We start from the raw sequence: 57,671 nt of genomic DNA, 5'->3' as shown, positions 1-57,671 counted from the left end.
GTGAACGCGAACCTTCCGACGGTCCCCGGGTTCGACCTCCCGGTAAACGAAGGCCTTGGACACCAGTCGGTCAATGATCCGGGTGAGTGTAGGTCCTGCGATGGACAGGTAATCAGCGAGGTCGGTCATGGTCTGGGGCGCGCTGGTAAGAGCATCAATAACCAGCCATTCGTCCAGGCTCAGCCCTTCGGCCGACAGGGCCTCAGCGGCTTTTTTCCGCAGCAAGTGCATGATCCGCTGATTTTCCCGAATGAAGGAGCCTGGCGCGGCCGACGTTTCAAGGTCGATCGTCATTGACAGCTCCTTATTTCGCCGATAGAGGCCATGATAGTATACGGCAGCTGGTTTATCCTCCCCAACCAGACCCGGCGCATGGAGTTATTCTCGGAAGAAACAGATGACAATGGCTCAATCGTGCGATGAGAGCTGGCGGCTGGCCATGGTCGTCCCATTCCAGGGACCCGCCGGGATGTTTGGTGCCTCCTGCGAAGCCGTAACGGAATTGGCAGTGGCCGAGTTGAATGCAACCTCCGGTGTAGGAGGCCGACCCGTCACTGTGGAGCTGATCGACGGCGGTGCCAAGCCGGAGGCTGTCGCAGCCAGGATCCGGGACCTGATTCGCGAGCAACGCATTGATGCCGTCACCGGGTGGCACATTTCCTCTGTCCGTCTAGCCATCGCCCGGGAGACAGCAGGAAAGCTACCCTACGTCTACACCTCTCTCTACGAAGGCGGAGAAGACAGGGTGGGAGTGGTCTGTCTGGGCGAAACGCCTTCCATGCAGATTGCACCGGCACTGAAATGGCTTCGCAAGCAGGCCGGGCTGCGGCGCTGGCTCGTCGTCGGAGACGATTACGTGTGGCCACGCCTTTCCTGCGCGGCTATCCGGAGCCAGAGCCAGGATCTAGGCATCTCGATCATTGGGGAGCATTTCGTGCCCTATGGTGGAGGGCGCATCCGCCATTTGGTGGACCTTGCAGAGCGCAGCAACTGTGACGGAGTCCTGATGCTCCTGGTTGGTCAACATGCCGTCGATTTCAACCGTGAATTTGCCCGCAGAGGCCTCTCTGCTCGCATTGCACGCTACAGCCCACTCATGGAAGAAACCATGTTGCTCGCCAGCGGTGCCGGAGCAACCGAAAACCTATACGTATCAGCCTCATACTTCAGGTCACTTCGAACGGACGAGGCCATGGACCTAGTCTCCGCCTACACCCGGCTGCACGGCAGCTCTGCGCCACCTTTGAACAACATGGCCGAATCGTGCTACGAGGGGATTCGGTTTCTGGCTGACGCCGCAACCCGGACACGTAGCACCAAGGCCGAACGAATCATTGAGAACACCGTCCAGGCCTCCTACGCGGGGCCCCGAGGGACCGTAAATTTCAATGAAGGTAAAGCGGTCCAGCCAATCCACTTGGCAATGGCCTCGGGACACGATTTCGACATAATCGCCACCCTGTAAACCTGCAGTGCAGGAACAGGCGGCAGGCCGCTCTGAACCGGCGCTGCCGCAAATGGATCCACGCCGCCGGTGAGTAGCAGGCCCGGCTCTGCCAGCCAACGCGGTCTCAGCCGAGAACCTCTACCAGAAACCCAAGGCAGTGGACTGAGAGGTGGTGCCGGGCTGTACCGCCAACGCCGGGCGTGCGGCCGCGGTGGATTGTTTGCGGGAAGTAAGCGTTTGGATGTCATAATCCTTCGGCAGCTGGGTACCGATTCTGACAAGAGTTGAACATCCACATTGCCCTGCCATCATGCCGGGGAAACTGAGCAGGAGCCCGATTCACCGTCCACCCCGCCGGCCAAAGCCCCTAAACGGACCTGCTAATCAAGGCTTTGAACCGGCTCGCGGCGGCCCAGCGCCCGCCATAGCCGCGCGCGTCCGGCAGCCAGCAGAAGATAAGGAAACAAGAACGACAAACGATGGCCGTGGAACCCCCACCACGGCTGCCGCCGGTCAGCGGAAATTTGATGCACCCACATGCAAAAATCGACGAAATCAGGCAGCCATCCCTGAACCGCCAGAAACCGTACCTCAGGAAAAATCGCGGTTAACTCCCCGTAAGACCCTGAGACCCTGTCTCTTCCGTGCGCGACCGGGATGACGGAGGGCAGGGCTGTCATGAATCCATTGATCACATCGGTTGCACTGACTGAGGTGTGTCAAGGATGTGAGACAGCCGGTTGGTTTCTTTTTGGGTTAGGCGGCCGCGGGTAGCGGCTGGATTTTGGTCTTGAAGTTGGCCATTGCTGTGGCCGGCGGCAGCCCATCATTGTTGGTGTGGGGGCGCCAGCGGTTGTAGAAAACTTCGATGTAGCGCATGGTTGCCCGGCGGGCGTCCTGCCGTGTAGCGAAGCTGTGGTGGTGGTAGAACTCGTTCTTCAGGGATGAGAACGCCGACTCGGCGACGGCATTATCCCAACACACCCCGGTGGCCCCCATCGACTGGCGAACAGCGTTTCCGGTGCACCAGGCGCCCATTTCCCGGGAGGTGTATTGGGTGCCGCGGTCGCTGTTAAGCCGAATTCGGCTTAACAGCGATTATGCCGAGAAAACCGTTAAGCCGAGGTTGCGGCTTCTGCTCTTGTGATTCCTGGGTCACTGACCCGTTCCTCGGCTTAATGTTTGGTGTTATTTCAGTGAGTAGAGCAGTTGAAGTTCATCGTCGCTGAGCACATCGGTGCTCGTTTCGCCGATTGCAGGGGTGGCCGCTTTCATCGCTGCCCGCATCATGTCGAGGGTGGCGAAGGCGTAGAACGCCGAGGTGGTGCTCATGCTTTCGTGTCCGAGCAGCTGCATGATGATCGGCAACGGTATGCCTTGCTTATAGAGGTCCATGGCCTTGGTCTTCCGCAGCATGTGGCAGTGGAGATTGCCCGGGACCGAAGGGCACCATTCGCGGGCGACGTCCCCGGCTTTCTTGAGCACCGCGGCAACGGTGTCGCTGGAAGGGGCAATCGGTTGACCGCGGTGGAAGCTATAAAACAGGGGCCGCGTCGCGGGCCGGTTTGCGCGTTGCGGGTGGAACTCGTCGAGATAGACCTTCAGGTGTTCCACGGTCTTCTCGCCCAAGGGGACGACGCGGCTCTTATCCCGTTTGCCCGTGAGGGTCAGGTGGGCCGGTCTTGTCAGTGCCAGGTCGTCAATGGTTAGCGCGGTGATCTCGCCGACGCGGGCACCGCTGTCGTAGAGCAGGATGAGCAGCATGCGGTTCCGGCGTGACTTCACGTCGTTGCCGTCGTAGGCGGCGAGAATCGCTGCCGTCTCGTTCTCTTGGAGGTATTCGATGGGTTTGCGCGGTGTGGTTGGTGCCTTGATGTTCTTGGCAGCCTGGTAAACAGCGACCAGGGTGAGGTCTTCCGCGGACGCGAAATTCAGGAAGGCCTTGACGGCGCTCAGGCGCAGGCCGATGGTTGCGGGCAGGTATTTCTTGGTTTGCCGCATCCATACCAGCCAGTCCTTGAGGAATTGCCGGTCGAAGTGATCAAAGCCGATGTTCTGGCGGCGGACCTGCTTCTCCGTGACCAGGTAATGGAGGTAGCTTTCCAGACTGATCCGGTATGCCTCGATGCTGCGCGGCGCCATTTCCCTGACGTTGGGCAGGAAGTCGTGCAGGTAGTTCCGTGCGTAACCCCAGAAATCAGGTGCCGGTTCGTGGGTTGTGCGTTTCATTCGAATCCCACCTCGGGGAACACGCCTGGGCCGTCGTGGGTGAGTGCTGCGTAGCCATCCATGAAGTCCGGTGATGTGTGGATGTAGTAGAAGGTGCTGTCCAGCGATGCATGCCCCATATACCGGGCGAGGTAGGGCAGCATCGCATTGACGTCGGTGCCTTCGGCCATCCATCGTTCGATGTTGGCGTAGGCGAAATGGTGGCGGAAGGAGTAGGGGTGAGGCTGTCTGCCACCAACTGCCCGTGGCAACCCGGCTTGGTCCCAGATTCGGTTAAACGTGACCCCGATCGATGCCGGTGATACCGGGGCTGCGGTCGAGGAGACGAAGAACCCGGGACGTTGTTGCCCGAACCTCTTGCGGGATGTCCGGTCGCAGTCTGCGAGGACATCGATGACCTGGCCCGTGATTGGCAGGCGCCGGCTCCTGTTGGCCTTGGACCACAGGACATCGATCTCCCCTTTATCGAGGTCAACATCCCGGGGTTGCAGCCTGCGGGTTTCGCAGGTCCGAAGCCCGCACGAGTGCATCAGCGCAAAAAAGGCGACGGACTGCCATTTCCACGGCGAAGTGGTCTCCAGCTCGGTAGCGGATTGGAAGAACAACGAGATTTCCTCGCGGCTCAACAAGTAGGGCTGGGAGCGGAAGAAGCCGCTCTTCCAGGACTCGGCAAGCACATACGCTTCCGGGTTGTCGTGGGTCCGCATCCAACGGCCGAAATCCCTGATGTATGACATCCAGGACGGGCTGGAGCCCGGCTGGGAGGACTTCTTGAACATGACCCAACCTTCTACGGCCTGCTGGTCGAAAGACGCCACCTGGTGTTCCGTGCAGTAGGTGTCGAAACTGCGCAAGTACCAGATGCGCGAATCGCCGTAGCAGCCCATGCCCTGTTTGAAGGCGAGATACCGCGTCAGTTCCCGGGCGAACACGCTGGTGAATTTATACGTGCTCATCACACTGCCCCTTCCGGCAGCGGAAGGACGCATGAGCGCAACCGCTCGGTATCCGCGCTCAGATACACATTGGTCGAGTCACTGTGGGCATGGCCGAGGATCGCCGAGATCGTCGGCAACGCGGTGCCTGCCTGCAACAGCTTGGACGCCGCGTTGTAGCGAAGGGCACGCGTTCCAACCTTCACATCCGCCACCCCGGAAGCATGAAAGACCTTGTTGACAACCACGTAAATCGCCGCATGGTCAGCCAAGGCAACATGCGGAGCCTTCAGCCTCAAGAAGACTTCCTCCTCGGCGGAGACCGGCCGCTCGTCAAGCACGTAGTGCCCAAGCTTGGCCAGGATCAGTGGCGGTAACGGCAGGGTCAGTGGGTTGCCGGTCTTTTGTTGCACGATTCCGATCGTGCCGCCCCGCCAGTCGATGTCCGCCAGCCGCAGGCCGCGGATATCGCACGCACGAAGACCGGTGGACAACGCGAGCAACGCAATCGCCGCGTCCCGTGAGGACACCAATCCTTGCCGGCAGGCGTCAACAACTTCTCCTTCAACTCCGGAATCGAGCAAGGCAACAATCTCGTGGTGCCGTCTCGCCCGGACCAGTGCCAATGCATCGAGCAGATCCGTGCGGGATGTGAATTTCAGGAACGGGCGGAAACTGGCCACCGCCGACCACATGCTCGAATCAGCCCACCGGCTTCGAAGAGACTCGAGAAATGCCAGGACACTGGATCCGTCGGCGTCATCCCACGAGGAAATCCCGCAAGCCTCCAAGAAGATCAGATACTCGCAGGCCAATCCGCCGAAACAATCTTGTGTGGAACGCGCGAGGCCACGCTGCTCCATGTCCTGGGACCACGACACCAGTAGCTTGGAGAATTCCGGGCTGCTGGGCTTTTCCTTCTGCCTGCCCCGGGGCCTCATGGAAAGATCCACGGTGCCGGTAAGCACATAGGAGTCAAATAACCACACCAAGCGGCCGTAATCGGTATGGCGCTGGGCGCTGTACCGCCCGGTCCGCGGGCTCGTCGTCATCGAGGCGAATTCCGCACCCAGCTTGCTTGTATAGAAGCCATCTTGTTTCTTGGCCAGAACACCCAGCCATTTGATGGACTTGCGAACCTGGCCGATCGTGGACTGCATATAGCCGGCGTCTTCCAACGCGGCCACAACGACATCTCCGATGGCCGTGACTGTCGTAACCATTGCCTTGTCCTTCTGCTAGGAGCATGGATACAAGGCAGGTTAGGCGGAAACATTAAGCCGAGGAACGGGTCAGTGACCCAGGAATCACAAGGGCAGAAGCCGCAACCTCGGCTTAACGGTTTTCTCGGCATAATCGCTGTGGAAAATCGCATCCGGGGCCAGGTGTCCTCGGTCCCTGGCCATCGCCAGCGCGCCCGTGACGAGGGAGGCGCGCATGTGGTCGGCCATCGCCCAGCCAACGATCATGCGGGTGCACAGGTCGATGACGGTGGCCAGATACAACCAGCCCTCGCCGGTGCGCAGGTAGGTAATATCCCCGACGAGCTTCGTTCCGGGGGTATCGGAGGTGAAGTCCCGGCCGATGAGATCGGCAAAAACCTTGTCCGGGTCCGAGGGGATGGTCGTACGTTTGAAGGCGCGCATCCGCTTGGCCGCCCAGCCGTTCTCGGCCATGATGGCAGCGACCGTCCCCACGGAAACCTCCACACCCGTGGCGGCGAGTTTGGTGTGGACCATGCGATGGCCGAAGATCCCGTCGGAGGAATCGAACATCGCCTTGACCAGTCCAGTCAGCTCCCGGTGCCGGGCAGTCGTCGGTGATTCTTCGTGGTCCAGCCAGCGGTAATACGAGGCCCGCGGAATGCCCAGCCGGGCGCACATCCAGGTGACAGGGAATTCGGCGTTCTTCTCCTGAACAAGCCGGTAGAGGTCCTCTACCGTTGTTCTTTGGCGAAGAACGCCGAAACTTTTTTCAGGAAATCATTCTCCCTTTCCAGCTCCCGCAGCCGTGCCTCCAACGCCTTGTATTTCGCGGGATCCACCGGATCATCAGGCTTGCCGCCGGACCCGGCCTCTCCTTCTCGATGCAGCTGGACCCACCGCTTCAGCGCGGTCACGGAGATCCCCAGCTCGGGGGCAACTGAAGCGGGCGAGCGGCCAGAGGAAATGACGAGATGCACGGCATCGGCCTTGAACTCATCGGAATAAGTGGGACGGGAAGACATGGGCACAATCCTTTCAAACTGTGTCTCACATCAGTAGTACACCTCAGACCGGGCCGCAGAACAGCAGGCCGGCGATAATCCCCGTCCGGCCCATAGAGGCCAGGGATCTTCCCGAACTCACCCGGATGTACCGGCACGCTTATGCCGACGGCCCCGCGCACCTGCTCGGCGGAAACCCCCGGATGGATCGGTGACCTCTTCGATGGCATCCACGGCCGCCCCCTATCGGCCAGACTCGTTAGAGACCGCTTCTTGAACGAGAATAGAGGCTGGAGGCAGGAGGGAAACTTCACCATGAATACATCCACACCAGCAGGGACTGGACAGCCCGTACCGGAAGAAATAGCCAGCCAGGACCAAGGATCAGCGGAGCAGGGCCCGCGTTCCAACCGGTCGGCACGCAGGACCTTTACCGCCGAGTTCAAACGCGCGATCGTCCAGGAATACGATGCGGCACCGAACGGTTCCAAGGGCGCAGTGCTACGCCGCGAACGGCTCTACGATTCCCATATCCAGGAATGGCGGGCCGCGTTCGATGCGGGCAGGCTCGCGAAGCCGGCGGCACGCCGGGGCCGGCCGAAGAACACGGACGAGCAGGCCCAGATCGCCCAGCTGACCAAGGACCTGGTCGCGGAGCGGGCCGCACACGAGCGGACCCGCGGGAAGTTGGCTTCCTCGGATGCCGCCCTGGATACCTTGGGAAAAGGAGTCGCGTTCTTGGAAGCTCTCTCATCGAAGAACGCGCAATCACCAGCACCGCACACCAGTCGTGGCAATCAGCAACCGCAACGGAACTGACCGGGCACCTCGGGGTGGTGAGGGCCTGCAGGCTGGTGGGCCGCTCCCGGGCCACCCATCACCGGCAGGCCGCGCCCAAGCCCCGGATGCACGGGCCCTGGCCCAAGGCCCAGCACCCGGCGGAGCTCTCGCCGGCCGAGCGTGCCGAGATCCTGTCGGTGCTCAACCGCCAAGACTACGCGAACCTTTCACCGACCCAGGTCTATGTCCGTGAGCTGGACGAGGGGCGGTACTGGTGTTCGCAGCGCACCATGTATCGCGTGCTGGCGGACGCGAAGATGGGCGGGGAACGCCGACGGCAAGCCACTCATCCGACCAAGGTGATTCCGGAGCTCATGGCCACAAAACCGTGCGAAGTGTGGTCCTGGGATATAACGAAGATGCGTGGCCCGGCGAAGGGAATCTGGTATCACGCCTACGTGGTGCTGGATATTTTTTCCCGTTACGTGGTGGGCTGGCGCATCGAGCGTATCGAGGACGGCCAGCTGGCCGCGGACCTCGTGCAGGAGATTGTCGCCGAGACCGGTGGTAACCCTCCGGGGTACCTGCACGCCGATGGTGGGGCGGCGATGACGTCCAAAGCCCTTGCCTCGATGCTGGTGGACATGGATATCACCAGGTCGCATTCCCGAGCCCATACATCGAATGACAATCCGTTCAGCGAGGCCCAATTCAAGACCATGAAATACACCTCTGACTACCCGGAACGGTTCGACTCCGTGAACGAGGCCAGGACCTGGATGGAAGGATTCACCGCCTACTACAACCACGAGCACAGGCATTCCGGGATCGGCTATCACACCCCGGCCAGCGTGCACTACGGCACAGCCGAGGACGTGCGTGAACAACGCCAGCACACCCTGGACCGGGCGTACGGCGCGCATCCCGAGCGGTTTGTCCGCCGTCCTGCCGCACCTCCGCTGCCGCTGAAGGCGGCGATCAACGACCCGGCAAAAAGAGCCGCGCCCTCGGTGCATTTACAACAACCACTACGTCTCATTTGATTTGACAAATTCCGGCCCCGTCGCCGAAGCGTCCCTGGTAACCGCCACCCCGGACGGGCGCCTCACTGCCGCCATCATCACCACTGACACGACGTTGGGGGACGAAAAATCCAAGGTGGCATTCATCGCCGAGCTCTTCACCGACCCCGGCCACCGCCACCAGGGACCGAGCCCACGCCCCGGCTCAACCGGCCACACTCCGACGGGTGTAATCACTAGGACCCCACCTGTGGCCCACGTCGGAGTGGCGATCGACGACGCCTGACATTCACAAACTAGGTCTGCTCCTTGCCGGAGTCCCGCCGGACCCCGAGAGAACCTAAGAAGCGGGACAGTCCCACAGGCCGCCACATCCCCTGGCAAATGGCCTAAAGCCCCTCCATCCGAGGCCGAGAACTCACGCTAGCGTTGGATATTTCACTTTTTCACAACCCACCCCAACCCGGGCGTTGGCTGTTCCCTTGGGTGTGGTTGTGTAACGGGTTGGTGTCGGTTGGGGGGGTGGCCCATCCGGGGCGGGGGGTGTTCCCGAAGTACTCCTGACAGACCAAGCCGGACCCGCCGGAACGTGTCAGGCCGTGTTTCACGGCCGCGGGAACGGGAACATCCCATTGAACCCTTTTCAAGGAGTACTGCCATGCGTACATCTCTCAAGACTTTCCTCGGCGTTGCCGCTGCCGGTTCGCTCATGTTCTCCCTGGCAGCCTGCAGCCCGGCGAACACCGCATCCTCCGCCCCGGCCACTTCGGCCTCGGCGTCCACCTCGGCTGCGGCTGAAAAGCCCAAACCGCTGGCTTCGATCCCGGCGCTGACCGGTGTGTCGACCGCGGTGAAGCTTGATGCGTCCTTCGCGAAGGCACTGGAGACGCTGAAGCTGACTCCGGGCACGGTCGGCACCGCCGCACTGACCGACGGTTCGCTGATCTTCCCGATCACCGGCGGCAAGGTCGATTACTACGACCCGGCCAAGGACTACCGCCCGTTCGTTCAGGGCCTGATCAGCCACGCCGATTCCGGGTTCTCCCTCACCGCCGGGGACACGAAGGTCGACCTGACCAACTTCACCATCGACCCGGGCACTTCCAAGCTCTACGGTGATGTCGCGGTCAACGGCAAGACCGCCGTGAAGCAGGCCTACATCTTCAACCTCGACGGCTCCACCCTGAAGCCCCTGCAGGCCGCCGGTGACACCGCGGTCCTGGAAGGCACCCGCGTGCTGATCTCCGACACCGCCGCCGGCCTGCTGAACAAGACTTTCAACACCGACGCCGTGAAAGCCGACATGCTCGTCGGCATCGCCAAGATCACCGTCAACACCAAGTAACACCCACCAGGAATACCTGCCGGATGCATGGTCTGCACCGGCGGGAAGTGCCACGGCCCCTTCCTTTCCTTGGGGTCCGTGGCACTTTTCTGTTCGCGTACCGTTGGAAATCCCGGGCGAAGCGCCGCTGCGGAACCATAGCTTTGAGAGGCGTTTTACATGACTGGAGCCATGGTTGATGTCGTTCTGCCGTGTTTGAACGAGCGCGGCGCCTTGCCGTGGGTGCTGTCCCGTCTGCCGGAAGGGTACCGGGCCATCGTTGTCGATAACGGTTCCACGGACGGTTCCGCCGAGCTCGCGGCGAGTCTGGGCGCGCTCGTGATTTATGAGGGCCGGCGGGGGTTTGGAGCAGCCGCCCATGCGGGCCTGCTGGCAGCGACTGCTGAACTCGTCGCGTTCTGCGATTGCGACGGCTCACTCGACCCGGCGCAGCTGCCGGGGCTGGTCTCCCCTGTCGTCAGCGGCACAGCGGATCTGGTGCTGGGAAGTCGTCAGCCGCAACGCGGCTCCTGGCCGTTGCATGCCCGGATCGCCAACATTGTCCTGGCCTGGCGGCTCCGGCGCCTGACCGGGGAACGAGTGACCGATCTTGGTCCGATGCGGGCAGCACGACGCGTTGAGTTGCTCTCCCTCGGGCTCGATGACCGCCGCAGCGGCTACCCGTTGGAGATGTTCCTGAAGGCAAGTCTGCGCCAGTGGCGGATCGTGGAGTTACCCGTCCCCTATGCCCCCCGCACCGGTAAGTCGAAGGTGACCGGAACGGTGCGCGGAACGGTGACGGCTGTTCGGGATATGTCCGCCCAGCTCAAGGCTGCCGCGGCCGCTGCATCTTCCGGACCGGTCCGGAATACTCCCGGCAGCGAATGACTGTTATGAGCAAGAGCTTGGATCTTACAGTGGCGGTTATCGCCAAAGAGTGCCTGCCGGGCCGCGTCAAGACCCGGCTTAGCCCGCCGCTGAGCCCCGAAGGGGCCGCCGCCCTGGCCCAGTTGAGCCTCAGCCGGACCCTGGATACGGTCCGGATCCTCCCGACACGGAACCGTGTGCTGGTCATGGACGGAACACCGGCGGCGGCAGACGCTGAAGGGTTCACCGTCGTACCGCAGGCAACCGGAGGGCTGGATGAACGGCTCGCCGCCATCTGCGACGCGGCCACCGGTCCGCTGCTCATCATCGGCATGGACACTCCGCAGTTCTCGGCTGACCACGTGGCGCCGCTCCTTCACGACTGGTCCACGGGCACCCCAGGACTGGACGCTTGGATCGGCCCGGCCACGGACGGCGGGTTCTGGGCCCTCGCGCTGCTCCGCCCCGACGGGGCTTTGATCCGGGGAGTGCCGATGTCTACTGACACGACCGGGGCACGGCAGCTCGCCCGCCTGTCAGCCCGGGGCCTCAGTGTCGGGACGCTGCCGGAACTGGCGGATATGGACCACTTCAGCGATGCGCTCGACATCGCCTCCGCGATACCGGGAACCGACTTCGCGCACGCTGTCCATGACGCCGCCCAGCACATGCAAGACTCGCCGCTCCTGACCTTGGCCCTGCCGTGACGGCCACCGGCGTGGCATCAGCCACCCACTTCGGCCAGGGCCACACGGAACCCTATGCCAGGGCGCTGGCGGACGGATCCGGGACCCTGACGCTTCGTCCGGACATCGACCATACGGCAGCCCCGGTGGACTTCGACGTCCAAAGTTGGTGTGGGGAAGCAAACCCGCTCGAGCGTTCGCTGCTGCAGAGCCTTCAGGGTCCGGTCCTGGACATCGGCTGCGGCCCGGGCAGGCTTCTGGCTGCCGCACAGCGGATGGGCCTTCCGGCGCTGGGGATCGATACCAGTGCGGAGGCGGTCCGCCGGGCGCGCGCCCGCGGTGCCCGGGCGCTGGAACAATCGGTGTTCGCTCCGGTACCCCAGACCGGTCTTTGGCAATCCGTCATTCTGCTCGACGGCAACATCGGCATCGGCGGCAGCATCACGTCCCTGCTGCGCCGCTGCGGCCAGCTCATCGCCCCGCACGGGACTCTCCTCGTCGAGGTGGAGGACGATGAGGACCTGGACACCGTCTACTCCGCCGTGTTGGAGGACTCAAGCGGAAACCAGAGCGAACCGTTCCGCTGGGCCCGGACGGGAAGCGTAGGTCTCGCGTCCCGGGCGCAGCGCAGCGAATGGACCGTAGCCTCCGTTCAGCGGCTGCAGGGCCGCGTCTTCTGCCGGCTCTCCCCCGGCACCGGGCCAGACAGGACCGCAGTGTGACCGTCGCGAGTCCTTCGCCGCCGACGGACGGCGCGCAACGCCCCACCCTCAGACTGGCCGCCACGCTGACGGCGCTGGTCATGATCCTCGCGGGCTTGCTGTGGTGGATGGTTGTCCCCCATAACCCTTTCGAATCCGCACCGATTGTCGGCACCTTCCTGTCCTGGGGCGTCCTCCTTGGGGCAGTCAGTCTCCTCCAGCGCGTCCCCAGACGCCGCGTGGGTGCCGTCCTCATCGCCGGCACCGTGCTGCTCGGCCTGGTCGCCGTGAGCGCGCCGCCGCGGACCAGCAACGATTCCGCCCGCTACGCCTGGGACGGGATCGTCCAAAAGGCGGGCATTTCCCCCTACTCGCATGTGCCCGTCGATGAGACCCTCGCCGAGCTTCGGCCGGACTGGCTGTTCGCCCCCGGCGCCACCAGCGACGGGGGCAGGCCCGTGTGCGCCAAGGACTTGTTCGGGACGGAATCCGTCCCGGCCTTCGGCTACCCGTCGGGAAATCCCTTGTGCACGGCCATTAACCGGCCGCACGTGCCCACCATCTATCCGCCCACTGCAGAGATCTACTTCATCGGGGTGCGGGCCGCCGTCCCCGACTCGGCTGGATACCTTCCTTTCCAGCTCGGAGGCCTGCTCATCAGCGTCGCCGTGACGCTGATGCTGCTCGGCGCCCTGGCCAGACGCGGCCTGCCCCTTCACCTCGCCGCAGTCTGGGGCTGGAGCCCGTTCGTGCAGCTGGAAGCCGTGAACAACGCCCATGTTGATCTGCTGGCCGGTGCCCTGATCCTGGCCACCGGAATGCTGTTGACCGGAGGCAAACCGCTGCGCTCCGGGATGGTGTTCGGGGCTGCCGTCGCCACGAAACTCATCCCGGTCATCGCCGCCCCCGCGTTGTTGTTCCGGCGCCCCGCCCGGTTCATCGCGGCGGCGCTGGCAACTTTCGCCCTCCTTTACGTGCCCTATCTAGCCGCTGCCGGGGCCGGAGTCCTGGGCTTCCTTCCCGGCTACCTCAAAGAGGAGGGCTACAGCCAGAGCGGCGGGACCCGCTTCGGGCTGGCGCAACTCCTCTCCACCGGGCCCTGGCCGCCGATGCTCAGCGCCGCGGCGCTGGCCGTTGTTGCGCTCGGTGTGCTGCGGCGGACCCTACCCGGGAATGTCTGGGAGCAGCAGACTGTCATGATCGGGCTCACGCTGCTGATCATCAGCCCGAACTATCCCTGGTACGCGCTCATGCTTTTGCCGTTCATTGTCCTGAGCCGGCGCTGGGAATACGTCGCCGTCATCCTGGCCCTGGACACTATCTATATGCTCCCCCTCAAGGAGCCCTTCAGCCTTCCACTTCATCAAACTGCCCTGCTTCTCGCCGCCGTCGCCGTCGCAGCCGGTGTCTGGTGGCGGCGCCGGCAGGAACTTCAGCTGGCGGCCCTCACCGGCCTCAACTCCCTGACGCCGGTTGCCGCGGGGACAACCCCATGACAGGCACCCCCTCCCCCACACCAGGCTCCCCCGAATGACAGGATTGCACCATGGACACAGCACTCACCGGAACGCCGCAGGCGCGCATCGGCATCATCGGCGGGTCCGGGACCTACCAACTCCACGGCGCGGCGGTCCTTGCCACCGTCGACGTTGACACCCCGTACGGGCCGCCGTCCGGTCCCGTGACTCTTGCCGACGTCGCCGGACGCACCGTGGCCTTCCTCCCCCGACACGGCGGAGGACATTCACTGCCGCCCCAAAAAATCAACTACCGCGCCAACTTGTGGGCACTCAAGAGCCTCGGCGTCGAGGCCATCCTCTCCTCCTCGGCCGTGGGCGGCTTACGGGAGGGCTTCGGCCCCGACACGTTCGTGGTGACGGACCAGCTCATCGACCGCACCTGGGGACGCTCGGACACCTTCTTCGACGGGACGGTCGTTGACGGCGTCCCGCCCGCCGGCGTCCAGCACCTGCCGGCCTCGGAGCCGTTTTGCCCCACCCTGCGTGCGCACGTGGCTGCCGCTCTCGCCAGCCACAACATTGGCTACGTGCCGCAGGGAACGGTGGTCGTGATCAACGGACCACGATTCTCCACGAAGGCCGAGTCCGCCTGGTACGTCACCGGCGGTGCTGACATCATCAGCATGACCCAGTACCCCGAACCCCTGCTGGCCGCCGAGCTCAACATGGGTTTCGCCAATCTGGCGTTCATCACCGATTCCGACACCGGCCACGACGGCTCGGAACCGGTAACCGCCGACGCCGTCTTCGCCCGGCTTAAGAATGCCCAGCACAGTGTCCTGGCCGTTCTTGAAGCGACCGTCGCCGCCATCAGTGAGGACTACCACGCCCGGCCGCTGATGGACCAGGAAGCTGTACGCCGGATCATGGCGCTCCCGGCTGTCCGGGAAATGGCGGACGCCAGATGAAACTCCTCATCACCGGAGGTGCCGGGTTCATCGGTTCCCACATCGTCGAAGCCGCCCTCTCCAAGGGCTGGTCCGTGCGGGTCCTCGACTCATTGAGACCGGCCCTCCATCCCGCTCCGCCGGTCTTCGACCCGCAGGTGGAACTCCTGACCGGCGATGTCACGGACCCGGCAACGGTCGATTCGGCACTACGGGGTGTCGATACGGTCTGCCACCAGAGTGCGAAGGTCGGACTGGGCGTCAGCTTCGCCGACGCACCGGACTACATCCGCAACAACGACTACGCCACCGCAGTCCTGCTGGCCGCCATGGAACGCCACAGCATCACCCGTCTGGTCCTGGCCTCCTCGATGGTGGTCTACGGCGAGGGCGCGTACGCCGATCCCCGGACCGGGCTTCCCGTCCGGCCCGGGCCCCGCACCGAGGCTAACCTGCGCGCCGGTATCTACGATCCCCGCGACCCGGAATCCGGGGCAGTCCTTGTCCCTGCCATGGTCACCGAGGACGCCGCCCTGGATCCCCGCAACGTCTATGCCGCATCGAAACTGAGCCAGGAACATCTGGCCGCCTCGTGGGCCCGGAGCACCGGCGGCTCGGCCATCGCCCTGCGCTATCACAACGTCTATGGTCCAAGGATGCCCAGGGACACGCCGTACGCCGGAGTCGCGTCCTTGTTCCGTTCGGCCCTGGCCCGTGGCGAGGCGCCACGCGTGTTCGAAGACGGCGGCCAGCGGCGCAGCTTCATCCACGTCCGGGATGTCGCCGCGGCGAACATCGCCGCCACGGAGTCACTGTCCGGCGCCGGCACACCGGGGTTCCGGGCCTACAACGTCGGTGCGGACGAGGTACGGACGATCGGTGACGTCGCGGCGGCGTTGAGCACCTTCAGCGCGGGTCCTGCGCCGGTAGTGACCGGCGAGTACCGGCTCGGCGACGTCCGCCACGTCACGGCTTCCTCGGCACTGATCAAAGCCGAACTTGGCTGGGCACCGGCCGTGGGCTTTGACGAAGGCATGCAGGAATTTGCCACCGCTCCCCTGCGCGGCGAACCGGTCTAACCCGGACAGTCAGGGCGACGAGGGGTCACCGGCGCCCGACTGAGCAACTTCTACGGCAGGGCATCGGACCCCTAAGATCCGGGGCCCACTGTTGTGCAGTCCCACTTTTTGCGCGGGCAGGTTTTCTTGGTGAATGCACCTCGTGGTGACAGCGCACCTGACCAGCCGCCCGGTCAGGGACTGATGGTCCCTGACCGGCGGGCCCGGCGTTCCAGGACAACGATGGCGGCCGCGGAGGCCAGCGCCAGGACTACCCAGAGCCCCAGAAGGTTCACGGCGTAACCGGCCTCCAGGACCGTGGCCGCTTGCGCCACGGACTGGGCCTTGAGCAGGATCCCCGCCAGCAGGGTCACCAGGGCGCCGGTGAGCAGGGCGCCGCGCAGGACGGCAGCGGACGGGGGCTGCAGTTTCGAGCCGGCCCGGGTCAGGCCTGCACCGGCGAGCGTGGAGAGTGGCACAATGACGCCGTCGTGGATGAGGATGGCAACGGCCATCCATGTCAGCAGGCCGATCAGCTGCGACGGACCCAGTTGGGTGGGCAGCCCCAGCAGCCCGTAGACGAGGATGGCCACGCCCGCGACGCCGAGCGATGCCCGGGCGGCTTTGACAGTCAAGGACGTTTTCACAGGACCTCCATGCTGTGCAACCACTTGGTCTGCAGAACTCCGGGACGGCCGGGGGCGATGATTCGGGCCGGGTAGCCATGGTCCAGATCGAGGATCGAACCGTTGAGTTCCAGGGCCACCAGCGTCTTCTCGTCCCGGGAGTACTCAGCCGGCATGTTCATCGTGCGGTAGGCACCCTCGGGCTCCAGGCTGGTGAACCGGAGTTCGGAACCCGCGGGGGCACCGACTGATGCGAGGAGGTCCTGGACGCGGACGCCCCGCCAGGTAGCCATCTGGCTCCACCCTTCAACGCACGCGATCGGCAGTTCGTGGCTGTGCTGGGGCAGCGCCCGGAGCTCCTCGAGGGTGAAGGACCGGCTGGAAGCACCTGAGCGCACCATGAGCGCCCAGGTCGGGGACTTCGCCAATTCGGTCACCTTGGCATCGGCTGCGGTCCGGTTCACCGGCACGCCTTGAGGGCCGGTCCCCATCTTGCGTGGGGCGAACAGGTTGGCCGGTGCCAGCCAGGAGAATGACTGTCCCGCGGTCGTTACAACGACTGCTCCGGTCCCGGCTGCGACAGCCGTCAAGAACCCCCGCCGGGACCAGCGGCCGGCACTTCCGGCCTCGAAAGAGGGTTTGACCCCGGAAGTACCGGGGTCATTCGCGGCCGGCCCGCCGACGGCGGGATCCCTTGACGATCGCCAACGCCAGTGAGCGGCGATGGCCGGGAGCTTGACGGCAAGGTGCAGCAGGAGCGAGCCCCAGATCACCCATGCCAGCCAGTAGTGGGTTTCGCGAAAGGGAAAAGGCCACGGATACCACTTGTACGTATTGATCAGGCCGGTGGTCAGCTGCAGAAGCGACGAGGCGATGAACAGGGCAATGGAGGCCCGTTCGAGGCCGTGTACCAGGGACTTGACCGGCGGCCACGTCAGCAGTTCCGGATAGACCGACCAGAGCTTTGCCAGCAGCAGCGGAATCGCGGCGATACCTGCCGTCACGTGCAGTCCCTGGGTGAGCTGGTAGATCCAGACAGGGCTGGTGGGAAAGTACATCCACGAGGGCGGATTTTGAAGTCCGTGGCTGAAAAGGCCGGTGAAAAAACAGATAGTGAAGGTGATCCCGAGCCAGCGACCCAGGACAACGGTCAGACGTGTGCTGCGTGTCGGCGAGGCAAACTTCGCCGCCAACGCCTCGGTGATCTTCTGCCCGTCAAGCTTTTGCATGTCTGGATCACTGCACCATTCCGTGGCCGCCAGGGACCACTCTAACCGCCGAACCGAAAAGCCACGGACCCCCAAGGTCCGTGGCGTTCTCGGCTATTCCTGGTGGGTGTTACTTGGTGTTGACGGTGATCTTGGCGATGCCGACGAGCATGTCGGCTTTCACGGCGTCGGTGTTGAAAGTCTTGTTCAGCAGGCCGGCGGCGGTGTCGGAGATCAGCACGCGGGTGCCTTCCAGGACCGCGGTGTCACCGGCGGCCTGCAGGGGCTTCAGGGTGGAGCCGTCGAGGTTGAAGATGTAGGCCTGCTTCACGGCGGTCTTGCCGTTGACCGCGACATCACCGTAGAGCTTGGAAGTGCCCGGGTCGATGGTGAAGTTGGTCAGGTCGACCTTCGTGTCCCCGGCGGTGAGGGAGAACCCGGAATCGGCGTGGCTGATCAGGCCCTGAACGAACGGGCGGTAGTCCTTGGCCGGGTCGTAGTAATCGACCTTGCCGCCGGTGATCGGGAAGATCAGCGAACCGTCGGTCAGTGCGGCGGTGCCGACCGTGCCCGGAGTCAGCTTCAGCGTCTCCAGTGCCTTCGCGAAGGACGCATCAAGCTTCACCGCGGTCGACACACCGGTCAGCGCCGGGATCGAAGCCAGCGGTTTGGGCTTTTCAGCCGCAGCCGAGGTGGACGCCGAGGCCGAAGTGGCCGGGGCGGAGGATGCGGTGTTCGCCGGGCTGCAGGCTGCCAGGGAGAACATGAGCGAACCGGCAGCGGCAACGCCGAGGAAAGTCTTGAGAGATGTACGCATGGCAGTACTCCTTGAAAAGGGTTCAATGGGATGTTCCCGTTCCCGCGGCCGTGAAACACGGCCTGACACGTTCCGGCGGGTCCGGCTTGGTCTGTCAGGAGTACTTCGGGAACACCCCCCGCCCCGGATGGGCCACCCCCCCAACCGACACCAACCCGTTACACAACCACACCCAAGGGAACAGCCAACGCAAACCCTCGAGAGCGCTTTGAATCACTAAAAACAAGCGTTCGCCGACAGTGCCACATTTCATGACAGGGCGGTCAACGTCACATTCCTCGCCGCCTACGTGGAACCTCCGTGCTTGAGTCCTGGACTCGCGCGGAGGCACTCCGCGTATGCCCAATAGACCCGCAGGCAGCGGGCATCCGCACGTTCTGTACCGATTGCGAAGGCTGAGCGGGCCCAGCTATTCAGCTATCCTTGAGCCGCCGACCCCCGGGAAGATTTTCACCCCAGGACGGGTACATCTCTCCCCCATTGTGTTCGACTTCACGGCGGGCTGTCTCCGCTTCGATCGCCTTCGCCACGAAGTGACTCCAGGTGTTATCTCCTTCGGCGTAGCTGGTCGCCCGGTACGCGGCCCGCGCCCGGTTCCGCAGCGCGACGAGGATACTCACCGTCATATTCGCTGTTTCGGCTTCTTTGGGTTCTGCCTTCTTTGGCGTCTCCGGCCTGTGTCCGGGGAGCATCCGTGCCAGCGGCGCCTCAGCGGCCGGCGCTGCAGTGCGTCGCGGAGGCAGACCGAGAGCGGGGCGGCTCGGTGTCGGTTCGGCGCTCACGCGTTGACCTCCTGGGATTCAGCGACGGCGATCCGACGGGTCACTTCCATGGCGACAGCGTGGAGGTCTTCGGCCACGCTCGAGGCCGACTTTGGCCCTGCATGTCCGGCCTTCGCTTCACCGCGCAGGACCTCCCACCATTTCGGTCCCTTGCTGAGCTCCCGCTCGAGCTCGTGGGCCAACAATCCACGCTCACGGCACGCCTGGGCCGTGGCCTCCGCGTGGCGGATGCTCATCGGGAACCACACTTCGTCTGTGCCGAAATCGGCGGTGAGATGGTCGCGGGTGACCTTGTTAACCTGCTTGGAATTCGTACCGGTACCGACGAGAACGACGCCCAGTAGGTCCAGGGACGGATTGAGGCCGACGACGCTGTCCATTCGCGCAGCGACGGCGGCGACACCCTTACGGCTGGACATATCGGTCTTCAGCGGCACCAGTGCGTAACGGGCGGCAGCTACCGCGGCCGCCTGCAAAGGCTCATTTCCCGGCGGGCAGTCCAGGAGGACCAGATCGTACTCCCCCGCGACGCCGGCAAGCAGTTTCGCCAGAGCCAGCTGCGCAGCGTCACGATCCTTCTGGGCTTTAGCCCCAAGGAATGCCGCAGCATCATCGAGATGGGGGCCGCCGGCAATGACATCCAGATTAGGTCGGACGCCGGTCAACAGGTCCGGCTCTCCCCCGAAACATAACGAAGCCGCCGGATTCCTGCCGCCGTCACCCTGGTCGGCGTAGCCGAGGACCTCGGCAAGGTTTCCTTGAGGGTCAAGATCCACGAGGAGCACACGCGATCCGCCCCCAGCGAGGAGTCCACCTAGGTTGGCCACCAGGCGCCGGGAGCGGCCAGCTCCCGGTCATGCCGCACCAGGATTCTTCTATCCCATTTTCCATGTCGAGCGGGCCAGCGAAAGTCTCCTTGGCACCGCTAAATCCCTTGGAATTCCCCCTGAGATTCGTTAGCAACGAACGGTCATCCGACCCAAGTACGAAGCCATATGCTTTTCGTATGGCACAAAGAGTAGTAACCCTTTTGGAAGATGACTTCGACAGCTCCAAGGCAAGTGAGACACTTTCGTTTGCCCTCGACGGCGTCGAATACGCAATCGATCTCAATGATTCTCATGCACGGGAACTGCGCGAAGTATTCAGCCGCTACACCAAAGCAGCCCGGAAGACCGGCGGGCGGGCTCGGACAGCTCGTCCAGCTTCCTCCAATGCCCGCGAAGTCCGGCTGTGGGCGGTCGGCCAGGGCCTGCCGGTCAATACCCGCGGCCGTATCCAGGCTGACATCATGGAAACGTACGAAGCCGCGCACTAAGGGCAGTACCACCCAGATTCGGAGTTCAACCGGCTGATATTGGTTGGGTCAATCGCAGAAACCATCTGTGGATCGCTTAGGAGACACAATCGAGGCCAGAACTTATTCGAGTTCTGGCCTTGGTTTGTTTTAATACCGGTTACTGGCGCTGCGCTGGGCTGTCTGTCCCGAGGTACCCGTAAGGGTTTCGCGGCTGACGCCGTTTTCCCGGTCCACGCCGGTCTTCTGCTCCCCCCGCCCGCCCGTCGGCGCAGCTCCCCTGCCTTCTCGAGCAAGAGTGCTTTCCGGCGTCCGAGGTAGACCCCACGGATTTGGCCAGTTATCCCTTCCCACTGGTGTTTACCGATCAGCGCACGCTCCAAGTCGGCGGACTCCCCCATCACCGAAAGCATCAGATTCGCCGGCGGGGAATCGTCCCCGTTGAAGACCATCCGTTCCATGAGGAACTCGATTCGGACGCCCTTGTCGTGAGCCTCTTCGCCACGGAACGCAAGTCATCTATATTCCGTGCGAGCCGGTCCATGCTGTGCAAGACCAGGGCGTCCTCCTCTCGGATGAAGCGCAGCAGCTCCTCGAGCTGGGGGCGTCCGGTGTACTTGCCCGAGGAGTCGTCCGTGAGAATGCGGGTCCAGTTGGATGTCCCTGAGCTGCCGCTGAGTATTCTGCTCCAGGCTGCTGACCCCGATGTGTCCAATGCGATGCCCAGCCATGACGACCTCCCAACGAAGCGTGTCAGATTGAACCCTAAGACCCCGACGTCGAGTGTCGAGGAACCAGAAGACTGCCCCAACCTGACATGACGGTCAGTCGCTGTCCCGACGTCCTCTTGAGGTATACCCCACCCGGAAGGACCTTCGTGTTAGAGGACCGCCACCGATCGGCAGCCACCTACTCGCGGAAGCGGGCAAGTCGTTCCGGGGACTTACCGGAGGGACCGTAGCGAAGTCATCTTCCACAGAACCGCTTGACTCCAGTGAGGCTGGCGGAGCTGACAACCGCTCCCAAGACAAGGACCCACATATCTTGCCGGCCACGGCTGCCGAGGAGGCCTACTCCATGCTGCCGAAATTCGTACACCACGGGTACGAGGAGCAGGACCCTACGGCTGAATAGCTGCATGCCGAGCTGATGACACTCCCGGACTACTTCACGTAGCGCCCTAGATCTCTAGGGGTCTGCCTCGGGGAACACTGCCGGGGTCAGCGGTGAACAGGTTCCCCTCGTTGTACTGTCGCTCCAGGGCTTCGACCTCACGCTCCACGGCGGCAAGGATGAAGTCCGAGAGCGTCCTGGAGCCGGTCAGGTGGCGGGTTGCCATGTAGGCGGAACGCATCCTGGCGCCTGATTCCTTGGACTGGAAGAAACTTGTCTTCCGGTACATCTTCTTCTCCGGCTCCAGCGCCTCCGGTGCGGGCTGGCGGAGAAGTGCCTGGGAATATTGCGGACCCTGCTGAACGGGCTGTGTGTGAACCACTGGCTGTGGCTGTGGCTGTTGGGCGGGTGCCTGTTGCGGGACGGCCTGCTGGGCTGCCGGCGCCTGAACGACAGGAATTTGAACTGCTGAAGCCTGCTGAGCCGGTACTACCTCCGTCGGAGCCGGTGCGGGTGCCGGTACAGCTGCTGCTGCTGTGGATTGCTCAGGCTTAGCCACAGGGGCCGGGACTGCGATCAGCGCTGCAGGCTGGGACTCCCCCACCGGCTGCTCTACGCGCGTCATGTCCGCAATGACGCTGGTGTTGCGGGCCTTCGTCAGTCCTGAGCGTTTACGGACGGCGTCCAGAGCGCTCGGGGTCCCACCTCGTTCGGGTGCGGGTCCTGGGCGCTTCATGCCTCTGCGCCTTTCCAGATCAGAGTGGCCAGCTGAACCAAGTCGGCACGGTGAGGGGCAGCTTCTGAACCCCATGCACGCAGCGGCTGCGAGGCGGCCTGCGCCTTGGCGAACACTTCGCGGTCCTGAAGCATCGGCTCGAAGACAAGGTCCCCAAAGTTAGCGTTGATCTTCTCAATCCAGTGCATCTGGTCAGCCCGCTTCTTCTGTTTGTTGACGATGACACCCAGGAGTTCAATATTCTCGTTCAGGTTCTCCTGCACTTCCCCGATTGTTGTGACGATCTCCGAAAGCCCCTCGACGGAGGCGACCCGGGGCTCGGTGATCAGCAGGGCATGCGTGGCCGCCGTCAGGGCGTTGACAGTCAGCAGACCGAGCGAGGGTGCGCAATCAATCAGGACGATGTCATATTCATCCGCGACACCCTTCAGGGCGATCCGCAGACGGTGTTCGCGGGCCATCATGGAATCGCGTTCGCGAGAGGCCAGGTTGCGTTCGGCCGCGATCAGATCAAGTCGCGGGAAGTCCTCGTTCTTGTCGGCTCGGGGTTGCCAGGCCTCCCCCGCCGGCATGATGGCGTCGCCTGCGACACCAGCCATGATCTTCTGGTTGTTCGACTCGTCGCCGTAAAGAACGTCGTTGAGAGTGAACTCCGGTTCCGTCACGCCAAGGGCCGAGGTCACGTTGTACTGCGGGTCAGCGTCAATGACAAGGACCCTCTTACCGAGTGTCCTGGAAAACACCTCAGCCAGGCCTGTCACTAGCGTTGTCTTGCCGACGCCACCTTTTTGGTTGCAAACGGCGATGATTTTTGCCGACATACTCTGGGGTACCTTCCGTTGCACTGCTGGTCGAAAAACGGTGCGGCAGAAGGCCCGCATGTGGCGGGAACTCATCGGGCCAGCAGCCGATGACACCAGACTAGCGGCGTACCTCCAGTCTGCCCGTGTGCCACGCGGAGTGTCGACGCAAATAGTTCTTTTCCTGCTTATGCCCTCTTTCACGCAAATGGTTCCATATGCCTAGTTTGCGGAAATACTACCTATCTCCCCATCAGTGTGGAATGTTAGGAGCCCACGATGTGCCCATATGCCACTCAAAGAGTGACTCATGCCAATGCGAAAATGGAACCATTTGTTCCGCATTCGGCTTGTTACCCTGCCGGACTGGAACCAGGGAGTGCCACTAGGTGGTATCTCCACTTGGGCCGCCCCTACCTTGTAGCACGGAAGTGCTAGGACGCTGACTGCCTTGTGACCTTGTTAGATCAATTATGCGCAAATGGTTCCATTTGCGTCCTCAGGATGGTGCTTGCTGAAAGCTACTGCGACTGCACGGGCAGTCGCATCTGCGGGAGATCGGATTGTCTGGGCGATGATCCTTCAGAATCAAGTGGTGGTACTTACGAACAGCGCAGAAAGGTGGGATTTGCGCATCGGGCTCAATGTGTCCCTTCGGCACCATTCCCGCAAACAGTACAGTTTGAGCATTTGTTTCTCTAGCCTCCAATGGTGGTATTTGCGGCACTCTCACATCGATCGCAAAACGTTCCGTTTACGCAAATAGTGGCATAGTTCCCTGGGTTTCCTCGTCCGCCCCCCTACGCCAGGCTGGAGGCTCAGTGGATACGAACACGACCTGCAACTTTGCAGCCGGCCCAGAGGTGTGAGATCAGACATTCTGTTCGTCCCACCACAAGATCGACGCGGAACCTGCACGAGCTCCACAGGGCCCCGGACTGATAGCGGTGGTTGGCGTTTTTTCCGCAGCGCCTGATTCGATGCTTCTCACCGATGCCGACGTGCAAATAGAACCATTTGCGAAGTTGAGGAAGTACAACCATTTGCTGAAATCGGATGCCCCGACCCGCCCGGGGGCCAGCGGCCTGGGTCGACGGTGGCCACCAGAAATAGTGGTATTTGCGAATATCGGATACTGGTGGCATTGCGCAGCCCCACGGGAACGGGCCGGAAGCTGCTCGTAGACACGGGCCGTAGCCATTCGGGGCGCCGGCGGGCGAATGGCTTAGGGGTATACGTATTGCACAAATGGAACCATTTGCGCAAACACTCGCGTTCGGCGCTACGCAGAGAGGTGGGGGAGTGGGCTGGTCTGGCTGCGGCCGGCACCCGGCCGGCGAATTTGTCCCTCGGGAAGTGTGGGAAATCCGACTACAAGGAGCCGTATCGGAACGTGATCCGTCGACGAAATTCAGCCGGCCCTCGTGAACGCCATGTCAGCGAGGGCCCATTCATCCGGTGGGCCCTCAAATGCCTCCCATGGGTAGTCTTCGCCGGGGGAGAGGAGCTCCAAGACGGTGTTGACGTTCTTGGCTAGCCATTCCTTCCAGAGGATCCGTTCGATCCGGTAGCGCTGCAGCTGCGCCGCGACGGCTTCCAGCACACCGAAGTGTTCGGCGAGGTCCTTCAATGATGTGGTTGCCACCACGGACCAAGCCCGTGTGGTGTCACGGGCGATCATGTTCCAGGCGGCCATCACCTCGAGTGCTTCATTGACAGCTGTCCGGGAAAGCCTTGTCAGCGTCACGATATCTGCCGTCGACAGGCCGGGGGAGTGTTCCAGTGCTTCGTAAACGAAGGCCGCCGGCAATCCGAGTTCCCGGAACACAGGCCGCAGGGCATGGATCTTCCCCTTCCTCCAGGTGAGATCTTCGGCCGCCGTCTTCAGTTCCTCTGGAACGGTGAGCATGTAGAGGTCACCCTTGGTGCCGCGCCCCTGTTCCACCAACGTCACCAAACGGCCATTTTCGCCGCGCAATGCTCTCAGATGCCCCCCGACGGTCGTGTGATCCAGCCCGGTAGCAACCGCAATAGAGCGGACACCGAATTCAACAAACCGGGAGGCCGTCATGTGTGCAGCTTCACCCAGGGACCTCAGGACCATCCTCCTCGCCAGCCCCGTCCTTGAATCCGTGTACGCCTGCTCTTTCAGCCTGAGGGCATTTCGCCACGTCCTGATGAACCGGTGCTCAGTATCAGGATTCGTCGAAATCGAATTCCTTTGTATAACGGGGGGCTGTGTATCTGGCTGGCTTGTGGGGGATATACGGGCATTGTTCTTCCCGTCCCTGGACCCGGGGTCTTTGCTTAGGTACCTGACCGCATTCAGCCAGTCCCGGCGCAGGGCCGGGACCCGGTGCCGCGAGGCATAGCGGGCGTAGAAGGACGCCAGCCCAGGCCAGGTGCCCTGCATCATCCGGCGTTCCACATCGGTCAGTTGCAGGCCGGCGGCCGCGGCACCGGTGATGATCGCCTGGCGGGCATCCGAGTCGGAGGCGTACCGGTTTGAGTCGTAGAGCCCGGTCTGTGCCATCAGCTGCATCACCCGGGACATCCGGCCGGCAGGGTGCTTGAGTTTCGGGGCCTCGGAGGCCGCCGGCGTAAAGGTCTGTTCGAGGCGGAGCGCACGGACGGCGCCGATCTCCCCTGTCAGGTCAGCGTTCAGGGCGGTCCAGACCGCTGCGCTGTTGGGCCGGCGGGCAATGTCGTAAGCCATCGACAGGCTCATGGCGAGTTCCTGATAGCCACCCCTCTTGTGTGGCGAACCGGGTGTGCGCATGCAGCCATGGAGGAGGTTCTGGTGCGGGGTCTTGTCCAGGGTCCGGTACCGGGTGCCCAGCGCCTCGACAAGATCACGCGCTTCAGAGAAGGTGACTCGCTGCGCGAGCGGGATGTATACATGACGGCCACCGTTGGGGGAGTAGTCCTCGATCCACCGAGCCCCACAGTTGTGTAGCCAGGACTGAACGGCGCGGACGTCTGCCTCCACCCAATCGATACCGGCGACCGACGAGTCGAAGTCGAGGAAGATCGCCGCGCACGTGCCGTCTTTACCGAAGATTCTCACCGCTGCGGGAACCAACGGTAGACCGGGTGTCAGGTCGCGTTCGTGTTTCTGGGGATAAGACTTTCCCCCGTCGCGTGAAAGCCTGACGCGCGGCTGTCCGGCGAGAAGCGAAGCCAGGGCCGACCAAGCCTGGGAGGGGGACTCACTGGACCCCGGAGACACGCCGCGACTCAGGGAGTCTCTGGACGGCAGGGCGGACTCATGTACGATGGTGACTAATCCTTTCGAGGGATTGTTTGAGGCAATGAGTAAGGCCCGGTCTTGCAGGACCGGTTTGTTACACAAAGGAAGCCCTGTGAAGGACTTTCATCCGATTTACGATCTGTCAGCCGGCAAGCATTCCGGATCGTGAATCTAAAGCTTCGAAGGCCCGCCTAGTGCGGGCCTTCTTCTTTTTAAGAGGCTATGCGGATGGGGAGCTCCTGCTGATATTCGTACTGGTCAAGCGCTGCAAGGTCCGACTGCAGCTTAGGTTCAATGGCCGACAGGACGTACTCCGAAACGGTCAGGCCCTTCGCCGCCGCCACCTTTGCAATGCCGTCAGCAGTGCGTTCTTGCGTTCTGAAGCCTATGAATTTGCGCAGGCCCTTGCTGGGGCGTCCGCCGCCTCTGTTAACTGCTACTGCCGTCATGTGCTAAGTCCTTTGAATCTCGTACCGGAACCGAAGGCCGGTAGTGCTTCATCGTTCGTCCTGCCGCCGCAGCACCTGTGGATGTCATTTTCTGTTTACGGCTGCTCTGAAACTATCACCGGGTAAATGCAAGTCTGGGGATTTGTTTTCAGAAAACGGCGTCGTGTCGCGGCTCATACTTACCGCAACACCATGACCATCGTCATGGAACCGTTGGCGTTGATTTTGGCAGTCCCACACATCATTGCTCCAATATGTCACATCTCAGCAGAATTCTAGATATGGGTCGTTTTCAGGCGCGGCTCGGCGCGGTTCCACGCCCGCCTAACCAAGTCGTCCACTGTCTCAGCGTCTGCGGCCGAACCGCGTTCGGTGGGAAAGGCGCTGCGGAAAAGATCCTTGGTTGCCAAGAGGGACCTGAAGTACTGTCCGCGGCGGTCGATCCTTCGAGCCTGCACATCGAGAAAGTTCGCTGCTTCCTGTCGCTTCATCCCTGCTGCGATGCAGATTTTTACGGCTTCAAAGATGACCCTGTAGGCGGCTTCGTGTTCTTTGTTGACCTCTGCGAGGACGCGCTTGACGGCTAGCTGGGCTTCTTGCGGTGTGGCGTTCATGGGCGGTCCTTCTATTCGATCGAGAGTAGCGAGCCGAGCTCGGTCTGTGGTTTGCGGTGCTTCCGGGCGTAGGCGAAGAGCGCAAGGCCTACAACCACGAGGGTCGTGGAGATGTAGGAAACGATCATGAACACGTAGATAGCGTCTCCGGTTGCGCCAAGCTCGAGCGGGTAGGTGAATGCCCGAATCAGTGACAGTGCAAAGCCGGTTGCGATCAGCCCCGAGGCGAATCGGCCGACTTTGAGGGGATTCCTGCGCGCATCCCTGTAAGCCGGTTTGATGAGCGGTAAGACGATGTAGGCCACGTAGGACAGTACGAGCCACGTATTCAGACGCACGCTGGGCTGCCTTGCGTAGTCCAGCAGTTGAGGCGACGGGTTCGGGGTTTCAGCAGCCAGGAGAGTCCACAGGAGGCCGGCGGCGACGATTCCGAGCATGACTGCGCCTGGCTCACCCACGGTCCACCGACGTGCCGATAGCGAGTCGTATGCGCGGCTGAGGTGGCCGCCAAGGAACGCGACAGCAACGAGGACGAAGTATTTGGATATCAAGTCAGTGGCATTGGTCAGCGGCATGAAGGAATCTACGGCTAAGTAGACCGGGGGGAGGAGCAGGAAATAGGCCAAGGTCAGGAAGATTCCTGACAGCGCGATGCTGCTGGCTTTTCCCTGCAATGCATGCTGGTGCCCTAGGACCGGTGTATTGATGCGCTTGAAGGTTAGGCTGCCCAGGAGAATGAGCATCAGGCCTACCGGTACGACGGACAGCGGGTTCATCCCAAGAGTTCCGTCATTTTCTCCGCGTATTCTCGGGCTTCTTTCCTCTGCTTCACGCGTCTCTGCAACAGGTGAATGCGGGCGGAAATGGCATCCACTAAGAGATTATCGGAAACTTCAAGCAGCTCATCCTCACGGGCCCGGATCTGCCACCCTCCCTCAGCCGGCGTGATCAGTTCAGTCACCACGAGGCCGGTCGCGAACGAGCCTTCGCCGGCCCTTGATGCTGCAATCGCCAAATGGGGATTCAACTTATTTTCAGTGAGCTGTGTGGCGATATAGGTAAGCGCCATGCCCGTTTCCTGGGACATTCGCTGGCGGATGTCCCCCGGGTCGATGGCATCGATCCAGGCGCGGACAGAGCCGTCATGAGGAAAGGCAATGAGGTCGATTTCCTTACGAAGCCCGCGGGGATAGTGCTTTTTGGAGGTACGGAACTGTAGCTCCGCCATGAGATCTGCGTGATGGACCTGGCTCAAGACTTCTGCCGGAGAGGGTTCTATGGGCCGGGACTTAATAATCCGGTACGGCTCAAAAACGCTGAGGGCATCGATGACGTTCGTCCCGGTAGCCCGTGCAATGGCAATCACCGTGGACTCGGCGACATTTCCGCGCCTGAGCTGATTGTTCAGGGTGCCTCGATTTATCCCCGTCAACGTGCTCAACGCGGTCGGGGAAGGGCTGAGGGATCGTCCATCCAGCCACTCCCTAAATTCGGCGGTTGAGACAGGCACGGACACTCCTTAGAGAAAGGACACAGGCAAGCACGGGTGATCAATAGCTGTTAGGATTTGAACCAATTACTAAACAAATCGTTTTTGATCAAGTTTTGTATTAAATTCCCGTAGCTTCTGGGATCGAGTTTAGCCGGGGTCTACCTCCGGGAGACGACCGGTGGTCGCCACAGCACAGAAGTACAGGGGGAAGCCGTGAAGCGGTCCAAGATGCTCAGCACTGGAGTTGCCGTCGCGGCACCCGTGATGCTGCTCGGCCTGGTCTTCTCCCTGCTCCTGCTGCTTGCCCCCGCGAAACCGGCCGCGGCTGATTGCGGTCCGGCCGTTTCCATGGTCGTCGACGGCAACACCAGGGTTGAGGGCTATACCCAAGAGCAACTGAAGAACGCTGCCGCGATCATGGGCGCCGGAAGGGCGCTGAACTTGTCCGTAAACGGCCAGATGATCAGCGTGATGGTGGCACTGGGGGAGTCGGGGTTGCGCGTGCTGGACACCGGCGACGCTGCCGGCCCCGACTCCCGGGGGTTGTTCCAGCAGCGCGACAACGGCGCGTGGGGCACCTATGCAGACCGCATGGACCCCACCACCAGCGCAACAAACTTCATCAAGGCCCTGCAGGGCGTGCCCGGCTGGGAGCTGTTGGACCCGTCGATTGCCGGTAACAAGGTCCAGCGCAACGCCGATCCCTACCACTACCAGAGGTACTGGCCCAAGGCCGTGAAACTCGTTCAGGCGCTCTCGAACTCGGAGTTCTCCCTGCAAGGCAGCGACTGCGCCATCCCCGGACAATCCGGCGCGGGGGATGACTACCCGTGGAAGAACTCCCCGACCTGGCTGCAGGTCGGGGCAAATCGGCCAGCACCTCGCCGCTGGGCATGTACTACCGCGAGTGCGTGGACTTCGCCCTGTGGCGGGTGAACCAACAGATGGGGTCAACCGGCGCACCGTTCAAGTTCCTCAACGGCACCTTCCGTCCCGACGGGCAGGGCCTCGGCTCGGCCCTGACCTGGAAGGCCGGCTGGGACGCCAAGGGCTGGGCCGCCGGCAACACACCACGGGTCGGCTCGGTCGTCTGGTACGCGCCCGGCGCCGGGGGAGCGGACGCGAACTTCGGCCACGTCGCCGTGGTCAAGGAAGTCAAGGACAACGGGACCTACGTCGAAGAGGGCTACAACGGCAACCCGGCCCCGGCGGACCACAGCTACTACACCCGGACCGTGGCCAACACCGTCCCCTCAGCTTTCCTGTACCTGCCCACCCAAGAGGAGAAGAAGTGAAAAAGTCCTTGACCCTGGTCGGTGTGGCGCTGCTCTGCGTTTCCTGCACGCCGGTGGCGAACACGACGCCGACGCCGGCGGCATCAACGAGCAAGCCCACGTCGTCCGCGCTGGTCTCACTGAGCGCCAACAGCGGACCGCAGGCACCGGGGGCACCATCCCGGCCACGATCGGCATCACCTGGGATCAGGCCAGCAAAGACAAAGCCGTCGACGTCGCAGAGAAGGCCATGTCGGACTTCGCCCGCCCCACGGTGGAGGAAAAGCAGTGGGCCAACGACCTGGCCCGGTGGCTGACCCCGCAGGCCACCGCCGACTACTCGGCAGTGGACCCGGCCAACATCCCGGCAAGCCGCGTCACCGGCCCCGCCACCCTCGCCGTCGATGAAGCCAACGGCTTCGGCGTCATGGCAGCGGTCCCCACCAACGCCGGGACCTACACAGTGCAGTTGCTCCGCACAGGCAAGGACGCCCCGTGGAAGGTCAACCGGCTCACCCCGCCCTCGTCCTAAACGCCGCACCCTCCATCTCACACACGTAAGGAAGAAGCTCATGGGTACTACACCAACCGAGGTCATGGCCTTTCCCAACATCCGGGCCATCGTCCGCGACAATGGCACCGCCGAGGTCGTCGTCGCGGGCAACTCCCGCGTCGTCCGGCCGGAGACTCCGTGCAGGAACTGCGCAACAACGCCCTGGCCCTCATCGTGGGCGAGGCACAGACCCTCCAGCGCCCCGTGCGGGTCCAGATCGAGGACCCCGAAGGACACGGTGAACTCATCGTCCACCCGGATAACAAGATCGAATCCGTCTCCTACGACCCCCGGCAGACCCGCCGCCGGGCAGAAGCCCCCGAAACAACACCCCAGACAGTCGCCCCGGCGATCATTGAGACCGCCCCGCGCCGGAGCCCGTGGCCACTCCAACGGAGTCCGCGCCAGTTCCTGCCCCTGCAGCACCGGTGGACGTCCAGCCCTGGCCACCCGCCTCCGTCGCAGCCGATACCGTTCCGGTGCCGGCCACCCCGGAACCGCAGACGGCCGCCGCCGCTACTAAGGAAGCGGCGCCGACGCGGCGCAGCCTGAAGGAAACCTCGTTCCTGGTCAGCGCCCCGGTGCTGGAACCTGCCACCCGGGGCTGGCGCGGAACACTCACGCGCCTGGGACTCCGGATGGACCCCTCCGAGGAAGAACTCACCGAACGGGAGGACATCCGCACGGTCAGCCAGCACTGGCCCGGCCCCCGCACGATTGCGGTGGTCAACCGCAAGGGCGGGGCGAACAAGACCCCCACCGTGGTGATGCTCTCGGCGATCCTCGCCCGCTACAGCGGCGCGGCCACGGTCGCGTGGGACAACAACGAATCCCAGGGCACCCTCGGGTGGCGGACCGAAAAGGGCTCCCACAACCGGAGTGTCCTGGACCTGATCGACGCCTCCACCGAACTGCTCTCCCCGTCAACGAACGCTGCTGAAATCGCCAAGTTCGTCCACCACCAGACCGCCGATAAGTTCGATGTCCTGCGCTCGGATGAAAACGAGGAAGGCGACCACGAAGTCACCGCCGAGGAAGTCGACATCGCCCACCAGGTGCTCACCCGCTACTACCGGCTCGTGGTCATGGATCCGGCAACACCGCCCGGGCAGCAAACTGGCGGCGGATGATCGACCACACCAACCAGCTCGTCGTCCCCGTGACCGCCATCGAGGACCGCGCCGAAGCCGCCCGACTGACGCTGCAGACCCTGGAATCCCGTGGTGGCCACGACGCGGAGCTGGCCCGCACGCCGTCGTCATCGTCTCTGAGTCCACCGACGCCAAGCGCAGCATGAGCGGGGATGCCCTGAAGCGGGCCAAGGACGAGGCCCAGCGGATCGCTGACGGCTTCGCCCGTTCGTCCGGGCGGTCGTCCGGATTCCTTACGACCCTGCCCTGGTCAACGGACCCATCCGCTATGAAGCCCTCCAGCCCGCCACCCAGCGGGCATGGCTGGCAGCCGCGGCCGCCGTTGCCGCCGGCTTCTAACCACCCACCAACGGACTTCGAGAGGAGGAACGATGCAGCAGTCCCTGAACCCTGGATCACCCGCCCGGCCACCGCCGACGGCGCGGAGACGGCAACGCCGGAGGCGCACGTGCCGTCGGCGGCCGTGATCAGTACGCCCCTGCGCGGAATGGTCGAACCCGACGCGGCAGACCGTTGGCCAGCCGGACCGTCTCCGGATCTGCAGCGCTGTGGATCACCGGTGCTCATGGAGGGTCCGGTGAAAGCCGCATCGCTGATCTGATCGTCGGGGCACGGGTCACCGGTCAGTGCTGGCCCGTTCTCCAGGACGGCAGCAAGCCCCGGGTGCTACTGGTCTGCCGCGCAGACATGCGCGGTCTGACAGCTGCACAAAACGCCCTGACGCAGTGGGCATCAGGCGCGGCGCCCGCGGTTGATCTGCTCGGCCTCGCCATTCTGGCGGACGCACCGGGAAGACTCCCAAGGCACTTCGTGATTTCGCTGTCATCGTCGGCGGGGGAGCCCCCCGCTTCTGGACCCTGCCCTGGGTCGAAGCCTGGCGACACGGGAACTCCACAACCCGCCCGGCCGTGATTCCAACGATTCGTCACTGACTTAGCCGTCCTGGCTGCCACCACCTCACCCAGCACCACGAACTGAAAGGTCTCTCCATGAACTCCTTCTCCGCATTGCAGCAGCGTCATCCCAACCCCACCCCGGTTGTCCCGGCAGGCAGGTGGCCTTCTCACGATCCTGAACTGGGCCTCCGGCATCGGCCTGGTCCTCGGTGTCCTGGGCGTCATCATCGTCGGCATCGGCATGGTCATCCAGCTCCAGCGCGGCGAGGGAGCCCAGGCCATCGGCAAGCTCGGCTGGGTCCTGATGGGCTGCATCATCATCACCGGCGCCGCCGGCATCGTCCGCGCCTTCGTCTAACCAGCACCAACAACGGGAGGTTCACCATGAGCCAGTCAACAGAGAGCACCACCGAAGCAATCCGTTCACCAAACCCGGTTTCATCATTGCTGCCGCGCTGGTGGTCGCGCTGATTGCAGCAGCCGTCGTCATTTTCCTGCTCCCCAAAGGACAGGGCACCGCCCAGCCAGCGCCGGGACAGCAGCATCCGACAACCCGGCTACGGCCAGCCCAGCGCCACGACAGGTGCAGGCAAAAGCGTCTGCGGACTGCCTGGGAGCCAAGAAATTGCACTTGGAGCAGCACCGAAATCCAATGGGACTTGGTCGGAACATGGCCGTTCCCAGCGATCCATCAACGGCCGGCCCTGGCACTGTGGAAAGGACGGTTGAGGTCGTGCTTTGCTCAATCCCCCACCGGCGCCCTGTACGCAACGGCAAATATCTGGCAGCGTCGTTAACGGCTATGCAAAACAGGTTTACCTGGAGCTTGCAGCTGATAGCCCTACGCGGGACAAGGCGGTACAGGCCATAAAGGAAGGGAAAGACGTCGGCGGTGCAACCTCACCGAAGGTTCAGATCGCCGGCTTCATCATTCATTCGTACACGCCTGGAACGGCCGTCGTGGAGCTGGCCATCAGAGCGCCGACGGAGGATACGGTGCTTTTCAACGTCGCTGCTTTGGGAGGACGGCGACTGGAAACTGGATATGCCGGCCGCTGGCGGAGGCGCAGTGCGCCAGATCAGTGACCTGAGTTCATTCATCCCTGGGCCGGCGTCTGACATGGCAGATAAGGCATGTGAAGTCTGGGATGGGCCTGCTGGCCGCAGCAGGTGCAGCAATATCGCGGCGGGAATTGCAGACGACGCCATCATAATCTTGCCAAGGCCATCATGGAGGGCATGAGCCAGATGGTGACGACTCTGTCGACTTTTGGGTGTCCATGCCCACGGTGAACCTGGCCAGCTCCGACGGGTGTAACGCCGAGTCCCATCGTCTCCATGGTGAACAGCGAATTGATGTCTGGACTCTGACGCTGGCTGTTCTCGCGGTCATTCTCGGTGGCATCCGAATGATCTGGGAACAGCGCGGGGCACCACTGAAGGATCTGCTCCGGTCCCTCATCACGCTGGCTTTAGTCTCGGGCTTGGTCTGGGGGTCATCTCCATTCTGGTGATCGCCGCGGATGCTTTCTCGGCAGCCATCATCGACCGATCCACGGACGGTAAGGGCTTTGCCGAGTCGATGAGCCTCCTGGTCGTGTCCGGCCAGGCAGGGGTCGGTGTGTTCATCCTCATTGTTCTGGGATTGATCGGTCTGATTGCCTCCTCGTCCAGGTCGTTTTGATGGTGGTCCGCAGCGGCATGTTGGTGATCATGGCGGGCATCCTGCCCACCACCGCGGCCTTCACCAACACTGAGATGGGGAGGCAGTGGTTCCAGAAAGCAGTTGGCTGGACTATCGCGTTCATCCTCTACAAACCTGCGGCAGCCATCGTTTACTCGGTCGCATTCCTCCTCATGGGTAACAACAGTGGGAAGGATTCATTGATCACTTCCATCACGGGCTTCACGTTGATGATCGTCGCGCTGTTCGCTTTGCCGGCGTTGATGCGTTTTGTGACGCCGATGGTCGGGGCCGTCGCTTCCGGTGGGGGAGCGGGAGCCGGAGCCGCCGTTGGGGCCATGGCAACCGGCGCCGTATCCATGGGCCGCAGCGGGAGCGGTAAGGGCAATGCCGCCCCGACACCGGCCAGTACGCAAAGCAACCAGTCAGGCGCATCTCCGAAGGGCAGCAATGGAACGCCTGGCCCGAAGGGAAATGGCGGCCAGCCGACGCCCGGGGCTACCGGTCCGGGCGGGGCCACCAGCTTCATGGCCGGCGCAGCAGGCACTACCGGCGCCGGGGCAGGAGCTGCTGCTGGTGGCGGTGCCGCGGCAGGAGCTGCTGCTGGTGGCGGTGCCGCGGCGGGTGCGGCGGGTGCGGCGAAGGCCGCCGGCCCGGCTGGCATGGCTGTCGCCGTAGGTGCACAAGCAGCGTCCAGGGTTTCTCAGGCCGCACAACAGACCGCGCAGGATTCAACCGGCCAATCAGAAACAGTGGAGGGCCCCAGTGGCAGCAATTAATACCGAATACAAGGAACCGTCCTACGGCAACTGGCGCGTCCCGCGCTCTGCCGGTCTGGGTAACCTCGGAGCTATCGGCACCGGCATTGTCATGGCCGGGCTGCTGGCCGGCATCATCAGCTTCGCCATCGCAGGCCTGTTCCCGGGCCTTGCTGTCCTGGCCGTGGCCGGGGCCAGCGCCTTGTTGCTGACGGTCAAGGACAAGCACGGCCAGTCCGTTGTTGACCGTTTCGGGACACGGATGAGCTTCCGTCTCTCCAAGTCCTCCGGAACGAATCTCTACCGTTCCGGCCCCCTGGGTGTGACGCAGTGGGGCATGTACCAGCTGCCCGGCCTTGCCGCGAAGTCCACCCTGTACGAGTTCACCGACTCCTACAAGCGCCCGTTCGCGCTGCTGCATGTGCCTTCCACCAGCCACTACACCGTGATTTTCTCCACCGAACCCGACGGTGCGTCCCTGGTGGACCCGGAGCAGGTCGATGCGTGGGTCGCGAACTGGGGCGGCTGGCTCGCCGGCCTCGGGGACGAAGCGGGCCTGGACGCCGCCGCCGTAACGGTCGAGACCGCACCGGATTCCGGCTACCGGCTCCGCAATGAGGTCACCATGAACATCGACCCGAACGCCCCGGATTTTGCCAGGAACGTGCTCAACGAGGTCATCGACACGTATCCGGAAGGTTCGGCCACGGTCCGGGCCTGGGTGTCCCTGTCCTTCAACGCCTCCCTGCGGGCCGGATCGAAGAAGCGCACACCCGCAGATGTGGCCCGGGACCTCGCGTCCCGGATCCCCGGGCTGTCGGCACGGTTGCAGTCCACCGGCGCCGGGATCGCCCGGCCGATGTCCGCGCAGGAACTCTGCGAGGTCGTCCGGATCGCCTACGATCCGCCCGCTGCCCTGATCATTGATCAAGCGCATGCCGCCGGCTCCCCGGTGTCCCTGACCTGGGGCGAAGTTGGACCCTCCGCGACGCAGGCGTCCTGGGATGACTACCGGCACGACAGCGCGTTCTCAGTTTCATGGACCATGACAGGGGCCCCGCGCGGTTCGGTGAACTCCTCGGTCCTGTCCCGGCTGCTGGCCCCGCACGGGGACATTGACCGTAAGCGGATCTCGCTGCTGTACCGCCCGATGGATTCGGCCCGTGCCGCGGCCGTGGTGGAGCGGGATCAGAACAACGCCAACGTCCGCATCACCTCCGGGAACCGGCCCTCCGCCCGGCCCTGGTTGATGCCCGCTCCGCTGTGCAGACGGCGCAGGAAGAAGCTCAGGGCGCCGGGTTGGTGAACTTCGGCATGGTCGTCACGGCCACCGTGACCGATAAGGACCGTCTCGCCGATGCCGTGGCCGCCGTGGAACAGACCTCCGGCACCGCCCGGGTGCTGCTGCGCCGGGCCTACGGCACCCAGGACACCGCGTTCGCCGCGTCCCTGCCGCTTGGTCTGGTCCTTCCCAAGCACAGCCTCCTGCCCTCCGAAATCAAGGACGCCCTGTAATGGCCCTTCGAGACTTTTGACGTCAATGACTGCAAAGACAGTAAAACCAGCAAAAGCTACTCCCGAGGACACGGTTCGGAAGGAACCACGCCAGCCCGGGCCATCTGCCCGGGGCTGGACCGGACGCGGCGGCGGCATGGCCCAGCTCGTCCCGTCCGTGAAGGAATACCGGGGAACCACGGTCCAGGTCTGCGGGCTGTGGCCGTTTTCCTCCGGGGCATCCTCGCCCATGATCGGCGTCCCGCTCGGACGCCATGAGGAGACTCAGGCCACGGTCTGCTGCGACCCGATCAGCTGGTTCCAACGGGCACGCCTGATTTCCAACCCGTCCGCGTTCATCCTGGGCAAGCCGGGGCTGGGAAAGTCCACCGTGGTACGCCGGATGTTCATCGGGCTCTCCGCACAGGGCGTCCACCCACTGATCCTGGGGGACCTCAAAGGCGAGCACGTCAAAGCGGTCCAGGCACTCGGCGGCCAGGTCATCAAGCTCGGCCGCGGCGTCGGCTACCTGAACATCCTCGATCCCGGCCAGGCCGTCGAAGCGGCGCAGTTGCTCGAGGACAGCGGCCACCATGAGGACGCCGCCCGGGTCCGCGCCGACGCTCACGGCCGGCGGCTGACCATGGTGGTCTCCCTGATTACCATCAGCCGGAACAACCCGCCCGCCGATCAGGAACAAACCATCCTGGACCGTGCCTTACGGGTCCTCGATGACCGGTTCGACGGTGTTCCTGTCCTGAAAGACCTATTGGACGTGATCATTTCCGCACCCGATGAACTGCGGCAGGTCGCCCTGGACCGCGGCGACATGAACGTCTACCTGCAGGAAACCCGGGCACTGGAAGCAACCCTGCTGGGCTTGACCGGAGGCGGGAAGCTCGGAGAAATCTTCTCCCGGCACACCACCAACCCCATGATGCGCGACCGCGCCGTGGTCTTCGATGTCTCCAGCATTGACGAGACCGAAACCGACCTCCAAGCTGCAATTCTCCTCGCGTGCTGGTCCTACGGATTCGGCACCGTCAACGTCGCCCACGCCCTCGCCGACGCCGGGCTGGAACCGCGCCGGAACTACTTCGTGGTCCTGGACGAACTCTGGCGGGCACTGCGCGCCGGCAAAGGCATGGTGGACCGGGTAGACGCCCTGACCCGTTTGAACCGCTCCGTCGGCGTAGGACAGATCATGATTTCCCACACCATGTCCGACCTGCTGGCACTGCCGGCGGAAGAGGACCGGATGAAAGCCCGCGGCTTCGTGGAACGCTCCGGCATGGTGATCTGCGGCGGCCTCCCGGCCTCGGAAATGCCGCTCCTGACCTCAGCCATTCCACTGTCCCGGCAGGAACAGCAGAAGCTCATCTCCTGGCAGGACCCGCCCGCCTGGGACTCACGCGGGCTCGACGTCGAACCTCCGGGCCGGGGGAAGTTCCTGATCAAGGTCGGCGGCCGTCCCGGCATCCCCGTCCTGGTGGGACTGACATCTTTGGAGCAAGGCCCGGACGGGGTCAACGACACCGAGGGGAAATGGAGAGAGATCCCGGAAACCCTCCTCGAGCCAATGACCCCTGACGTACCCCTTGAGGGAGGCACGCTGTGAGCGCACCGAACCGCAAAGGAATGGGCCTCGGGGATGCCCTGCTGGTCTGGATGGCCATCGGCTTCATCGTCGTCTTCGGCGGCGGGACCTACGCCGCCGCCCACCTGGGATCCTGGATGGCCGGCATCGACTCACCCCCCAAACATCCCATCGACCTGGTCGCCGGGCTGGTCAAGGGCCGCGTGCCGTGGCCTGTCCAGTCCACCGTCGCGGCCGCCCTCATGGCCGGCGTTGTCCTGGTTCTGGCCATCGTCGTGCTCGTGGCCTGGAGGAAGGGTGCGTCCAAGCGTGCCCGCGTCGACAAGGCCGCCCGGTACCTGGGTCGAGGGAAGTCCTTGGCTGCGTTCTCCGAGAAGGGCGCGAAAGCGACGGCGGATCGGCTGGGAGTGACAGGAACGCCGGGCATCGTGGTGGGCAAGGTCGTCTCCACCGGCCAGACGTTCATTCAGTCCTGGGAAGACCTCAGCCTCGATATCTGGGGTCCCCGGACCGGTAAGTCCACTTCCCGGGTGATGCCGGCGATCCTGGACGCGCCGGGTGCTGTGGTGTCGACCTCGAACAAGCGTGACGTGGTGGACGGCACCCGGGGCGTCCGCGAGGCAACGGGCCCGGTGTGGGTGTTCGATCCGCAGAAGATCGCCCAGGAGGAAGCGCAGTGGTGGTGGAACCCGCTCTCCTATGTCACGGACGAAGAGAAGGCGTACAAGCTCACGCAGCACTTTTCAGTTGGGTCCCGGGTCCCGGGGTCCAAGCCGGATGCCTACTTCGACCCCAAAGCCGAGGACATTCTCTCCTCATACTTCCTCGCGGCCGCGCTCGGTGAACTTCCCATCACGCAGGTCTACCTGTGGGTGACGGAGCAGGTGAACCGGGAGCCGATCAACATCCTGAAAGAGCATGACTACGAGCTGCAGTACAAGGGCCTGGAGTCCACGCTGGAGCTGGCCGACAAGCAGCGTGACGGTATCTTCGGCACCGCCGAGAAGATGATCCAGTGCCTCAAGAGCCGGAACACGCTGCGCTGGGTCGCCCCCACAAGCCGCGCGACGGTAGCCACGGATGCCCGCCGGCAGTTCAACCCGCACGCTTTCGCTGCCTCCCAGGAGACGATCTACATCCTCTCCAAGGAAGGGGCCGGCTCAGCTTCCCCGCTCACCACAGCGTTGACGGTGGCGATCGCTGAGGCGATGGAGGAACGGGCCGAGCGCAGCGGCGGCCGTCTGCCCAAGCCTGCGCTGTTCGCCCTCGATGAGTTGGCCAACGTCGTCCGCTGGGCAGCCCTGCCGGATCAGTTCAGCCACTACGGGTCCAAGGGCCTGATCGTCATGGGCATCCTGCAGTCCTGGTCCCAAGGTGTCGAGCTGTGGGGCGAGGCGAACATGCGGAAGATCTGGTCGGCCGCGAACGTCAAGGTCTACGGTGGCGGCGTCGCTGAAGAAGGTTTCCTTCGGGCGCTCTCGGACCTGATCGGGGACTACAGCTACACCAACGTCTCCGTCTCCTCCGGCAAGTCCGGCTCCAGCCGTTCCCGGCAGGAGGGCAAGGAACGCATCTTCGACGTCTCCAACCTCGCGGAACTGGACCGTGGCCGCGCCGTGGTCCTCGCCTCCGGCGCACCCGCCACGCTGGTCCGGACCATGCCCTGGTACACCGGCCGGCACAAAGACGCCGTGGAATCCTCCATCAAAAAGTACAGCCCCCGCCCGGAGGAACCGGAGGCCGTCCCGGTGGCCGCTGCACCGGTCGCTAATCCCTGGGTCACCGGGTAAGGAAGCAACCAGCCATGGCAGATGATTTCGGACTATTCGACACGGACACCCCCGCCCCCAACCCCGGCGCAGACGACGACGGCAACCCGGAGAAGGCTCCGGAGCTCGTCTACGGCACGGCCGAAGAGTTCCTTCACGAGCAGCTGCTGCCGACATACGTCCGCAGCGTCACCGGAAAAACCGCGAAGTGGTGCATCGAGTGGTACTTCCACCCCGAAGCCGTCTCCCGCGTCGCGGCCCTCTGGCGTTCCTGGGAGCACCTGCGCCTCGACCCGGCCACCGGCATGAGTGTCTGGTGGCGCGATCACGCAGACCACCACATGGGCGTCCTGCTGAACCCACAAGGGCCGTTCTACAACTGCGATATGAAAGAGCATCGCGACCCGGACAGCTTGGAACCGAAAAAAGCTCCCCCCGGATGGTTTCCGGACGAACGAAGGAACACCCCGACAGCATGAATGATGAATCAGTGCAGCCCAAAAGAACAGGTAGAACACGCGCTCCGCTGAGCCGCAGTCGGCGGCCGCCGTGCTTTCGGCCTTCAGGCCCTGGTCTTTGAGCCGGTTCCTGTCGTTGCCGGTGACGCGGTTCTCGATTTCGCGGCCGAGTTTTTTCCATGCGGCCGAAGAGTTCCTTCTCGGCGCGTTCGTACCGCTGCTCCACGGGCATCCGTTCGGAGCCCTCGAATCCGCCCTCTGCCAGGAGTTTGGCTTAGCCCAAGGCTGCTCTAGATCAGAGCGGGGTAACGTAGGCGCCGGAGATTCCTCCGTCCACGAGGAATGTAGATGCTGTGATGAAGGAGGAGTCGTCGCTGGCCAAGAAGGCGACAGCAGCGGCCAATTCCTCCGGTTCCGCGAAGCGCCCCAACGGGACGTGCACCAGGCGTCGGGCTGCCTTTTCGGGATCCTTGGCGAAGAGTTCTTTCAAGAGCGGAGTATTTACAGGTCCCGGGCACAGAGCGTTGATGCGGATGCCCTGACGTGCGAATTCGACGCCGAGTTCCCGGCTCATGGACAGCACGCCGCCCTTGGAGGCGCTATAGGAAATCTGTGACGTTGCCGCACCCATGACAGCGACGAAGGAAGCCGTGTTGATGATGGATCCCTTGCCTTGTTCCTGCATGAAGGGGATGGCGTATTTGCAGCAGTAGTAAACAGAGGTGAGGTTAACCTCCTGAACCCGACGCCAAGCGTCGATTCCCGTGTCCAGGATTGAGGCGTCATCGGCGGGGGAAATACCGGCGTTGTTGAAGGCGATATCCACACTGCCGTAGGTCTCCTTGGTTTCCGCGTAGAGGTTGCGCACTTCTTCCTCACTGGTCACGTCCACCTTGACGAACAGGCCACCCACCTCGGCTGCGGCGGCCATCCCGGAAGCCGGTTCGATGTCCGCGATCACAACGTTGGCGCCCTCGGCGGCCATCCGGCGCGCGGTGGCGAGGCCGATGCCGCTAGCACCGCCAGTGATGACTGCACTGCGGCCAACGAGCCGGTTGGAAACTACTGTTTGCATGGTTACTCCTCTGGAAAGTTGAGATGTGGGGAACTAGGCGTGGTCGGTAGAAATGAAGACGTTCTTGATTTCGGAGAAGGCATCGAGGGCATCGGGGCCGAGTTCGCGACCCAACCCTGATTGCTTGAAGCCGCCGAACGGTGTGGAGTACCGGACGGAGGAATGCGAGTTGACTGACAAGTTGCCGGATTCGACTCCACGGGCAACGCGCAGGGCCCGGTCCACCTTGGAAGTCCAGATAGAACCGGACAGTCCGTACTCGGTGTTGTTGGCGAGACGGATGGCGTCGTCTTCGTCATCGAACGGAACGACGGCGACTACTGGGCCGAAAATCTCGTCGGTGAACGAGGGCGCATCCAGGTCAGGCGTCAGGACGGTGGGCGGGAACCAGAAGCCCGGGCCTTTGGGTGCCTTCCCTTGAAAGGCGACCGGCGCGCCGTCGGGCACAAATGACGAAACCCTGCGGAGCTGCTGAGCTGAAATCAGGGGGCCCATGGTGGTGGCCGCATCGGCAGGGTCGCCGACACTCATGCCCAGAACCTCGGGTTCTAAGAGCTCTAGAAAGCGGTCATAGACGTTCCTCTGAACGAGGATCCGGGAGCGAGCGCAGCAGTCCTGGCCGGCGTTGTCGAAGGCGCCACTTGGGGCGGCGGCTGCCGCGAATTCAAGGTCGGCATCGTCGAAGATAATGCTGGCGCTCTTACCGCCAAGCTCCAGCGTCACCCGCTTCACCTGGTCGGCGCAGCCTGCCATGATCTGCTTGCCCACCCCGGTTGAGCCGGTGAACACCACTTTGCGGACAGCTGGGTGGGTGACAAGCCGCTGCCCCACCACCGACCCCTTACCGGGAACCACCTGGAAAACGCCCGCAGGAATTCCAGCTTCCAGGGCTAGTTCCGCCAAGCGGATGGCCGTCAGCGGAGTAACCTCAGCCGGCTTGAGTACCACTGTGTTCCCTGCCGCCAGGGCTGGTGCGAACCCCCACCCGGCAATCGGCATGGGGAAATTCCACGGGACAATCACGCCGACCACGCCGAGCGGTTCGTTGAACGTCACGTTGACGCCGCCCGCCACTGGTATTTGCCGGCCGAAGTGCCGTTCTGGGGCCGCCGAATAGTAGGTGAGGACATCGCGAACGTTGCCTGCTTCCCAGCGGGCATTTCCAATGGTGTGCCCGGCGTTGCGCACTTCCATCTGGGCTAGGTTTTCCAGATCGGCGTCAACTGCGTCGGCGAACCGGCGCAGCAATAGCGCCCGGTCAGCGGGAGCAACGGCCCGCCAGGATTCATAAGCGGCAGCGGCCCTGGCGATGGCGGCATCCGTTTCGGCCAGGCCGGCGAGCTGGACTGTCTGGAGAACTTCCTCGGTTGCCGGATTGATCACATCAAATACTGTTGTGGTCATGCTGGGGACATCGCTTTCATGGTTGCGGACTGGTTGGATCGGTAGCTGGCGGCGGCTTCTACGAAACCCCGGAACAGCCTGAGGTCGTGCGGGTTCTGTTCAGGGTGGAACTGGACTCCAAGCACCCAACCGCTTTCCGTCGTCTCCAGCGCCTGGACCAGGCCGTCTGCGGATCTGGCCGTCACTCGGAGGGCGTCAGGCACGGAGTCCATGGCCTGGTGGTGGTAGCAGGGCGATGCAGCTGATTCCCCGAGCAGGTCATGGACCAGGCTGCCGGGTGTCGTCCTGAAGACGGCCTCGCCGTAGACTCCAAGAGCCGGTTGGCAGTCGGTTTCAGGGTGGATATCCGGGATGTGCTGGATCAGGTTTCCACCCAAAACTACGTTCAGGAGCTGGGCGCCCCGGCAGATCGCGAACAGTGGAAGCCCACGGTCAAGTGCAGCGCGAATGAGGGCAGAATCGTGGCTGTCCCGCAGCGGTTGCGGCTTGGTAGTTGGGTGTGATGGCTCGCCGTAGAGGGAAGGATCGACATCGGGACCTCCTACCACGATCAGGCCGTCCATGAGGTCCAGAACGGACTCATCGGTCCCCAGCGGCGGGAGAAGGATTGGCGTCGCCCCGGAGGCGACCACGGCCTCCACGTACGTTCCCGGGAGAATTACTGCGGTCGTATTCCAGACGCCCCAGGAGGCTTCCTGCAGATAGCTGGTGAGCGCGATTCGTGGCTTATAGGTGTCAGAGACGTTCGAAGCCACGGACCCGCTCCCAGTCAGTGATGGCGCTGTCATATGCAGTGAGTTCCACCGTGGCGGCGTGGACGTAGTGATCCACCACGTCGTCACCGAACGCCTTGCGCGCAATGCTGCTCTCAGCCAACAGGTCGCGGGCGTCCCGCAGGCTAGTGGGCAGCCGCTGCGCGTCGGACTTATAGGCGTTGCCCCTGGTAACTGCGGGTAACTGCAGGTCGTTTTCAATCCCTTGAATAGCAGCTGCGATCATGGCTGCGACGGCGAGGTACGGATTGACGTCACCTCCACCCACCCGGTTTTCCGCGCGGAGTCCACGGTCGTGGCCCACCACCCGAAGCGCGCAACTGCGGTTATCGAGGCCCCAGGCGATGGCTGTGGGGGCAAAGCTGCCCTCAACGAACCTTTTGTAGGAATTGATATTGGGGGCAAAGAAATACGTCAGCTCCCGTAGTGCCGCGAGTTGGCCAGCCACGAAGCGTTCCATGACGGGGCTAAAGCCGTGTTCGCCGTCTCCGGCTAGGACAGGATTGCCGTCCAGGTCAGTGAGGCTGAAATGGATGTGGCAGGAGTTACCTTCGCGCTCGTTGAATTTGGACATGAACGTGATGCTCTTGCCATGCTGGTCTGCTATCTCCTTGGCGCCGTTCTTGTAGAACGTGTGCTTGTCGCAAGCCGCCAAGGCCTCATCGAAGCGAAACGTGATCTCCTGCTGTCCCAGGTTGCATTCGCCCTTGGACGATTCGACCACCAGTCCGGCAGCTTCCATGTTGGTGCGGATGGAACGGATAACCGGCTCCAGCCGTGCCGTTGCCAGCAGGGAGTAGTCCACGTTGTACTGCGTTGCCGGAGTAAGACCCGTGTAATTTTTCCCCCAGGCCTGGCTGTAAGAATCTTCGAACATCAGCAACTCAAGTTCAGTTCCGGCATAGGCGCGGTAGCCGAGCTTTTCGAGGCGTGCGATCTGGGCTTTGAGGATCTGGCGTGGCGACGCCGCTACCGGTGTCCGGTCGGTCCACAGCACGTCGCACTGCACAATGGCTGTGCCTTCCATCCACGGGACGCGACGCAGGGTGGATATATCCGGCAGCATCACCATGTCGCCAAAGCCGGTTTCCCAGGAGGACATGGCGTAGCCGTCCACGTTTTGCATCTCGACGTCGACGGCGAGCAGGTAGTTGCAGCCCTCGGCTCCGTGGTCCAGCACATCCTCCAGGAAGGAGCGCGCCCCGCAGCGCTTGCCCTGCAGCCGCCCCAGGGCATCGGTGATGGCGACGATGACTGTGTCGATGTCCCCGCCGGCTACGAGCTCCCGCAGTTCATCGACGGTGAGCTGCCGGTTCCGGGCAGACTCTTTGGTTTGAACGTTCATGATGCCTCCGCAATGTGGTTCTTGAATGGGGAAATGTTCGAGGCCGCGGGCTTATGACTTCAATCCGGCCTCAGCGATGGCCAGTTGGCGGGCTCTTCTTGGTTTCGTCCAGATTTGGCTGAATCGGGGGTTAGCTGTCGATATTTTGGTCAGACCGTTTCTTCCAAGAGATCCGGAAGGTACACGTGCCCGGTTCCGACGATATTTAGCAACTCTTCGTGTAGCACTCCGTTGGTCGCGATCCCGGTTCCGTGGGAAATTCCGGGCTCTCCTTCGAGGCTGGTGAAGATACCTCCGGCTTCGCGGATGATCACTGGCATGGGGGCCAGATCGTATGTCTGGACGTTGAAATCAACGATGGCCTCTGCTTGGCCGGTGGCGACCATGGCGTAACCGTAGGCATCCCCCCAGGTTCTGGGCTGGACGCCGCGGTCAATCAGGGCTTTGATGACTTTCGGGTCCCAGTCTTCGAGCCAGGTCGCCAGCACATAGGAGCCCCCCAGTCCGCTGCGCTCGGAGACTCGGGCCTTGGTGCCGTTGCTGAAGCAGCCGCGGTCTTTTTCTGCGTAGACCAGTAGCCCTGCACTGGGGGCGTTGATTGCACCGAACTGGATTTCATCGTCCCGTTCGTAGGCCATCAGGGTCGAGTACAGAGGCACACCGTGTATGAAGGACTTGGTTCCATCGATGGGGTCGATGATCCATCGTCCCCCTGACTCACCGAAGGTTTCTGGAAATTCCTCGCCCAGAATGCCGTCTTCGGGGAAAGCTTGGGCAAGCCGGCGGCGGATGAACTGCTCGATGTCCCGGTCTGCTTCAGTGACGGGGGACCCGTCGTTCTTGGATGTTACCCGGTAGCCTCCCTGTCGGTACCAGCGGTCAGCCAGTTCTCCGGCGGCTACCGATATTTCCAAGGCAGTCGCGAACTTTGTGCTCAGGCTATTTATCATGGGGATTCTCGTTCTTCCTTGCGTGGTCGGGGTCCGTTAGCTTCGTGCCTCGGAGAGGGAAATGAACGGGAAGTTCAGGTCGATCCGACGGATCTCTTCGATGATCCGGGCCATGCGCATGGTTCCTTCATCATCGAAACGGCGTCCGACGATCTGGACGCCAACGGGCAGGCCCGTGGCCGCCGCGGTCCCGCCCGGGACCACAGCCGCAGGCTGTCCTGTCTGGTTGAACCAGGCGGTAAACATGGCGTGCAGTAGTAGCGGGCCGTCGGAGCCGGGCCCCCAAGCATGAGCAGGGAAGCTATGAACGGGCATCACGGGCAGCAGAAGGTAGTCAAATTTGCGAGTTAGTTCTGTGATCCGGGCTACGGTGGCCATGATGGTGTCGTTGTCCGCGGCGTAACTGGTGGCTTTCAACGACGCTGCCGGTGCGCACCACTGCCCGACCGCAGGCAGGAGCCTGTGCCTAGCCTCCTGCTCCGCGGCCTTCATCTCGGTATAAGCCTTAACCTGCAGGACGCGGTCCAATGACTCGAATTCCAGCATTGAAACATCGAGCTCAATTGCTGTGAGGTCGAAGCCGCTCTCGCGCAAAGCGTCGGCCGTCTCATCCAGGACTCGGGAGGTGTCCTCATCCAGATCCGGGCCATATCCCATCCGCCGGACTACGGCAACACTGCGCCCTGTCGTTTCAGGCAAGTCCGTTCCGTCAGCTTGGACCATCGGCGGAAGACACCATGGATCGCTTCTGTCCGGTCCTCCGACCACCCGCAGTAGGTGACGGACGTCTGCCATGTAACGTGCCATGGGTCCGGCTGAGCGCATCATGCTGGCAGGCGCATAAGCGATGCGCCCCTGCGTTGGTTTGAGCGAGGCCAGGCCACAGTGAGCTGCGGGAAGGCGCACGGATCCTGCGATGTCGGTCCCCAGGGAGACGGCAGTTACTCCGGAGGCCAGGGAGGCGCCGGCTCCGGCGCTGGATCCGCCCGGGCTCAGATCAGGGTCCCACGGGTTTCTAATGATGCCGAACTGGGAGCTGAGCCCTGCAGCCAGCATCCCAAAGTCCGGCATTGAAGTCTTGCCGATAATCACGGCGCCTGCCTCTCGCAAGCGCTGTACAGGGGCGGAGTCGAAGGTCGAAAGGGCACCCCGGTGAACGGCGCTGCCGTGCCAGCGGGGAAGACCTTTGACGTGGAAACTGTCTTTCACGGTCACCGGTATTCCATCAAGTAGACCTTTTTCTTGGCCCATTTCGTAGCGTCTGGCGCTCTCCGCGGCTGATCTCTGAGAGCCTTCCGGGTCAATAGCCGACAGTGCCGAAAACAACTCGACGGCGGCTTCCGCCTTCAGAAGGGAAAGCTGGGTTTGCCGCAGGATCTGGGCTGGATCTTCCCTGTAAGATCGCGCGAGCTTGGCAATTTCACCCGATGTCTGTGTCATCGTGCTTCCCCGTCCGTGGAGTCGGATGTTTCATAAAGTTCTGTCCAACTAGAGACAAACTGTGATCCACACCATATTCTAAAACCCAGCTAAAACAAACCAATTGGATAGACCATAAATGGTCTATTTTGAATACCATTTAGTGATTAGGAGATCCGTTCCGTGGCGACCGTTCACGAAGTCACCGAAGGCCTGCTCAGCATGGTCGAGGAGCTCAGCGCGCGCGGGGTTCGGAAGCTGGCATCCGAGAGGGAGCTAACACTGACGTTTGATGCCTCCCGGACGACAATTCGGCGGGCCCTGGCCGAGCTTGAATCCCAAGGGCTTATTACCCGGGGACTGGGACGCAGTGGTGGATCCTTTATTGCCGGCACTGAGGGTGGTAAGGAGACCAACGGGCTTACCTCACGGATTTCGGCACCTTCCTTGGACTATCCCGAAAGAAAGGTCAGCCGCAGCCTCAATACAGTTACCGGGATTCCCCAGATGCTGCAGGAGCAAGGGTTCAAGGACGGCACGAAGGTTATTTCGGCATCCATGGACCTGGCCTCGAAAGGAATCGCAGAGGATCTTCAGATACCGGTCGGGGATCCGATCGTGACGCTGTTGAGACTGCGCTTTGCCGATGAGAAGCCGCTCTCCCTGGAACGGATGCACCTGAGCCTGGCACGTTTCCCTGATCTGCTCGAGCAGAGACTTGATGCGGTCTATGGACTGCTGGGTTCAAAGTACGGGGTCACGATCAGCCGGGCCGACGAAACCATCGAAGCGGGACCCGTACCAAGGGCTTCCGCCTATTTCCTCGACATCCCGGTTTACACCTCGGCCCTGATAGTGACCCGTATCGCCTACGACGACCAAGACCGGCCGGTGGAAACTTCGGTCGACCTGTTCAGGATGGACCGCACACGGCTGACGGTTTCCAGTCTGAATCCACGCGAACGTGGCAGCACTTCCCTGCGACAGAACTTTTAATTCCTCACTTTTAACCCCTCGCGGCTCTCTGCCGCACAGGCTTCGGAAAGGAACCATCCATGTCAAGAACCTTAACGGGCTCTAGTCTCGGACTGCCTGCGGAGGAGACCGTCCTCATCGGGCATCGACGGCCCGATGTCGCAGGCACAGGGACGAAAGCTCCGCAGATCGTCCGTCAGCGGATTGCAAAATCATGATGGAACAGCAGGTCCTTGCCGATTTTTGCGAGGAGCATGAACTGCGCGGCGTTGACTGGTCCGCCCCTGTTCCACAGGTGCCCTCCCCCAGCTGGTGGGCGTCGGACAGCAGCCTTTACCAAGGCTCAACGTTGGAGCATGTCCCAGTCATGGCCAAAGTCGTCTCCCGGTTCTCGTGGTCGTGGCGCAACAAGGACAACCTCATTAGGGCCGCGGTGGCCGCCGGCAACGCAGGCATCGGACCCCGCGTGCATGTAGCCGATCCACAGCGAGGCATTCTCCTCATGGAACGAATGCCTCCCGAATGGCGGGTGGGACGTCTCGATCTTCTCCGCCTTCCGCAGGTACGGGCCAACCTCATCAAAGCCCGACAGGACTTTGCCAATCTCGACCTCGACCTGAGTCCTCGCAGCGCGTTCGTGGACCTCGACCACCTCCAGCAGGAGTGCGCTGACCGCCGCATTACCCTCGATCAACGGCTCACCGACGCTATAGACAGGGTGGAAACCTTCCGGCGCCCACTATTGGCCCACCAGAATTGCTCCCGGTTCGTTCCATCCCACGGAGAAGGAACCATTTCCAACGTCCTGGTCGGCCCAAACCATCAAATCAAGCTCATCGGATGGGGATCAGCAGCAGCACTATCCAAGGCCCACGATGCAGCGTTGCTGATGTCAGAAGCGTGTCCCACGGTGCTGTCTGAGGAGGAGCTTTTCGAGGAACTGATGCCACACGGAACCGAGAGCGATTATGCCGCCGCCGCACTCCTGCAGGTCCTCGAGCACCTGCGTTGGGCACTGTTGATCTCACTACGTGCAGCAACAGACGACACCGCCGCCGGGCTCGACTCGACAAAGTACGGTCTATGGCGCATGACCCTGGCAGAGATCCGACTCATGGACGATCAACGCACAGCCCGGCTACTGGAGGGACTCTCATGATCAGCCCGGACCTGAACAAAGAACTCACCCGAGTTGTCTACCTCAATGATGAGTGGCGAAGCCGTCCACTTACCATTGAGCCGCAAGCTGGAGGCCTGACCAACGACAATTTCCGGATAACGGTCGACGGCTACGACGGCACCCTGTTCGGCAAGATCCCCGGTCCCGGAACTGAGAAGTTCATTGACCGCAAAACAGCCAACTCCGCCGCCAAAGCAGCAGCGCAGATTGGAATCAGCCCCCAGGTCTACGTCTTTGACGAGCAAAGCGGCATCGAAATCTCCGAGTTCCTCACCGAATACCACCCGGCGACCACCCTCGATTTTCAAGACTTCGAGGTCGCCGCTGGCGCCATGGACCTTTACCGGAAATGGCACAGCACCCAAAAGCTTCCCCAGACCAAGACCATGATCGACATGGTCGACGAGCACTTCGACCAGATCCAGGTCAGTGGAATTGAACTTCCCGGCTGGACCGCGGAGGTACTGCGAAACTACAGGCAAGCCGCTGCTGCTTTCACGGCTTCCGGTCTTGACCTGGTACCGGCCCACAACGACCCCATGCCTGGAAACTTCCTGCTGGCCGACGGACAGCCGATGAAGCTCATCGACTTCGACTACGCAGCAAACAACGAAGCCAGCTACGAGCTCGGCCTGATACTTACTGAAATGTTCGTCGGGGAGGACGAGGCCAGGGAACTCGTCGAAAGATACGCGGGAGGCCCCAATCCGCAGCTATTCGCCAGGGCCCAGATATCAAGGATGATCGCCGATACTAAGTGGGGCCTGTGGGGCCTGATTAATTCCGCCGTTCGGGATGATGACTTCGATTACCACAAATACGGTCTGTGGAAGCTCTACCGGACCTTCTATATTGCTGGCAACCCCTACTTCGATAAGTGGCTGAAGCAGGTCTAGCCACTAAACCCTCAAAACTAATTGCTTCAGGCATTCCATAAGCTAATCCGCTGGCCTGACAATCTCTCCGGATGCGAAATAACCGGCAACACCAACGATGCCCACAATTCCAGAAGGAGCCCATTTCATCCCGTAGTTCCCATCTGGACCGCCATCGCAAAACGGCCCCGAGCACAAGCTAACCGGCAGCATTAGCAAAATTACGAGCAAACACAAGGTGGATAACATGAAACGCTATATCCGAGGACTCAGTTCCCGGGCCATTTACACGGCGTTCGGGGTCGCTTACGGCCTCGCTCTCGTCATGGCCCTCTTCCCGCCGCTTTACCTCTCAGCCAGCGGTGTCGCCACTCCAATTCTCGGGATTCCATTCGCCATCGCGTACTGGATCTTCGACGCACTCCTTGTCGGTCTCGCGCTCTGGGCACTGTATGCCGCCGAAGACATTCGCGGTGAGCTCGACGACGAACCCGAAGCGCTTCACCTCTCATCCGCAACGACTCCGACCATGAAGGACATTCGATGATTATCATGTTGGCGATGCTCGCCGTCTTCTACCTGATCGTCATTGCGATCCTTTACGTGACTCAGCAGCGCACGAAGCCTACCTTTGATGAATACGCCGTCGGCGGCCGCAGTTACGGACCTTGGTATGTCGCCATGTCTTACGTCAATTCGTGGTGGCCCGGTGCCACGTTCATCGCATTTTTCGGACTTGCGGCCGGTGCCGGCGTTTTCGGCATGTATGCCCTCGCTTATGCCACACTCGGAGTGGCATTCATGTACCTGATGGCGACCCGCGCCTGGCGTTGGGGAAAGAAATACGACCTGCGCACCCAGCCGGACCTGCTCGGTATGCGCTTCCAGTCCGGCGCAGTCAAGAGGGTCGCCAGTATCATCGGTGTCGTCTCCCTCTTCCCCTGGGTCGTTCTCGGGATGCAGGCACTGGGCAGCCTTTTCGAGGTCGCCAGCGACGGGGCTTGGTCAGTCACCGCCTGCCTTATCGTCGGCCTAGTGCTCATCATGATCCGCCAGTTCTGGACAGTGAAAATGGGCATGCGCGGCCTTATCATGACTGACATGTTCCAAGGTGCAGTCGCCTACATTGGTTCAGCTGTCGTCTGCGTCATCCTGCTCATCGGAGCCGACAACAGCCCCATCAGCTTCGCCGACCTTTCGACCGTCGCAGACAAGTACCTCCGACTGCCGGGCGACGGCGACTCCTACGGCCCCCTCTACATCTTCAGTCTCATCTTCACGGGCGTCATCGGTTCGCTCTGCTGGCCCATGAGCTTCCAGCGCATCTACACCGCCTCCGGCGTCCGCGCCGTGAAGTCGGGCACGGTCCGTACCGTGCTCATCTCCGGAGTGTTCTACACGCTCCTGATGCTCGTCGGCATCGCCGGAACCCACGTCGCGGAGGTCGCGGAAGCTCCCCAGCAGGGCTGGTTCACCCTCCTCAGTCAGTTCGGTGGCACATGGATGCTCGGCCTCGGGGTCACAATCGTGTTTGCCGCATCGATGGGCCACATTGACGGCTCCGTGCAGGTCGCCGGACTACAGATCGCAAACGACATCATCAACAGTGATCGCCGTAAGTTGAGCGATAGACACCTCACTGTTGTTGCAAAGTCGAGCATGGTCGTCTTCATGGCGGTGGCGGGTGTCGTCGCCTACATCACCTTCAATTTCGACCGCCTGCAGCTGCTCGCCCAAATCTCATACCAAGGCATCATCCAGCTCGCAGTCCCACTTTTTTTGGGAATCTTCTGGCGAGGGGGCAACAAATACGGTGCTGTTGCAGGCATGGTCAGTGGCTTCATGATCGCCGCCGTGTTGACGGTAATCTTCCCCGACGACATTCCAGCCCTCGGCAGTCTAACCGGCGGAGTAGTGGCGCTGATTGTCAACGTGATCGTCTTCCTTGTCGTCTCCGCGGCGACCGGACAGAGCGCAACCGAACGCGCCCGCGTCGCCGGATTCTTTGACGCGGCCAAGGCGCCCGTCAGGACGAAGCAGATCCCGGACGAGATGCCCCAGCATGAACCGATCCTGAACGACTAGCCACAGGCACCGCTAGGGCCGTCGCCAGCTATACGGCTGGCGGCGGCCCCGTCATAACCTCCGTGTTCCGCCCCTACACCGATTTCCGTCTGCGTTGAAATCCACGTAGAACTGGGCTGGCGACGTGAAGCCGGCGGCATGAACCTCGGAGTAGCAGATCGATGCTGGGATGCCTGCAAGTTCGATGTGGAAGTAAAGCATTACCGGTGGCATCACGACTGATCTTCCCGCCGCGTCGGCGGGTATCACCTTGAAGAACTAGGCGAAGGAGACCTGACCCTTGAACATTATCGACGAATTCACTGCCCTCTCGGAGATCGGAGCAACATCGGGCGGCGGGATGCATCGTCTCTGCGCGACTTCGATCGATGGAGTCGCCCGCGACTGGCTGCGCGGGCGACTCGAAGCGGCCGGAGCGCGAGTCCATGTGGATGAGATCGGCAATGTCTTCGGACTCTTCGAGTTTGTCCCGTCTGCTCCTTATGTGCTGACCGGCTCCCACATCGACAGCCAGCCTACTGGCGGGAAGTACGACGGCGCGTACGGAGTGGTGGCGAGCTTGGTCGCTGCCGCTGGCATTGCCGAAGGGGTGCATCGCGGCGAGATCGTGCCACGCCGTAACCTCGCCGTCGTCGCCTGGACGAATGAGGAAGGCGCCCGCTTCCAGCCGAGTCTTATGGGATCGTCCGTGTTCACGGGCGCGCTTGCGCTCGATAAGGCACTCCTTGTAACGGACCCCGCAGGAATCAGCGTCGGGGAGGCGCTCGAGGCGATCGGTTACCGAGGAATTGCTCCCCTCGACGTCCCCATCGAGGCGTACGCCGAGATTCACGTCGAACAGTCTTCGAGCTTGGAGCGGAACGGGATCGACGTCGCCGCCGTCACGGCGAGTTGGGCAGCCTACAAGTACAACCTCGAGATCCTAGGTGAGCAGTCCCACACCGGCGCCACTCCGATGGCCGAGCGACGGGACGCTCTCTTGGGTGCGGCGCTGGTCATCGCTGGAGTGCGGACCATGACGGACTCCCGTCCTGAAGGTCTGCTTCACAGCTCGGTTACCGAATTGCGGACGTATCCGGAGTCCCCAAACGTCGTCACATCGCACGCGACTATGCACGTGGAGATCCGCTCGGCAGACTACGACGCCCTCGCGCCCGCGGAAGCCGAGTTCCTCGAGCTGATCGAGAGCGCGGCGACTGCTGCCTCGGTGGATATCAAGATCCAACAATTGTGGCACCGTGAACCCGCTCGGTACTGGGAGCCGAGTGAGCGGATCTCCCATGCCGCCGCTGCACGCGCCGATCTCAGCAGCATGAGTCTGCTGACGGTGTCGGGACATGACTCGATCGCCCTCAACAAAATAGCTCCCACCGTGATGCTCTTCGTTCCGAGCGCGGGAGGCTATGCCCATTCCGAACGGGAATTCACGGAACCCGATGACCTCTGCAACGGTGTGAAACTATTGCACGAGGTGCTGGTTGATCTTCTCTTCGGCGATCTGGACCGAACCGGTTACGACACCGACCCGTATCGCGCCACATAGGGCTCGCCGCATCCGACTGCCTCGACAAAGGACGCGGTCGGACAGCGAGGCCGCTGAAGGGAAGTAGGGTTCTCTCATTCTATTTGAACTCGTCCTACTTTAGGCTCTCCTGACGTGAATGTGGGTTCGGTTATGTCTGGTATGGGAGTTTGATTTCGACGGGTCCGCAGGCGAGCATGATCAGGGCGAGGGCGGCTTCGGGGGTGTGGAATCCGTAGGATCTGCGGGTCATGGTGCGGATCTTGTTGTTCAGTCCTTCGTGGCGGCCGTTGGAGAGTTTCCTGGTGACTGCTGCGTGGATCCCTTGGGTGTGGGATCGGATCGTGGCGGCGGCCCTGGCGAACTCGCGGATGTTGGATTTGGCGGCGAGGTCGCACCAGGTGGTGATCATCTCCATCACGTCATCGGGGTTGAGGTCGCCGGCGAAGACCTCCCGGAGGGATTCCTTGAGCTGGTAGGCGTCCCAGAGCAGCCCTCCGGTGCGTTCGAGCCCGGCCAGGGTGGCTTGTTGTTTTTCGGTGAGGTTCTGCGGGTTTTTCAGCAGCACCCAGCGGGTTCCTTTGAACTTCTTCGCGATGTCCTGATCGGGCAGCTCACGGGTCCGTTGCCAGATGGAACGGCGGAAGGCTTCCAGCGCGTTGGTGGCGACCTGGATGACGTGGAACGGGTCGTAGCAGATGACCGCGCCGGGTGCGTTGGTCTTCACGGACTTGGCAAAAGCCGGGCCCATGTCCATGCTGACGGCCTCTATCGCCGCCGTGTTCACCGGTCCGATCTCCTTGAAGAATCCATCCAGTGTCGCCGCGTTCTTTCCCGGTGCGCCCCAGACGATCTTCGAGGTGGCGTGGTCCGAGACGAGGGTCAGGTAGCGGTGGTGTTTGCGCCAGGAAATCTCATCCACGCCGATATTGACCAGGCCTTCGAAGCGGCTCTCATCGAGTTGTTCGGCCACGACGCGTTCACAGATCGCCCCGACGGTCCGCCACGCTATCCGGGCGAAGGTGGACACCGTGGTCTTGTCCGCACGGGTGACCAGCCAGGCGATCATGTCCTCAAATTCCGTGCTGAACCGGGAGCCGGGCCGGGCGAACGGCACGCCCTGCACCACGACGCCGTGGCTGGGGCAGACCAGCCGCCGGCGGAGCATTGTGAGCACCAGGACCCTGCCGGCGAAATCCAGATGCCGCCACGACGATTCCGCCCACCGGGTGTCATACCCGGCCATCGTTGAGTAGCTGCAGTGCGGGCAGTCCAGGCGCTTGCGGGCCTTCAACGCCACCCGCACCAGCAGCGGACCCCCGGCGCCAGGATCAACGTCAACAACCCGGACCCCGGCCAGATTCAAGACGCCGTTGAGTAGAGTAGTAGCACGCATGGGTAGCTCCGAAATTTGGACAGTGTGAGAACTCCCAAATCTACCGGGCTACCCATGCCTCATAACACGCAAACCCTGACCCACACTTACGTCAGGAGAGCCCTACTTTAGCGCCGATAACTTATCTTACGAAAAGACAGAATGACGTAATCGTTCTTATCACCGCTAAAGATTCAACCACCGCCAAGCAGTTAACAATGATGGCATGAAAACCGCGAGCCAAGAGAGTAGGGGATTATGACCATTCAGACAGCTCCAGTTCCTCTCGTCATAGCCGTTCAAGCAGGAAGGGAATTAGATGCCGCCTTGGACAGAGCGGTGGATCTCTTGACGCCCGCGGCCATGGCCGAACGAGTTGGTGTCTTGGTAACGCGGCTCGCCCCAGGCCGATACGAGGCTAAGCTCTACGCCGAGCTGCCTCCGGACACAACAGAGGAAAGCTGGGGCACGTCGCTGCTATTCCTCTGGATCAATTTTTGGTCATACGGAGGCGGTGCCTGTGTTGGGGAACTGGTCGCCTTTTTTCAGGGTTCACAGGAACTATCAGAAAATGACGCGGTGGTGTTGGGCCTCGTCGTCGACGAATTCCACAACCCTGACGAGGCGGCGCAGTTTATGTACCCTCTATCGACGCGCAACGGGAGTTCCCGTGTCCAACTCCTACCTCCGCACAAACTGGCATGAACGGGTATTCATGGGGCGGGAGTTGCCATCTTCGTTGTTCGGCAAAGCGGAACGGGAGGCATGGTGATGCGTGGCGGGGTCGGGGTTGAGCACATGACAGACAGCTCCTACGGTCGTAGGCTCCGGATATGTTGGTTGGGTCCCCAGGTAGAAGTCCGGTTGCTCCGGGTCCCTTTTGGTAGACCGGCTATATGTGAGAGGTGCATAGTGACTTCGAGGGGGTCATGACATGCCTTTTGAGTATCCTGCATCCGTCCGCCGGGGGCTGAGTGAACGTATGCGCCAGGGAGAAGCTGTCCTTGCCGTTCATGCCGAATCCGGGATCTGTCTGGGCACTCTGTACCGATGGAAGCACCAGGCTCTGGTGGATGCCGGTCTTGCGTCGGGAACGCCGAGCACGCCGGCCCCGGACCTGCAGTCGGCTGCGAAGAGGATCCGGCAGCTTGAGGACGAGCTGGCAATCGTGAAGGCCGCCAGCGCCCTCTACGACGGGCAAGTGGTGGTGCCCCCAAAAGGAAGTTCGCGATCGTCGATGGGCTCGTCGCCCAGGGCTTCTCAGCCAGAAGTGCCTGCCGCACCGTCGCCCTGAACCGTTCGACCTACATTAAGCACCTTCGCTGTGAGCTCCCGATCCGTGCCATCAGACGACGCATCGTGGCCGACTATGTGGTGAGATTCACGGGCAGTCCGGCGGGACGTACGGCTGGCGCCGGATTCGTGCCGAGCTGCTGGATGAGTACGAAATGATCGTCAACCGCAAGCTCATCAAGGCTGTCATGCGGGAGCAGCGAATTGCCGGAGTTCCGCGCGTCAGGGTCTTCCGCAACCCGCTGGCAGACAAACGCATGGACGCGGATCTGGTCAAGAGGGTCTTCACCGCCGATGGCCCCAACAGACTGTGGCTGACCGACGTCACGGAGCATCCGACCCGTGAGGGAAAGGTCTATTGCTGCGTAGTGCTCGATTGCTTCGCCCGGACCGCCGTGGGCCGTTCCTTCTCAACGATCAACGACACGGCCCTAGTGAGCCGGGCAGTCAGCCAGGCCCCCCACAGCCGTGATCGGGACGGAGCCACGGTCATGCATTCGGATCACGGCACGAATTTCACATCCTGGGGATTCAGCGAAAACCTGCGCCAGTGGGAGCTTACCGCCTCGCTGGGGAGCGTGGGCGATTGCTTCGACAACGCGGCCATGGAGACCTTCTGGGGGCGTATGCAGACCGAATTGCTGGATCTGAAACGGACCTGGCAGACAGTCATCGAGCTGGTGACCGCCATGAACGGCTGGCTCGATTACTACAACGGCAAACGCCGGCACAGCTACACCGGATATATGAGCCCTGACGCCTACGAAGTACTCTGGAACGACATCAACAATCCGCTCCTTTTCATATAAGACCGGTGGAACAACCGGGACCCCTATCAACTTGACCAACCGTTCTCGGCCAGGCAGTCAAGGGAGCGGGCGGGCGGCAATGATCCTGAGTTCGGTTCCGGGCAGTTTCTC

At 62.5% G+C, this 57,671-nt stretch carries 54 protein-coding genes and 6 pseudogenes (2 of these 60 running past the window's edge); 31 read left to right on the top strand and 29 right to left on the bottom strand.

Going from position 1 to position 57,671, the window contains the following annotated elements:
• Positions 1–294, bottom strand: partial view of a MarR family transcriptional regulator gene (locus ASPU41_RS20725; RefSeq protein ID WP_083266744.1) — the 5' portion only. 93 nt of this gene lie to the left of the window's left edge; the window shows 294 of its 387 coding nt (coding positions 1–294); it begins with the start codon at positions 292–294; its stop codon lies off the left edge, out of view.
• 103 nt (positions 295–397) lie between these two features.
• Between ASPU41_RS20725 and ASPU41_RS20720 the strand changes: the two genes are divergently transcribed.
• Positions 398–1,465, top strand: coding sequence for a substrate-binding domain-containing protein (locus ASPU41_RS20720; RefSeq protein ID WP_069952954.1), 1,068 nt, complete (start codon positions 398–400; stop codon positions 1,463–1,465).
• 362 nt (positions 1,466–1,827) lie between these two features.
• Here ASPU41_RS20720 and ASPU41_RS22880 read toward each other — a convergent pair whose 3' ends face one another.
• From ASPU41_RS22880 to ASPU41_RS20690, 7 genes and pseudogenes are all read right to left on the bottom strand, one after another.
• Positions 1,828–2,127 (bottom strand): hypothetical protein, encoded by a 300-nt coding sequence (locus ASPU41_RS22880; RefSeq protein ID WP_157357168.1) that lies wholly within the window; start codon positions 2,125–2,127, stop codon positions 1,828–1,830.
• 76 nt (positions 2,128–2,203) lie between these two features.
• A pseudogene (locus ASPU41_RS20715) lies at positions 2,204–2,521 on the bottom strand (integrase core domain-containing protein); the annotation flags it as partial.
• 114 nt (positions 2,522–2,635) lie between these two features.
• The gene (locus ASPU41_RS20710) at positions 2,636–3,676 is read right to left on the bottom strand and encodes a tyrosine-type recombinase/integrase (protein ID WP_069952869.1); all 1,041 of its coding nucleotides are present in this window, start codon (positions 3,674–3,676) and stop codon (positions 2,636–2,638) included.
• The gene (locus ASPU41_RS20705; protein WP_069952868.1) at positions 3,673–4,632 is read right to left on the bottom strand and encodes a tyrosine-type recombinase/integrase; all 960 of its coding nucleotides are present in this window, start codon (positions 4,630–4,632) and stop codon (positions 3,673–3,675) included. Before ASPU41_RS20705 ends, ASPU41_RS20710 begins: the two co-directional genes overlap by 4 nt.
• Positions 4,632–5,834, bottom strand: a complete 1,203-nt coding sequence (locus ASPU41_RS20700) for a tyrosine-type recombinase/integrase (protein WP_069952953.1) — start codon at positions 5,832–5,834, stop codon at positions 4,632–4,634. The genes ASPU41_RS20705 and ASPU41_RS20700 overlap by 1 nt, the downstream gene beginning before the upstream one ends.
• 84 nt (positions 5,835–5,918) lie before the next feature.
• Positions 5,919–6,509, bottom strand: a pseudogene (locus tag ASPU41_RS20695) (IS3 family transposase); the annotation flags it as partial.
• Between the two features lie 38 nt (positions 6,510–6,547).
• Positions 6,548–6,838, bottom strand: coding sequence for a transposase (locus ASPU41_RS20690; RefSeq protein ID WP_069952951.1), 291 nt, complete (start codon positions 6,836–6,838; stop codon positions 6,548–6,550).
• A gap of 294 nt (positions 6,839–7,132) precedes the next feature.
• Between ASPU41_RS20690 and ASPU41_RS23615 the strand changes: the two genes are divergently transcribed.
• From ASPU41_RS23615 to ASPU41_RS20640, 10 genes are all read left to right on the top strand, one after another.
• A complete protein-coding gene (locus tag ASPU41_RS23615; RefSeq protein ID WP_197515666.1) occupies positions 7,133–7,636 on the top strand; it encodes a transposase in 504 nt (167 codons plus the stop codon).
• 17 nt (positions 7,637–7,653) lie between these two features.
• Positions 7,654–8,640, top strand: coding sequence for an IS3 family transposase (locus ASPU41_RS20680; RefSeq protein ID WP_231941082.1), 987 nt, complete (start codon positions 7,654–7,656; stop codon positions 8,638–8,640).
• A gap of 1 nt (position 8,641) precedes the next feature.
• A complete protein-coding gene (locus ASPU41_RS20675; RefSeq protein WP_069952950.1) occupies positions 8,642–8,905 on the top strand; it encodes a hypothetical protein in 264 nt (87 codons plus the stop codon).
• A gap of 372 nt (positions 8,906–9,277) precedes the next feature.
• Positions 9,278–9,964, top strand: coding sequence for a hypothetical protein (locus ASPU41_RS20670; RefSeq protein ID WP_069952941.1), 687 nt, complete (start codon positions 9,278–9,280; stop codon positions 9,962–9,964).
• Positions 9,965–10,135: 171 nt separating this feature from the next.
• A complete protein-coding gene (locus ASPU41_RS20665) occupies positions 10,136–10,831 on the top strand; it encodes a glycosyltransferase family 2 protein (RefSeq protein ID WP_069952949.1) in 696 nt (231 codons plus the stop codon).
• A gap of 17 nt (positions 10,832–10,848) precedes the next feature.
• Positions 10,849–11,517, top strand: coding sequence for a TIGR04282 family arsenosugar biosynthesis glycosyltransferase (locus ASPU41_RS20660; protein WP_231941557.1), 669 nt, complete (start codon positions 10,849–10,851; stop codon positions 11,515–11,517).
• An 11-nt stretch (positions 11,518–11,528) separates the two neighbouring features.
• Positions 11,529–12,218, top strand: a complete 690-nt coding sequence (locus ASPU41_RS20655; protein WP_197515872.1) for a methyltransferase domain-containing protein — start codon at positions 11,529–11,531, stop codon at positions 12,216–12,218.
• Positions 12,215–13,693, top strand: coding sequence for a glycosyltransferase family 87 protein (locus ASPU41_RS20650; RefSeq protein WP_069952946.1), 1,479 nt, complete (start codon positions 12,215–12,217; stop codon positions 13,691–13,693). Before ASPU41_RS20655 ends, ASPU41_RS20650 begins: the two co-directional genes overlap by 4 nt.
• A gap of 50 nt (positions 13,694–13,743) precedes the next feature.
• Positions 13,744–14,625, top strand: coding sequence for an MTAP family purine nucleoside phosphorylase (locus ASPU41_RS20645; protein WP_069952945.1), 882 nt, complete (start codon positions 13,744–13,746; stop codon positions 14,623–14,625).
• Complete coding sequence (locus ASPU41_RS20640; RefSeq protein ID WP_069952944.1) at positions 14,622–15,683, top strand: NAD-dependent epimerase/dehydratase family protein; 1,062 nt, start codon at positions 14,622–14,624, stop codon at positions 15,681–15,683. Before ASPU41_RS20645 ends, ASPU41_RS20640 begins: the two co-directional genes overlap by 4 nt.
• A 173-nt stretch (positions 15,684–15,856) precedes the next feature.
• On the opposite strand, the gene ASPU41_RS20635 is transcribed toward ASPU41_RS20640, so the two are convergent.
• From ASPU41_RS20635 to ASPU41_RS20615, 5 genes are all read right to left on the bottom strand, one after another.
• The gene (locus ASPU41_RS20635; protein ID WP_157357165.1) at positions 15,857–16,297 is read right to left on the bottom strand and encodes a hypothetical protein; all 441 of its coding nucleotides are present in this window, start codon (positions 16,295–16,297) and stop codon (positions 15,857–15,859) included.
• Between the two features lie 8 nt (positions 16,298–16,305).
• A complete protein-coding gene (locus ASPU41_RS20630; RefSeq protein ID WP_069952942.1) occupies positions 16,306–17,517 on the bottom strand; it encodes a molybdopterin-dependent oxidoreductase in 1,212 nt (403 codons plus the stop codon).
• Positions 17,518–17,626: 109 nt separating this feature from the next.
• Positions 17,627–18,313 carry a hypothetical protein gene (locus tag ASPU41_RS20625; RefSeq protein WP_069952941.1) on the bottom strand — a complete coding sequence of 229 codons (687 nt, stop codon included), beginning with the start codon at positions 18,311–18,313 and terminating at the stop codon, positions 17,627–17,629.
• A gap of 413 nt (positions 18,314–18,726) precedes the next feature.
• Positions 18,727–19,095 carry a ParB family protein gene (locus tag ASPU41_RS22875; protein WP_157357164.1) on the bottom strand — a complete coding sequence of 123 codons (369 nt, stop codon included), beginning with the start codon at positions 19,093–19,095 and terminating at the stop codon, positions 18,727–18,729.
• A complete protein-coding gene (locus tag ASPU41_RS20615; RefSeq protein ID WP_269450085.1) occupies positions 19,092–19,922 on the bottom strand; it encodes a ParA family protein in 831 nt (276 codons plus the stop codon). Before ASPU41_RS20615 ends, ASPU41_RS22875 begins: the two co-directional genes overlap by 4 nt.
• Before the next feature lie 179 nt (positions 19,923–20,101).
• Between ASPU41_RS20615 and ASPU41_RS20610 the strand changes: the two genes are divergently transcribed.
• Entirely contained in the window at positions 20,102–20,413 is a 312-nt protein-coding gene (locus ASPU41_RS20610) for a histone-like nucleoid-structuring protein Lsr2 (protein ID WP_069952938.1), read from the top strand.
• Positions 20,414–20,542: 129 nt separating this feature from the next.
• Here ASPU41_RS20610 and ASPU41_RS22370 read toward each other — a convergent pair.
• From ASPU41_RS22370 to ASPU41_RS20570, 8 genes and pseudogenes are all read right to left on the bottom strand, one after another.
• A pseudogene (locus ASPU41_RS22370) lies at positions 20,543–21,123 on the bottom strand (recombinase family protein).
• 449 nt (positions 21,124–21,572) lie between these two features.
• Positions 21,573–21,887 (bottom strand): ParB family protein, encoded by a 315-nt coding sequence (locus tag ASPU41_RS20600; protein ID WP_083266741.1) that lies wholly within the window; start codon positions 21,885–21,887, stop codon positions 21,573–21,575.
• Between the two features lie 350 nt (positions 21,888–22,237).
• Positions 22,238–23,062: a ParA family protein gene (locus ASPU41_RS20595; RefSeq protein ID WP_069952936.1), complete on the bottom strand. Its 825-nt coding sequence runs from the start codon at positions 23,060–23,062 to the stop codon at positions 22,238–22,240.
• Positions 23,063–24,452: 1,390 nt separating this feature from the next.
• The gene (locus ASPU41_RS20590; RefSeq protein ID WP_069952979.1) at positions 24,453–26,282 is read right to left on the bottom strand and encodes a MarR family transcriptional regulator; all 1,830 of its coding nucleotides are present in this window, start codon (positions 26,280–26,282) and stop codon (positions 24,453–24,455) included.
• 221 nt (positions 26,283–26,503) lie between these two features.
• Positions 26,504–26,740 (bottom strand): hypothetical protein, encoded by a 237-nt coding sequence (locus ASPU41_RS20585; RefSeq protein WP_069952935.1) that lies wholly within the window; start codon positions 26,738–26,740, stop codon positions 26,504–26,506.
• 275 nt (positions 26,741–27,015) lie between these two features.
• Positions 27,016–27,354: a hypothetical protein gene (locus tag ASPU41_RS20580; protein WP_069952934.1), complete on the bottom strand. Its 339-nt coding sequence runs from the start codon at positions 27,352–27,354 to the stop codon at positions 27,016–27,018.
• A gap of 11 nt (positions 27,355–27,365) precedes the next feature.
• Positions 27,366–28,130: a hypothetical protein gene (locus ASPU41_RS20575; protein WP_069952933.1), complete on the bottom strand. Its 765-nt coding sequence runs from the start codon at positions 28,128–28,130 to the stop codon at positions 27,366–27,368.
• Entirely contained in the window at positions 28,127–28,864 is a 738-nt protein-coding gene (locus tag ASPU41_RS20570) for a hypothetical protein (protein ID WP_157357163.1), read from the bottom strand. Before ASPU41_RS20570 ends, ASPU41_RS20575 begins: the two co-directional genes overlap by 4 nt.
• Before the next feature lie 210 nt (positions 28,865–29,074).
• Here ASPU41_RS20570 and ASPU41_RS20565 point away from each other — a divergent pair, with 210 nt between their 5' ends.
• The 11 genes and pseudogenes from ASPU41_RS20565 to ASPU41_RS20525 all read left to right on the top strand — a co-directional run bounded on the left by ASPU41_RS20565 (position 29,075) and on the right by ASPU41_RS20525 (position 40,501).
• Positions 29,075–29,782: a hypothetical protein gene (locus ASPU41_RS20565; protein ID WP_442856264.1), complete on the top strand. Its 708-nt coding sequence runs from the start codon at positions 29,075–29,077 to the stop codon at positions 29,780–29,782.
• The gene (locus ASPU41_RS24145; RefSeq protein ID WP_442856263.1) at positions 29,677–30,141 is read left to right on the top strand and encodes a CHAP domain-containing protein; all 465 of its coding nucleotides are present in this window, start codon (positions 29,677–29,679) and stop codon (positions 30,139–30,141) included. The genes ASPU41_RS20565 and ASPU41_RS24145 overlap by 106 nt, the downstream gene beginning before the upstream one ends.
• Positions 30,138–30,652 (top strand): annotated as a pseudogene (locus ASPU41_RS20560) (hypothetical protein). The gene ASPU41_RS24145 and the pseudogene ASPU41_RS20560 overlap by 4 nt, the downstream one beginning before the upstream one ends.
• 40 nt (positions 30,653–30,692) lie before the next feature.
• Positions 30,693–32,163 (top strand): annotated as a pseudogene (locus tag ASPU41_RS20555) (chromosome partitioning protein ParA).
• 174 nt (positions 32,164–32,337) lie between these two features.
• Positions 32,338–32,736, top strand: coding sequence for a DUF6668 family protein (locus tag ASPU41_RS23900; protein ID WP_331712782.1), 399 nt, complete (start codon positions 32,338–32,340; stop codon positions 32,734–32,736).
• A 126-nt stretch (positions 32,737–32,862) separates the two neighbouring features.
• On the top strand, positions 32,863–33,078 hold the full coding sequence (locus ASPU41_RS20550) for a hypothetical protein (protein WP_231941555.1): 216 nt from the start codon (positions 32,863–32,865) through the stop codon (positions 33,076–33,078).
• Between the two features lie 1,325 nt (positions 33,079–34,403).
• A complete protein-coding gene (locus tag ASPU41_RS23610) occupies positions 34,404–35,183 on the top strand; it encodes a hypothetical protein (RefSeq protein WP_231941554.1) in 780 nt (259 codons plus the stop codon).
• A pseudogene (locus ASPU41_RS20540) lies at positions 35,170–36,677 on the top strand (SCO6880 family protein). Before ASPU41_RS23610 ends, ASPU41_RS20540 begins: the two are co-directional and overlap by 14 nt.
• A 136-nt stretch (positions 36,678–36,813) precedes the next feature.
• Positions 36,814–38,274 (top strand): ATP/GTP-binding protein, encoded by a 1,461-nt coding sequence (locus ASPU41_RS20535; RefSeq protein WP_069952931.1) that lies wholly within the window; start codon positions 36,814–36,816, stop codon positions 38,272–38,274.
• Complete coding sequence (locus ASPU41_RS20530) at positions 38,271–40,043, top strand: type IV secretory system conjugative DNA transfer family protein (protein WP_083266740.1); 1,773 nt, start codon at positions 38,271–38,273, stop codon at positions 40,041–40,043. The genes ASPU41_RS20535 and ASPU41_RS20530 overlap by 4 nt, the downstream gene beginning before the upstream one ends.
• A 14-nt stretch (positions 40,044–40,057) precedes the next feature.
• A complete protein-coding gene (locus ASPU41_RS20525) occupies positions 40,058–40,501 on the top strand; it encodes a DUF4913 domain-containing protein (RefSeq protein ID WP_069952930.1) in 444 nt (147 codons plus the stop codon).
• Positions 40,502–40,775: 274 nt separating this feature from the next.
• Here ASPU41_RS20525 and ASPU41_RS20520 read toward each other — a convergent pair whose 3' ends face one another.
• The 6 genes from ASPU41_RS20520 to ASPU41_RS20495 all read right to left on the bottom strand — a co-directional run bounded on the left by ASPU41_RS20520 (position 40,776) and on the right by ASPU41_RS20495 (position 47,467).
• Entirely contained in the window at positions 40,776–41,555 is a 780-nt protein-coding gene (locus ASPU41_RS20520; RefSeq protein WP_069952929.1) for a 3-oxoacyl-ACP reductase, read from the bottom strand.
• Positions 41,556–41,588: 33 nt separating this feature from the next.
• On the bottom strand, positions 41,589–42,959 hold the full coding sequence (locus ASPU41_RS20515) for an aldehyde dehydrogenase family protein (RefSeq protein WP_069952928.1): 1,371 nt from the start codon (positions 42,957–42,959) through the stop codon (positions 41,589–41,591).
• Positions 42,956–43,714: a gamma-glutamyl-gamma-aminobutyrate hydrolase family protein gene (locus tag ASPU41_RS20510; RefSeq protein WP_069952927.1), complete on the bottom strand. Its 759-nt coding sequence runs from the start codon at positions 43,712–43,714 to the stop codon at positions 42,956–42,958. The genes ASPU41_RS20515 and ASPU41_RS20510 overlap by 4 nt, the downstream gene beginning before the upstream one ends.
• Positions 43,695–45,077, bottom strand: coding sequence for a glutamine synthetase family protein (locus ASPU41_RS20505; protein ID WP_069952926.1), 1,383 nt, complete (start codon positions 45,075–45,077; stop codon positions 43,695–43,697). Before ASPU41_RS20505 ends, ASPU41_RS20510 begins: the two co-directional genes overlap by 20 nt.
• Positions 45,078–45,226: 149 nt before the next feature.
• Positions 45,227–46,027 carry an inositol monophosphatase family protein gene (locus ASPU41_RS20500; RefSeq protein WP_069952925.1) on the bottom strand — a complete coding sequence of 267 codons (801 nt, stop codon included), beginning with the start codon at positions 46,025–46,027 and terminating at the stop codon, positions 45,227–45,229.
• Positions 46,028–46,063: 36 nt separating this feature from the next.
• Complete coding sequence (locus ASPU41_RS20495; RefSeq protein ID WP_069952924.1) at positions 46,064–47,467, bottom strand: amidase family protein; 1,404 nt, start codon at positions 47,465–47,467, stop codon at positions 46,064–46,066.
• A 162-nt stretch (positions 47,468–47,629) separates the two neighbouring features.
• On the opposite strand from ASPU41_RS20495, the gene ASPU41_RS20490 reads away from it, so the two are divergent.
• From ASPU41_RS20490 to ASPU41_RS20465, 6 genes are all read left to right on the top strand, one after another.
• On the top strand, positions 47,630–48,442 hold the full coding sequence (locus ASPU41_RS20490; protein ID WP_083266739.1) for a GntR family transcriptional regulator: 813 nt from the start codon (positions 47,630–47,632) through the stop codon (positions 48,440–48,442).
• Positions 48,443–48,635: 193 nt separating this feature from the next.
• Positions 48,636–49,580: a hypothetical protein gene (locus tag ASPU41_RS20485; RefSeq protein ID WP_069952923.1), complete on the top strand. Its 945-nt coding sequence runs from the start codon at positions 48,636–48,638 to the stop codon at positions 49,578–49,580.
• Positions 49,577–50,497, top strand: coding sequence for a choline kinase family protein (locus ASPU41_RS20480; protein WP_069952922.1), 921 nt, complete (start codon positions 49,577–49,579; stop codon positions 50,495–50,497). The genes ASPU41_RS20485 and ASPU41_RS20480 overlap by 4 nt, the downstream gene beginning before the upstream one ends.
• Positions 50,498–50,723: 226 nt before the next feature.
• Complete coding sequence (locus ASPU41_RS20475; RefSeq protein ID WP_069952921.1) at positions 50,724–51,023, top strand: hypothetical protein; 300 nt, start codon at positions 50,724–50,726, stop codon at positions 51,021–51,023.
• Positions 51,020–52,561 (top strand): sodium:solute symporter family protein, encoded by a 1,542-nt coding sequence (locus ASPU41_RS20470; protein ID WP_069952920.1) that lies wholly within the window; start codon positions 51,020–51,022, stop codon positions 52,559–52,561. The genes ASPU41_RS20475 and ASPU41_RS20470 overlap by 4 nt, the downstream gene beginning before the upstream one ends.
• A gap of 280 nt (positions 52,562–52,841) precedes the next feature.
• Entirely contained in the window at positions 52,842–54,104 is a 1,263-nt protein-coding gene (locus ASPU41_RS20465; protein WP_069952919.1) for a M20 family metallo-hydrolase, read from the top strand.
• Positions 54,105–54,234: 130 nt separating this feature from the next.
• On the opposite strand, the gene ASPU41_RS20460 is transcribed toward ASPU41_RS20465, so the two are convergent.
• A complete protein-coding gene (locus tag ASPU41_RS20460; RefSeq protein WP_069949528.1) occupies positions 54,235–55,479 on the bottom strand; it encodes an ISL3 family transposase in 1,245 nt (414 codons plus the stop codon).
• Between the two features lie 237 nt (positions 55,480–55,716).
• Between ASPU41_RS20460 and ASPU41_RS20455 the strand changes: the two genes are divergently transcribed.
• Together ASPU41_RS20455 and ASPU41_RS20450 are read left to right on the top strand one after the other, a co-directional pair.
• The gene (locus ASPU41_RS20455; protein ID WP_157357162.1) at positions 55,717–56,163 is read left to right on the top strand and encodes a hypothetical protein; all 447 of its coding nucleotides are present in this window, start codon (positions 55,717–55,719) and stop codon (positions 56,161–56,163) included.
• Positions 56,164–56,837: 674 nt separating this feature from the next.
• Entirely contained in the window at positions 56,838–57,560 is a 723-nt protein-coding gene (locus ASPU41_RS20450) for an IS3 family transposase (RefSeq protein WP_069952917.1), read from the top strand.
• A 57-nt stretch (positions 57,561–57,617) separates the two neighbouring features.
• On the opposite strand, the gene ASPU41_RS20445 is transcribed toward ASPU41_RS20450, so the two are convergent.
• On the bottom strand, positions 57,618–57,671 hold the 3' portion of the coding sequence (locus ASPU41_RS20445; protein WP_083266736.1) for a hypothetical protein. 222 nt of this gene lie beyond the right edge of the window; the window shows 54 of its 276 coding nt (coding positions 223–276); its start codon lies off the right edge, out of view; the stop codon is at positions 57,618–57,620.

It is taken from the genome of Arthrobacter sp. U41 (genome assembly GCF_001750145.1).
Lineage (GTDB): Bacteria > Actinomycetota > Actinomycetes > Actinomycetales > Micrococcaceae > Arthrobacter.
Note: the sequence above shows the minus strand (reverse complement) of the source record. Positions and strands in the feature narration are given on the sequence as shown.

Coding starts and splice junctions, on each gene's coding strand:
- ASPU41_RS20720 (WP_069952954.1), top strand. CDS start 398: ATGACAATGGCTCAATCGTGCGATGAGAGCTGGCGGCTGGCCATGGTC.
- ASPU41_RS22880 (WP_157357168.1), bottom strand. CDS start 2,127: ATGACAGCCCTGCCCTCCGTCATCCCGGTCGCGCACGGAAGAGACAGG.
- ASPU41_RS20710 (WP_069952869.1), bottom strand. CDS start 3,676: ATGAAACGCACAACCCACGAACCGGCACCTGATTTCTGGGGTTACGCA.
- ASPU41_RS20705 (WP_069952868.1), bottom strand. CDS start 4,632: ATGAGCACGTATAAATTCACCAGCGTGTTCGCCCGGGAACTGACGCGG.
- ASPU41_RS20700 (WP_069952953.1), bottom strand. CDS start 5,834: ATGGTTACGACAGTCACGGCCATCGGAGATGTCGTTGTGGCCGCGTTG.
- ASPU41_RS20690 (WP_069952951.1), bottom strand. CDS start 6,838: ATGTCTTCCCGTCCCACTTATTCCGATGAGTTCAAGGCCGATGCCGTG.
- ASPU41_RS23615 (WP_197515666.1), top strand. CDS start 7,133: ATGAATACATCCACACCAGCAGGGACTGGACAGCCCGTACCGGAAGAA.
- ASPU41_RS20670 (WP_069952941.1), top strand. CDS start 9,278: ATGCGTACATCTCTCAAGACTTTCCTCGGCGTTGCCGCTGCCGGTTCG.
- ASPU41_RS20665 (WP_069952949.1), top strand. CDS start 10,136: ATGGTTGATGTCGTTCTGCCGTGTTTGAACGAGCGCGGCGCCTTGCCG.
- ASPU41_RS20645 (WP_069952945.1), top strand. CDS start 13,744: ATGGACACAGCACTCACCGGAACGCCGCAGGCGCGCATCGGCATCATC.
- ASPU41_RS20640 (WP_069952944.1), top strand. CDS start 14,622: ATGAAACTCCTCATCACCGGAGGTGCCGGGTTCATCGGTTCCCACATC.
- ASPU41_RS20630 (WP_069952942.1), bottom strand. CDS start 17,517: ATGCAAAAGCTTGACGGGCAGAAGATCACCGAGGCGTTGGCGGCGAAG.
- ASPU41_RS20625 (WP_069952941.1), bottom strand. CDS start 18,313: ATGCGTACATCTCTCAAGACTTTCCTCGGCGTTGCCGCTGCCGGTTCG.
- ASPU41_RS20610 (WP_069952938.1), top strand. CDS start 20,102: ATGGCACAAAGAGTAGTAACCCTTTTGGAAGATGACTTCGACAGCTCC.
- ASPU41_RS20595 (WP_069952936.1), bottom strand. CDS start 23,062: ATGTCGGCAAAAATCATCGCCGTTTGCAACCAAAAAGGTGGCGTCGGC.
- ASPU41_RS20585 (WP_069952935.1), bottom strand. CDS start 26,740: ATGACGGCAGTAGCAGTTAACAGAGGCGGCGGACGCCCCAGCAAGGGC.
- ASPU41_RS20580 (WP_069952934.1), bottom strand. CDS start 27,354: ATGAACGCCACACCGCAAGAAGCCCAGCTAGCCGTCAAGCGCGTCCTC.
- ASPU41_RS20575 (WP_069952933.1), bottom strand. CDS start 28,130: ATGAACCCGCTGTCCGTCGTACCGGTAGGCCTGATGCTCATTCTCCTG.
- ASPU41_RS20565 (WP_442856264.1), top strand. CDS start 29,075: ATGCTCAGCACTGGAGTTGCCGTCGCGGCACCCGTGATGCTGCTCGGC.
- ASPU41_RS23610 (WP_231941554.1), top strand. CDS start 34,404: ATGGTGGTCCGCAGCGGCATGTTGGTGATCATGGCGGGCATCCTGCCC.
- ASPU41_RS20535 (WP_069952931.1), top strand. CDS start 36,814: ATGGCCCAGCTCGTCCCGTCCGTGAAGGAATACCGGGGAACCACGGTC.
- ASPU41_RS20525 (WP_069952930.1), top strand. CDS start 40,058: ATGGCAGATGATTTCGGACTATTCGACACGGACACCCCCGCCCCCAAC.
- ASPU41_RS20520 (WP_069952929.1), bottom strand. CDS start 41,555: ATGCAAACAGTAGTTTCCAACCGGCTCGTTGGCCGCAGTGCAGTCATC.
- ASPU41_RS20515 (WP_069952928.1), bottom strand. CDS start 42,959: ATGACCACAACAGTATTTGATGTGATCAATCCGGCAACCGAGGAAGTT.
- ASPU41_RS20505 (WP_069952926.1), bottom strand. CDS start 45,077: ATGAACGTTCAAACCAAAGAGTCTGCCCGGAACCGGCAGCTCACCGTC.
- ASPU41_RS20500 (WP_069952925.1), bottom strand. CDS start 46,027: ATGATAAATAGCCTGAGCACAAAGTTCGCGACTGCCTTGGAAATATCG.
- ASPU41_RS20495 (WP_069952924.1), bottom strand. CDS start 47,467: ATGACACAGACATCGGGTGAAATTGCCAAGCTCGCGCGATCTTACAGG.
- ASPU41_RS20485 (WP_069952923.1), top strand. CDS start 48,636: ATGATGGAACAGCAGGTCCTTGCCGATTTTTGCGAGGAGCATGAACTG.
- ASPU41_RS20480 (WP_069952922.1), top strand. CDS start 49,577: ATGATCAGCCCGGACCTGAACAAAGAACTCACCCGAGTTGTCTACCTC.
- ASPU41_RS20475 (WP_069952921.1), top strand. CDS start 50,724: ATGAAACGCTATATCCGAGGACTCAGTTCCCGGGCCATTTACACGGCG.
- ASPU41_RS20470 (WP_069952920.1), top strand. CDS start 51,020: ATGATTATCATGTTGGCGATGCTCGCCGTCTTCTACCTGATCGTCATT.
- ASPU41_RS20460 (WP_069949528.1), bottom strand. CDS start 55,479: ATGCGTGCTACTACTCTACTCAACGGCGTCTTGAATCTGGCCGGGGTC.
- ASPU41_RS20455 (WP_157357162.1), top strand. CDS start 55,717: ATGACCATTCAGACAGCTCCAGTTCCTCTCGTCATAGCCGTTCAAGCA.